The organism is Sulfitobacter sp. W002 (assembly GCF_025142135.1).
GTDB lineage: Bacteria > Pseudomonadota > Alphaproteobacteria > Rhodobacterales > Rhodobacteraceae > Sulfitobacter > Sulfitobacter profundi.
Map to the genome: position 1 here is coordinate 171,624 of NZ_CP081126.1, position 54,740 is coordinate 226,363.

Below are 54,740 nucleotides of genomic sequence, written 5' to 3' on the forward strand. Positions count from 1 at the left end.
CCGATGCGCCGCTCTTCCTGTTCCACCTGTTGGAGTTCAGCCGCAAGAAGTTCAACCTCGACGTGGATGAGTTGAACGCCCGCTGGGCCGATCCGGACAACATCGACGGTTGGAGCCAGATGGTCATCAAACACACCGATGACAGTGTCGACATCTGCACCGAAGCGCCCGAGACCGGCATCTACAAGATGAAGGAAGACGGCAGCGTGGTCTTTGACCGCTTCGACTATCACCGCCGCGCGGTGGAGAGCGAGAACGAAGCCTTCTTCCTGCGCATCCTGCAACCGGGTGATTACCGCTACGAAGGCGCGGATATCGGCATCCTTGTGACGCGGGGGCGGTCGATGACCAAGTCTTTCCAGTTGAATGAGCGCGCGAAAAAGTGGATCCATGGGATCAAACGCAGTGTGGACGGCAAACCCCTGCCCACCGCGTCTGCTGGGCCGGAGCTTTCTGATCCGGCGTTCAAGATCCTGTAGCAAGATGAAAGGCCGCGATGTACTGGCGCGCAATGTCCGAAGATCAGCCCGGCCCCAAGTGGGCCGGTCTCTTCGCAGCCTATTGGCCTGACTACCATGCATGGTGGCTGAAGGAAGGGGAGGCCGCGCGCCCGACCTATGCCCAATGCCGCCGTGCGCTGGCCAAACACATGCCGGAAATGCTGCCGCTCTATGACGAGCTTTGCACCCTCGCGGGCGGCGGCGATCACGCGGCGCGGTTTCTAAGCTTCTATTGCCCGCCGCCCTATCTCTCGGCCTGTTCACAGGCGATCTGGGCCGGGAAAGAACCGGTCATGGTGCGCAACTATGACTATAATCCCAATGCATTCGACGCGATGGTGCTGCGCTCGGGCTGGCAGGGGCGGCAGGTCATGGGCACCTCGGACGGGCTGTGGGGGCTGGTCGATGGGGTGAATGATGCGGGGCTGTCGATCTCGCTGACCTTTGGCGGGCGGCGCGTGGTGGGTGAGGGGTTCGGCGTGCCGCTGATCCTACGCTATGTGCTGCAGACCTGCGAAACCGTGCAAGAGGCGGGAGAGGTGCTGGCACGGGTGCCGACGCATATGAGCTATAACGTCACCGTGCTCGATCGGAAGCGGAGCTACCTGACCGCAATGATGGCCCCTGACCGCCCGGCTGTCATCACCCGTGCCGCGGTGGCCACCAACCACCAAGAAAATGTGGAATGGATCAGCCACGCCCGTTTTACCGCCACGGTCGAGCGTGAACGCTATCTTTTGCAACGTCTGCGTCTGCACCGCGACCCGGAAGAGAAATTCATCGGGGCGTTTCTGAAACCTCCGCTTTATTCCACGGCATTCAACGCCGGTTTCGGCACGCTTTACACCGCTGTTTACCGTCCACGAAAACGCGAGATGGAATTGCGCTGGCCCGGCACGACCTGGGCGCTGTCGCTGTCGGATTTCACCGAGGGCGCGCGGCAGGTCTTGGTGCCGGGGGCGGCATGAGCGGGGCGGCGCGCAGAGGGCCGCTGTCGTCGCTGCGGGTGGTGGAGTTTTCCGGCCTCGGCCCCGCCCCTTTGGCGGGGCAACTGCTGGCTGATCTGGGCGCGGATGTCATCACGGTCGACCGCAAAGCCGCTCCGGCGGACCCGTCCGATATCAACCGGCGCGGCAAGCGGTCGGTGGTGCTGAACCTGAAAACCCCCGAAGGGATCGCGGCAGCGCGGGCGCTGATTGCCTCTGCCGATGTGCTGATCGAAGGGTTCCGCCCCGGCGTGATGGAGCGTTTGGGCCTCGGCCCGACGGATTGCTCTGACAAGCTGATCTATGGCCGCATGACCGGCTGGGGTCAGACCGGCCCATGGGCGCAGACGGCGGGACATGACATAAATTATCTGGCTCTAACCGGGGCTTTGCACGCCATGGGCAGCGCGGGGGCGCCCCCGGTGCCGCCCTTGAACATGGTGGCGGATTACGGCGGCGGCACGATGTTCTTGCTGTTTGGCATCCTCTCGGCAGTGATCGAGCGGGGGGTGACCGGCAAAGGTCAGGTTATCGATGCCGCAATGGTCGACGGGGTGCCTGCGATGATGGGATTGATCCACGGCATGTTGGCCCAAGGCACATGGACGGAAAAGCGCGCTGCCAATTGGCTTGATGGGGCCGCGCCGTTTTACCGTTGCTACACCTGCGCCGATGGGAAATTCATCTCTGTGGGCGCGTTGGAACCGCAGTTCTACGCGATCCTGTTGGAGAAGCTGGGTCTGCCTGCGGACCTAGCCGCCAGTCAGAACGACCGGGCGACTTGGGAGGCGCGGACCGCCGAATTCGCCGCGATATTCGCAACCCGCGCCCGTGATGATTGGGCGGCGCATCTCGACGGTTCGGATGCCTGCGTGGCCCCCGTGCTCAGCTTTTCCGAAGCGCCGGACCACCCGCAGATGGCGGCACGCGGCAATGTGGTGCGGGTGGAAGATGTGCTGCAATCGGGCCAAGCGCCGCGTTTTGGCGACACTGCGCCCCAGATGCCAAGCCCCCCGCGTGCCATCGGGGCGGACACCGATGCGGTGCTAGCTGAGCTTGGCCTGCGTTTGGACCGGGCATAAAAAAACCCCCGGCGCATGGGCCGGGGGTCAAACTTGGAACGAAAGCTCAGGCTTAGGCCGCTTTGCGGTCGTGTTTGCCTTCTTCGATCTCCTCGACGATCTTGGCGACGAATGCGTCGAGATCCTCGGGCGAGCGGCTGGTCACGATGCCTTGGTCGGCCACCACTTCGCTGTCTTCGTACTGTGCGCCGGCGTTCTTCACGTCGGTCGCGATGGAGCTAAAGCAGGTTGCCTTGCGGCCTTTGATAATGCCTGCTTCGATCAGCAGCCATGGAGCATGGCAAATCGCGGCTACGGTCTTGCCGCTGTCGTGGAACTTGCGGATCAGAGCCACCGCGTCATCGTTGGCGCGCAGCAGGTCAGGGTTGATCTGGCCGCCGGGCAGCACGATGCCTTGGTAGTCGTCGACATTCACGTCCCGAAGGGCGAGGTCCGCAGGCACGGTGTTGCCCCAGTTGTCTTCGTCCCAGCCCTTGATCTCATTCCCGTCGGGGGTGGCCACATGGACGGTGGCGCCGCGGTCGCGCAGATCATTCAGGGGTTTTTCCAGTTCGGACTGCTCGAAACCGTTGGTGGCGAGGATCAGGATCTTTGCATTGGTGATATCGGTCATTGCTTTCTCCTTTGTGATTTCTGCTGGACCAACGATGTGCATGGCCGCCTGTTCCGCTCACATTCGCGCGAGGGCAATGATCCGCCGGTGCAGATGCGCCACAGGGCCGCGAATATTTGTTGATACAGCGAAGAGCGGCATCATATATGCGTTCAGAATGGATCACCCCGACACCCCCCTCGCCGATCTGCCCATGGACGAATTGATCGTCTGTCCGCAATGCGACGCCGTCTACCGGCTGCGCCGCCCCGCCCATGGGGAACGCGCGGCTTGTGAGCGGTGCCACACGGCCCTGATCACGCCGCGCAGGAACGCAGGTTTGCAGATCATCGCCGTGGCGGTGGCGGTGATGGTGTTGATCATCGGGGCGGCGGTCTTTCCCTTCCTTACGATTGACGCGGCGGGGGCCCGCAACGCGGTGTCGGTGCTGGATGCGGCGCTTGCCTTTTCCGGGGGGCCGATGATCTTTCTGTCGCTGGCCACGGCGGCGCTTATCTTTTTCATCCCGCTTTTGCGGGTATTGCTGACGCTCTATGTGTTGATCCCTGTGGTGCTGGATCGCCCGGCTGCGCGGCACGCCGTCGCCGCCTTTCGCCTGTCAGAGGAACTGCGCCCTTGGTCGATGGCCGAGGTCTTTGCCATCGGCTGTGCGGTGGCGCTGGTTAAAGTGGCCGATCTGGCCGATGTCGGCTTTGGCCCGGCGTTTTACATGTTCGGCGCGCTGGTGATCCTCGTCATCGCGCAGGACAGATTCTTATGCAAATGGTCTGTATGGAACTCTCTGGAACATCCCAAGACATCCTGAGCGCGCGGGAATTGGGCGTTGTGGCCTGCACCCGTTGTAGCAAGCCCGCGCCGATGGGCACGCAGACCTGCAGCCGCTGCGGCAGCAAGCTGGTCTCACGCGATCGGTTGAGCCTTCAGCGTGTCTGGGCGTTCTGGACCGTGGGGCTGATGTGCTACATCCCCGCCAACACCTACCCGATGCTCAAGACCCGAACGCTGTTTCAAGTTGAGGAAAGCACCATCATCGGCGGCGCGGTGGAGCTGGCGCAATACGGCAATTGGGGGATCGCCTTTATCATCCTCTTTGCTTCTGTTGCCATTCCGCTGGCCAAATTCATGGCCGTGGCCTTTCTTGCGATCAGCGTCAAACGGCGCTCTGTCACCTCGCAGCGGCAGCGGCACTACCTTTACGAAGTGGTTGAGTACATTGGCCGCTGGTCGATGATCGATATCTTTGTGGTTGCGATTTTATCCGCTCTGGTGCAACTCAAGACACTGGCCGCCATCAATCCCGGTACCGCGAGCATCTTTTTCGCCCTCTCCGTGATCTTTACCATGCTGGCGGCACAAGCGTTTGATACCCGTATGATCTGGGACGCTCAGACCAAGGACGAGGGCCTGAAAACCGATGACTAAGACGCCTCCCGACGTACCGATTTCTCCGACACGCAAGATGTTCCTCAGTGGGGCGTCGGTGATCTGGATCATCCCGATCCTTGCCCTGATCGTGGCGCTCTTCGTGGCATATCGCTCTTATAGTGAACGCGGCCCGGTGATCATTGTGGAGTTCGAAGAGGGCGCGGGCATCTCTGCCGGAGAGACCGAATTGCGCTTTCGCGATGTGACGGTCGGTGTGGTCGAAAAGGTCGGCTTCACCTCTGATCTGGACCGGGTGACGGCGCATATCCGGCTCGACAAAGATGTGGCCCCCTATATCGACAACGGTGCGGTCTTTTGGGTTGTACAGCCCGAAGTCACCGCGCAGGGCATTACCGGCCTCAGCACGGTGCTGAGCGGTGTCTATATCGAAGGGTCATGGGACCAACAGGTCGGCCCGGCGGCGCAGCGTTTTCAGGGGTCGTCGACCGAGCCGTTGATCCGTGGCGGTCAGGGCGGGCTTGAGATTGCCTTTCGGTCCACCGCCAATGGCCAGCTGACCGACAACGCGCCGATCCTTTACAAGGGCATCGAAGTGGGCCGCGTAGGCTATGCCAAGATCGCCCCGCGTGGCAACTTTGCCATCGTCGAGGCGCTGATCTTTGAAGAGCACCGCCAACTGATCAACGAATCCACCCGTTTCTGGGACGCCTCCGGCTTTAGCGTCAACATCGGCCCGGCGGGGGCCGAGATCGACTTTTCCTCGCTGGCGACCCTCGTGGGCGGCGGCATCACCTTTGACACCTTCGTCTCGGGTGGGGCGCAGGTGTCTGACGGGACGGTGTTTGAGATCTACCCCGACAAGGAAACCGCGCGGAACTCTGTCTTTAACGCTTCCGAAGTCGATCCGCTCAAGTTGAGCGTTGTGTTCGACGACAATATCTCAGGGCTGATCGTCGGCGCCCCGGTTGAAATGAGCGGGCTTGAGATTGGGGAGGTCGAGACCCTGTCGGGCCTCGTGGATTTCGAACGCTTTGGCGATAGCCGGGTTCGGCTCAATGCGATCCTGTCGATCCAACCGGCGCATCTGGGGTTGCAAGATGACGTAACCGCCGAAGCCGCGCTGGCCTTCTTGCAAGCGCGTGTGGAAAACGGCCTCCGCGCGCGGCTGGCCTCGGCCAGTCTGTTGACCGGCGGCCTGAAGGTTGAGTTCGTGACGGTGGAAGACGTGCCTGAGGCAGCGTTGGAAGCGGCGGAAAACGGTCTTGCGCTGATGCCAACCACCGAAAGCGATGTCTCCGATGCGGCGGCCACGGTCGAAGGGGTCTTTACCCGCATCAACAGCCTGCCGATCGAAGAGTTGCTCAACAGTGCGATTACCTTCCTCAATTCGGCAGAGGCTTTCGTCTCAGACGAAGACCTGCGCGAAACGCCGCAGGATGTGCGGACCCTTTTGGGCGAACTGACGGGGCTGGTCTCCTCCGAAGAGGTCAAGAACGTGCCAGTCGCCTTGAACGGAACGCTGGTGCGGATCGAAGAACTGGTGGCCCAGCTTGAGGAAGAGCGGATCGCCGAGCGCCTGTCCACCGCGCTTGAAGGGGCATCGGAGGCGGCGAACGCGGTATCGTCTTCGGTTGAGGGCGTGCCAGAGTTGGTAGAGCGCATTCAGGCCGTGGCGGCCAAGGCGGAAACGCTGGAGGTCGAAGAGTTGGTCGTCGCGCTGACGGACCTCACCGAATCCGCCGATGCGGTGATCGGCACCGAAGACGCGGTGGCCCTGCCGGGCGCGCTCAAGCGGGCATTGGACGAGGTGAACGCCACGTTGGTAGAATTGCGCGAAGGCGGCGCGGTTGAGAATGTAAACCGCACCTTGGCCTCGGCCCGCAATGCGGCGGATAACATCGCCGTCTCGGCCCGCGATCTGCCGCAGGTGGTCGAACGATTGACCGCGCTTTTCGCGCAGGCCAGCCGCACCATCGAAGGCTATAACCAAGGCGAACAGCTAAGCCGCAGCGCCGAGCGCACCCTGCGCGACATCCAGAAAGCCGCCGATGCGCTTGCATCTTTGGCGCGGACCATCGAACGTAACCCCAATTCTCTATTGCTGGGACGGTAAAGCATGAATGTTGCAAGACCTCTGATCACCCTCGGCCTGCTGGCAGCCTTGGCGGCCTGTGGCGGCGCTGCTGAGCGTTTCACCGTGCGCGCCCCGGCGGTCACGGAAAAGACTTCGATCGCTTTTAGCTCGGTTGAGGTGCGCGACGTGTCCCTGCCGACCTATGCCGCCGCCGAAGAGATTTCGCTGCAGATGGCCGACGGCAGTCTGGTCAGTTCGACCGATGTGCTGTGGGCCGATGCACCCGAACGGGCCGTGGCGCTGGAGCTGAGCCAAAACCTCGCGCGGATGACCGGGCGGCGCATCGCGTCTGAGCCTTGGCCTTTTGAGGCTTTCCCCGACGCCCGTCTCGAAGTGCGCTTTGCCGAAATGGTGGCCACCGAAGCCGGAGAATTCCGCGCCTCTGGTCAGTATTTCGTGGCGGTCCCCGATGACCGTCGGGAGCGTTCGGGCCTGTTTGACCTCAGCGTGCCGTTCAACCCCGAAGGCGGGGCCAATGCCATCGCCACAGCGCGCGGCCAGCTTGTGCTCGATCTGGCCCGCTACATCGCGCAAAACGGGTTGAAGTAGGGCAGTTCGCCCGAAAAGGACCTTGCGGCATGTTGCGTTCAGTCTGTTCGGAATTTTCTGAATAGACTTGATTTGTGCCGGGCCTTGTTTATCTACCGTCAACGCAGCGTGTCGTTGACGGGGAACAGATGGATACCACAGACCAAATCGACCAAGTCCGCGATGATTTCATCACGCGCATGGGCGTGATCGCCATGGGCGAGGGCCTGCCGCGCATGTCGGGACAGGTCTTTGCCATGCTCGTTTTCGAGGGCGAGCCGATTGCCTTTGGCGCGCTGTCGCGCCGTCTGTCCGTAAGCCGCGCCACGATCAGCACGTCGATCCGCGTGCTGGAAGAGCGGGGCCTGATCCGGCGTGTGAACAAGACCGGCGACCGGCAGGACTACTTCCAACTTGCCGATGACGCCTATGCCGCGATGACAAAATTCGCGCTGGCAGGCACGCGCCACGCCAAGGCCGAGATTAGCGACACGATCAGCAAACTGCCCGAAGAGGCCGACGGCGTACGCGCAAGGCTCGATTCCTTTGCCGAGTTTTACGACGCGATCAGCACCGCGCTTGATGATGTCGCAACCCGGGTGAGCAAACCCAAGAATTGACGCGCGACCTGTAAACAGGATCGCGGTGATGGAGTTCGATCAATGAGTGACACATCTCAAGAGCGCCAGACGCTTTCATTCGACAGCGATGCTGGCTCGAAACGGTCGAAATTCATCGCCGGTGGAATCGCGCTGTTGATCGGACTTTGGATGGGCAGCGGCTATATCGTTCCCGCCGAAGAAACCGAGGAAGCCGCGCCTGCCCCCCTCTCGCCCGAGGCGGTGACAGTGGCCGTGCGCGGCTCTCAAGCCAAAAGCGTGACGCAGGTCTTTGTGGCCGAAGGTCAGGCCCTGCCGGACCGCGACACGATGGTCCGCGCCGAAGCAGGCGGAGAAATCGCCGAGGTGCTGGTCGCCAAGGGCGATGTGGTCGACGCGGGCGCGTTGATTGCGCGGCTCAGCACCACGGCGCGCGATTCCGATCTGGCCCGCGCCCGCGAGGAATTGAGCCGCGCACAGAGGGAATACGACAATGCCGAAGCCCTGCTGGACCGGGGCGTCTCGACCGTGGACCGGGTCAGCCAAGCACGGGCGACCTTGGCCGCCGCGCAGGCGTCGGTCACTTCAGCCGAAGAGGCGCTGAACAACACCGAAATCCGCGCCCCCTTTCCCGGTCGGCTAGAGATGCTGGATATCTCTGCCGGAGAGTTTGTCTCCACCGGCGAGGAAATCGCACGTCTGGTCGACAACACCCCGCTGACGATCCAAGTGCAGGTGCCACAGCAGTCGCTGAAAGACATCAAGGAAGGGCAAAGCGCCGAGGTCGTGTTCATCACCGGAACAGAAGCGCAGGGGAAGGTGCAATTCGTCTCAAGCAGCGCCAGCGCCGAAACCCGCACCTTTACCGCCGAGGTTAGGGTCGAAAACGCCGATGGTGCGATCCCTGCCGGTATCTCGGCCCGCGTGCGTATTCCTACGGGCGAGACCCGCGCGCATTTCGTCTCTCCGGCGATCCTGTCCTTGGACACCAATGGCACATTGGGCGTCAAAACTGTGAATGACGAAGACAAGGTCGTTTTCAACAAGATCGCGATCGTGCGTGCCCAGACCGATGGTATCTGGATTGCGGGCCTGCCGGATGAGGCCGAAATCATCACCATCGGGCAGGGTTTCGTGAATGACGGAGAGACGGTTAACCCCCAGCCCGAAACCGGCACGGATGCCAGCCCCGAGGGGCAGCCGATGGCGGGCGTGCCTGAGATTGACGAATTGGAGGAACAGCCAACCGGTGACGGGCAGATCACCGGCAGCGCCGATGCCGCCCAGCCGGAGCAGGTGGAATGAACGCGCTGATCGACGCCGCTTTCAGCCGCGCCCGCGTGGTGATCCTGAGCTTGGTGATGATCTTGGCCGTCGGTGCCTATGCCTATATCGGCATCCCCAAGGAAAGCTCGCCCGAGATTCCGATCCCGACACTCTATGTCTCGACCTCGCTCGAAGGCATCTCTCCGGAAGATAGCGAACGGCTGTTGGTCGAACCGCTTGAGACCGAACTCAGTGCCATTACCGGGCTGAAACAGATCACCTCCAACGGCGCCGAAGGTCATGCCTCGGTGCAGTTGGAGTTCGAGCCCGGGTTCGATTCCGACGAGGCGCTCGACAAGGTGCGCGAAGGCGTGGACCGGGCCAAGTCGGACCTGCCCGAAGACGCCACCGATCCGGTCGTAACCGAGATCAACACCGCGCTTTTCCCGATCCTGACAGCGATCCTGTCCGGCCCGGTGCCGGAACGGACCCTCAACACCATTTCGGAGGAGTTGAAGGACGCGATTGAGGGGCTGTCAGGCGTGCTTGAGGTCGATGTCGGCGGTGAGCGTACGGAACTTCTGGAGGTGCTGATCGACCCCACGGTGTTCGAGACCTACAACATCTCCTTCGAAGAGCTGATCAGCCAGATCAACCGCAACAACCGCCTGATTGCGGCGGGGGCGATTGAAAGCGGCGCGGGGCGGCTGGTGCTCAAGGTGCCGGGGCTGATCGAGAATGTCGAAGATGTCATGTCGCTGCCGATCAAGGTGCGTGGCGATACGGTGGTGACCTTCGCCGATGTCGCCGCGATCCGCCGGACGTTCAAAGACCCCACCGGTTTTGCCCGTATCGACGGCCAGCCCGCGCTGGCGCTTGAGATCAAGAAACGCTCCGGCGCGAATATCATCGAGACTGTCGCCGCCGTGCGTGAATTGATCGACGAGATGCGCGCGGAATGGCCCGACAGCATCACCGTCAAATACACCCAAGACGAATCCGAGCAGGTCCAAGACATGCTCAGCGATCTTGAGGCCAATGTCATCGCGGCGGTGATCCTTGTGATGATCGTGATCGTCTGGGCTTTGGGCGTCCGCTCGGCCCTGCTGGTGGGGCTGGCGATTCCGGGGGCGTTTTTGGCCGGGGTCACGGCGCTTTGGGTCATGGGCTATACGATGAACCTTGTGGTGCTCTTCTCGCTGATCCTTGTGGTGGGGATGCTGGTGGACGGGGCCATTGTGACCACCGAACTGGCCGACCGCCGCCTGCAAGAGGGGCATGCGCCCCGCGCCGCCTATGCCCATGCCGCCAAGCGCATGGCATGGCCGATCATCGCCTCTACCGCCACGACGCTCAGCGTGTTCTTTCCGTTGCTGTTTTGGACCGGCACGGTGGGCGAGTTCATGAAGTTCCTGCCCATCACGGTGATCCTGACCCTGACCGCATCGCTTTTCATGGCGCTGGTTTTCATCCCCGTGGTTGGCGGGATCATCGGCAAACGGCCCCCGCAATCCGCTAAGGATAAGGCCACGCTCTATGCCGCCGAACAGGGGGATCCGCGTGACCTGAAGGGCTTCACCGGCGGCTATGTAAAGCTGCTGCAGTTCGCCATTCTGCGTCCTTGGATGACCCTGATCCTTGCCATTGCCATGCTGATGGGCGGCTTCACCGCCTATGCGCAATTTGGCAACGGCATCACCTTTTTCCCTGAAGTAGAGCCTGATTTTGCGCAGGTACAGGTGCGCGCGCGGGACAATTTCTCGATCTACGAACAAGACGCGCTGGTGCGGCAGGTCGAGCAACGGCTCTTTGCCTATGACGAGATTGCCAGCGTCTATGCCCGCACCGGCAGCAGCAACCGCGACAGCGCCGACCTGATCGGCACCATTCAGGTTGAGTTCACCGAATGGGACGAACGGCGGACCGCCGCCATGATTGGCGAAGAAATCCGGACCGAGATGGCGGCCATTCCGGGGATCGACGTACAGGTGCAGACCGCCTCGAACGGCCCTTCGGCGGGCAAGCCGGTCAATCTGCGGGTCCAAGCCCATGATCCTGAGGTGCAGCAACAGGTGGTCGATCAAATCCGCGAAAAAATGGCCGATATCGGCGGCTTTACCGACGTGACCGACTCGCGCCCCCTGCCGGGGGTGGAATGGCGCATTGCGGTGAACCGCTCTGAAGCGGCGCGGTTTGGGGCCGATATCTCGACACTGGGGCAAGCGGTGCAGCTGCTGACGCGGGGCATTACCGTGGCGGATTATCGGCCCGACGATGCCGAAGGGTCCATCGACATCAACGTGCGCTTTCCATCGGATGAGCGCACGCTGGAAGAGTTGCAATCGCTGCGGGTGCCGACCTCGGCGGGACTGGTGCCGATCTCGAACTTCGTGACCTTTGAGCCAAGTCCCCGCACCGGTACGATCACGCGGGTGGATCAAGAGCGGGTGGTCACGATTGAGGCCAACGTTGCACCGGGCGTTCTGGTGAACGACCAAACCGTCGCCCTGCGCAGCGCGATTGACGCGATGGACCTGCCGCCGGGTGTCGAAGCCTCCTTCGCCGGGGAGGCGGAGGACCAGCAGGAATCGATGATTTTCCTCGCAGGGGCGTTTATTACCGCGATTTTCCTGATGTTCGTGATCCTCGTGATCCAGTTCAACAGCTTCTACCAAGCCTTTGTCGTCATGTCGGCCATCGTGTTTTCGATTGCCGGGGTGCTGTTCGGCCTGTTGATCACCGGGCGACCCTTTGGGGTGGTCATGGGGGGGATCGGTGTGATCGCCTTGGCGGGGATCGTGGTGAACAACAATATCGTTCTGATCGACACCTATAATGACCTCAAAAAGGCGGGGCTGTCGCCGCTTGAGGCCGCGCTGCGCACCGGGGCGCAGCGTTTGCGTCCGGTGGTGCTGACCTCGGTCACCACGGCGCTTGGCCTGATGCCCATGGTGATCGGCCTCAACATCAACTTTTTCACCCGTGAGATCGTTTATGGCGCGCCCTCGACCCAGTGGTGGACCGAGCTGAGTTCGGCCATCGCGGGCGGTCTGGTGGTGGCCACTGTGCTGACGCTGGTGGTAACACCGGCGATGCTGATGTTGGGAGAAAAGAAAGCGAAACGCGCCGAGCCGACCCCGCAAGAGCCGGAACCGGTCGCGATCTAAGCCAAGATCAGGCGGCCCAAGATTAGGCGGCCCAAGATCAGGCGGCCCAAGATCAGGCGGCCTTATCGGCCTTGTCTTCGGTCAGGATGGTGTAAAGCGTGGCCGGGTCGGGGTTCGACCGCAGCTTGGTGCAGATGCTGGTGTCGCGCAGCGTGCGGGCCACCAGTGCCAGCGCCTTGAGGTGCTCCACCCCCGCATTTTCGGGGGCGAAGAGGGCAAAGGCCACATCGACTGGCTGACGATCGACCGAAGAGAAATCAATCGGTTTGTCCAGCAGCACGAAAGCACCGACAACCTTGTCGATCCCGTCCATCCGCGCATGGGGCAGGGCGACGCCGTGGCCGACACCGGTCGGCCCGAGGGTTTCGCGCGTCATCAGCGCATCCACCACTTGGCCGGCCGGCAGCCCATAGGCTTGCTGGGCGAGTTCGCCGATATCCTGCATCAGACGCTTCTTGCTCGAAGCCGAAGTCAAAACCTTCACGGCCTCTGGCTTGAGGAGTTTGCCGAAATCCATTCCGCTCGCCCTGCTCTTTGGCGGATATTACCGCCGTGGGTTACGAAGGGTCGATCCAGCCGATGTTGCCGTCTTCGCGACGGTACACGACGTTCATCCCTTCCTGGCCTTCCTTGCGAAACAGCAGCACCGGGTCGCCCGACAATTCCATCTGCATCACCGCTTCACCGACAGACAAAGTTGGCACCTTCGTCTGCATCTCTGCAATGATCATGGGTTGGAGGGTATCAGGTTCCTGCGCATCTGAATCGCTGTCTGACGCGAGGATATAGGAGGACGCACCCAAAAGTTCAACCGGTTCGGCGCGTTCTTTGTGATGGTCCTTCAGGCGGCGCTTGTAGCGGCGCAGCTGTTTTTCCATCTTTTCGCAGCAGCTATCGAAGGCGGCATAGATCTCTGTCGCCTTGGCCTTGGCCGACGCATTGAGACCGGTGGAAAGATGCACGGTGGCCTCGCAGGCAAATTCGTGACCTGTTTTGGAAAACACCACCAGAGCATCTGTCGGGCGTTCGGCATATTTGCTGACCGCCTCGTCCAGTTCGGTCCGGACATGTGTCCGGAGCGCATCGCCAATGTCGATCTGTTTGCCACTGATCTGATACCGCATATCGTCTCCTTGTCTTTCTTGTTCCGAACATTGCCAAACGGTCCACATGCGTGGAGCGCGACAACTTTCAGATATGGAGGAATGGTGCTGCGACCAGGATGATTTTGACCGTTCCTTCGCGGGAAGGGCGATGCAGGATCAAACAGGAACGCGATGTCACCATAGGTCAATGAGGCCGCGTTTCCGTTTGAAAGTCAATGGCGCCGATGCACCCGCCATTCTTTTATCGCTACAATCAGAGCGGTTTTCCGCAAAGTGCAGGCAGGGCCCTGCCGAGGGCTGGAAGGCCGGGCGAAACGCGCTAAGTCTTAGGAAATACGGAAGTTATCGCCAAGGTAGACGCGGCGGACATTCTCGTTTTGCACAACTTCTTCGGGCGTTCCGGACATCAGAACTTTGCCCTCATGCAGGATATAGGCGCGGTCCACGATCTCTAGGGTTTCGCGGACGTTGTGGTCGGTGATCAGCACGCCGATGCCCCGTTTTTTAAGGTCGGCAACCAATTGCCGGATGTCCCCGACAGAGATCGGATCGACCCCGGCAAAGGGTTCGTCAAGCAGCAGATAGTTGGGATTGGCGGCCAGACAGCGGGCGATTTCGACGCGGCGACGCTCCCCCCCCGACAGGGCCAGCGCAGGCGCGCGGCGCAGGTGTTCGATGGAAAACTCGGTCAGCAACTCTTCGAGCCGTTCGCGGCGCTGGTGACGGTGTTTGACCCGGATATCGAGAATCGCGCTGATGTTGTCTTGCACCGACAGCCCGCGAAAGATGCTCATTTCCTGCGGCAGATAGCCGATTCCCAACTGCGCGCGGCGGTACATCGGCAGGGTGGTGACATCCTTGCCGTCCACGGTGACGCGCCCGCCTTCGGGCGTGACCAGCCCGGCCACCGCGTAGAAAGTCGTGGTCTTGCCTGAGCCGTTCGGCCCCAACAGCGCCACGACCTCACCCCGGTCAAGCTCCATCGAAAAGTCGCGGATCACCGCTTTCTTGCGATAAGACTTGCGCAAATGCTGAATGCGCAGGCCGGATTCGCCCCCGGCGACTTTAAGCTCGGGCGGCATCAGTTGCCGCTGCCGGGCTGCAAAATGGTCTTCACGCCGCCCGACATCTGCGCCGTGCCGTCGTTCAGGTTCACCGTCATTTCCTGCGCGCTCAGCGCACTTGGGCCTTGGGTCATCAGCACATCGCCGCTCATTACCAAGGTGCCTGCGTCGATATCATAGTCGGCCCGCTGCGATTCAGCGGCGTCTTCACCCGCGACCAAGACCACGCCGCCGGTTGCTACCAACTTGGCGATGCCTTGATCCGACGCGCGATAGATCACCTCGACCTTGCCGGCGGACAGGGTCATTTCGCCCTGAGAAATCAACACATTGCCAGTAAAGACCGCGGTGCCCGTGGCGTTGTCGACCGATAGGTTGTCGGCGGTCACTTCGACGGGCAGGCTGGTATCTTGCTCTAGCGCGCCAAAGGCCACATCGGCGGATTGGGCAGAGACAGGGGCGGCATGCAGCGCGAGAAACAGCGGCAGCATCAAAATAATCAAATGTCTCAAGGCAGTTACTCTTTCGTTGCTTGCGGCGTGTATACCAGTTTCACACCCTTTGTGAAAAGCAATTGCGATCCGGCGCTGTTCTGGCGGTTGGTGATGGCCATGCGCCCGGCGGTGATCTCGCCCGCGGGGCTGGTGGCTTTGACCGGGCCGGGTGATAGCAGATCTAGTGTGGTGAGGTTCGAAGTCATCCGGTCCGACAGAATCTGGTAGCCGGTTGAGGTGCTAACCCGCACATTGCCCGCCAGTTCCGCCTCTTCCGCGCCGGTGTCAAACCGCCCTTTGTTGGATTGCAGGGTGATCTTGGCACCGCCCTGTAGGTCCAGCGTCGCCTCGATCTCTTCGGCCTCGTTGGTGCCGGTTTCCCCGCCGGGGGTGGTCAGCTTTTCCGCCGAGAATGAGATCAGATCGCCATCCGCCGTGGTGCCGGAATAGAAGGGGCCGGTGATCTGCTGATCGCGCAGCCGCTCTTGCACTTCTTTATCCGCAAAGGGGATCACAGCCTGCGGCTCAATCGCGCGCGACAGCAAAAACAGGGTCGACAGCAGCGCCAGCGCGATCAGCGGAAAGAGCACTTTCAGCCAAGAGACGACGCGAGAGTGGCGATCCCCCTTCATCGCAGGCTACCCCAGCCCAACGCGCAGGCAGTCGTGGATATGCAGCAGGCCCACGGGCAATTTGCCGTCGTTCTGGGCCGGGTCGGTCACGATCAAGCAGGTGATCTTGCGGTTGTTCATCACGCCCACGGCTTTTTCGGCCAGTTCGTCGGGGCCGATGGTGACAGGGGCCGGGGTCATGACCTCACGCGCGGTCATGGTCATCAACCCGTCAAGGTGCCGCGCGAGGTCGCCCATGGTGATGATCCCGGCCAGTGCGCCAGCGCCATCGGTCACGCAGACCACGCCAAAGCCCTTGCGGCTCATCTCGCTCAGCGCGTCGGGCATCGGCGCGTCGGCTGCGACCAGCGGCAGGGCATCGCCCACATGCATCAGATCGGCCACGCGGCTCAGCCTTGCGCCCAGTTTGCCACCGGGGTGAAAGTCGCGGAAATGCTCGGCAGTGAAGGCGCGGTTTTCCATCAGGGCCACGGCCACCGCATCCCCCATCGCCAGCGTTAAGGTGGTCGAGGTGGTCGGCACGACGCCGGTGCCGCAGGCCTCTGCCGCGCGGGGCAGTTCCAGCACCACGTCGCTATGGCGGCCAAGGCTGCTGTCGGGGCGGCTGGTGATGCCGACGAGCGGGATCGCATAGCGGCGCGAATAGGCGATGAGGTTGGCCAGCTCCGGTGCCTCGCCCGAGTTTGAAATCGCCAGCACCACATCAGCCGCAGTGATCATCCCCAGATCGCCGTGGCTCGCCTCTGCCGGGTGCACGAATTGCGCAGGCGTGCCGGTAGAGGCCAGCGTCGCCGCGATCTTGTTGCCGATATGGCCCGATTTGCCGATGCCAGTGACGATCACGCGGCCCTTGCAGGCGCGCATCAGATCGACAGCGGCACGAAAGCGGTCATCAAGGCTGTCGGCCAGCAGCGTCAGCGCCTCGGATTCGCAGCGGATGACGCGGCGGGCAGTGTCGAGGAAAGGTGTGTTCATGCGTGTGCGAAGATGTCCGTGTCCGGCCATCCCTCCAGATCCAGCCGGGCGCGCATCGGCAGGAAATCGAAACAGGCCTGCGCCATGTCCATCCGACCTTCGCGTATCAGGCGTTTGTTAAGTTCATCGCGCAGCCTGTGCAGATAGAGCACATCCGACGCGGCATAGTCGATCTGCGCTTGGGTCAGCTTTTCAGCCCCCCAATCGCTGGATTGTTGCTGTTTCGAGATGTCGACGCTCAGCAGTTCTTGGCACAGTTTCGCCAGCCCGTGCCGGTCGGTATAGGTGCGCACCAGACGGCTGGCGATCTTGGTGCAATAGACCGGCGCTGCGGTGGCGCCAAAGGTGTTGCGCATCGCGGCGATGTCAAAACGGCCGTAGTGGAACAGCTTCAGCACATGCGGATCTTCCAACAGCGCGCAGAGGTTCGGCGCCTCGGTCTGGCCCTTGGCGACCTGCACCAGATGCGCGTGACCATCGCCGCCCGAAAGCTGCACAACACAGAGCCGGTCGCGATGCGGATGCAGCCCCATCGTTTCGCAGTCAATGGCGACCATCGGCCCAAGGTCGAGGTCATCCGGCAGGTCGTTCTGATAGAGGAAATTTGTCATGAGCACGTCTATATCGTGCTTGTCCGGCATGGGAAAGCGGAGGCTTTGCCCCGGGTCAGGCGGTGGCCAGATCCTGCAATGCGGGGCGGGGATAGCGGCGCAGCAAGCGGTCGACCAGTAGATGGCACCGGTAGCCGGACCACTCGGGGCGGATCAATCCGCCGGGCAGGGCGGGGTGTTTCAGCACCAGCCGCCGCCAGTTATGCACGATCAGACAGCGCAGAACCGCGACATCCAAGGCGCTCAACCTGTCTGCATCCGGCAGTTCGGCGTCCAAGGTAGAAAGCGCAGCCAGCAGCCCGGCATAGTCGGCCTCAAGCTCGGCAGGCTCCACCGCGCGGCGCAGCCAGTCGGGCGGCGGCCTGCCGGGCAGGGCAAGACAGCCTTTGGGCACCGCGCTACCGGCCCGCCCGACATAGGCGCGGGGCATGGCGGCGATGAAACCCGCGTCCCGCAGGGCGCTGTCGGTCTCGCGTCCGTTCTCTTCGGTCACCACCATCTGCCATGGCTCTGACAGGTCCGGCGGCGCGGCGTAGATGCGGGGGCTGGCGGCGGCACTTTCCGCGCGGCCTTGGGCGGTCAGGCTGTGCTGGCTGATCCGCCCGACCTTGTGTGACTGCAACCACCCGTCATTGCGCAGCCGATGGAGCGCCACGCGGCTCGCCTCTGGCCGCACGTCGAGCGCGCCCATGATCGTCGAGAGCACCGGCCCGTCGATCGCATCGCCCTCTCCCTGTGCCAGATCGCCAAACAGGCTGACCATCAGCGACCAGACGCGCTGGCCCCCCAAGCCCGCAAAGGTCGCGACAGCGGGAAGGGAGGGATCAGAGGGCATTCATCGTCAGCAGCTCATATTCCGCGACCGCCTCCTCGCGTTGGTTGGTCAGGGTCACATGCCAGCGCACCTCGCCATATTCCTCGTTGCGCGGCGTCTTGTGCTTGACCGAGAGCCGCACCTTGATGCTGTCGCCTGCCGAGACAGGCTCAAGAAAGCGCAGGTTGTCGAGGCCGGTATTGGCCAGCACCGGGCCGGGGTCGGGCTGCACGAAAAGGCCCGCAGCGAAGCTGAGCAAGAGGTAGCCGTGTGCCACGCGGCCCGGAAAGAAGGGGTTCGCGGCGGCGGCCTCGTCGTCCATATGAGCGTAGAAAGTATCGCCGGTGAAATGGGCGAAGGTCTCGATATCCTCCAGCGTGACCTTGCGGGTGGGCGAGTAGAAGGTTTCGCCCAGATCCAGCTCGGTGAAACGGCGGGTGAAGGGGTGCGCGCGGTCGGTGATCTCTTCCGCCCCCGGCACCCATTGTTTGCCGATCGCGGTGAGGATGTCGGGGCTGCCCTGAATGGCCGTGCGCTGCATGTAATGCATCACGCCGCGAATGCCGCCCAGTTCTTCGCCGCCGCCCGCGCGGCCTGGTCCGCCATGCACCATATGCGGCAGCGGAGAGCCATGGCCCGTGGCCTCCCCCATCGACGTGCGGTTGTTGAAATAGAGCCGTCCGTGGAAGGCTGCGGAGCCCATCGTCAGCTCGCGCGCCACCTCACCGTCATTGGTGATGATCGAGGCGACAAGAGAGCCTTGGCCGCGGTTCAGCAACTGCGAGGCATGGGCCAGATCGCGGTAGGGCATGAGGGTGGAAATTGGGCCGAAAGCCTCGGTGTCATGCACGCGCTCGGCCTTATCTGGGTCGGCACAATGGAACAGCATCGGCGGCAAGAATGCGCCCTTGTCTTTGTCAGCGCCTTTGACTGTGAAGTTGTCGGGGTCGCCAGAAACACGCTCGGCCTCGGCACTCAGCAGCCCCACCTTTTCCAGCACGTCGCGTTTCTGGCTACCCGAGACCAGCGCGCCCATGCGCGTATCCTCGGCACGCGGGTCGCCGATGGTAGTCTTAGCGAGGCGTTCGGACAGGGCCGAGATCACCGCGTCGATCTGCGCCTGCGGCACCATGATGCGGCGGATGGCGGTGCATTTCTGCCCCGCTTTCGCGGTCATCTCGCGCTGCACTTCCTTGACGAAGAGGTCGAACTCTGGCGTCCCCGGCACGGCGTCGGGGCCAAGGACCGAGGCGTTGAGGCTGTCCTGCTCAGACGTGAAGCGCACCGAGTTCTGCAGCAACAAGGGATTGCTGCGCAGTTTCAGCGCGGTATCGGCAGAGCCAGTGAAGGCCACGGCATCCTGACAGTCGAGGTGATCGAGCATGTCGCCCAAGCCGCCGCTGACCAGTTGCAGGGCGCCCTTCGGCAGCAGCCCACTGTCGAGCATCAGCCGCACGCAATGTTCAGTGACGTAGCAGGTCGCCGTTGCCGGTTTTACGATCGCCGGGACACCTGCCAGCAGGGTCGGGGCGAGCTTCTCCAACATGCCCCAGACCGGGAAGTTGAAGGCGTTGATATGCACCGCCACGCCCTGCAGTGGGGTGCATATATGCCGCCCCATGAACTGGCCCTCGCGGCCCAATTGCTCGGGCGCACCGTCGAGATAGACATGCGCGTCCGGCATCTCGCGCCGACCTTTAGAGGCGAAAACCAGCATGGTGCCGATGCCGCCGTCCACGTCGATCTTGTGGTCCGACAGTGTCGCGCCAGTGTCGTAGCTCAGGTCATAGAGCGCCTGTTTGTGCTCCATCAGGTGCAGTGCCAGCGCCTTCAGCATGCGCGCGCGGTCGTGGAAGGTCATGGCGCGCAAGGTAGGGCCGCCGTGGTCGCGGGCAAAGCCTAGCATGGCCTGCGCGTCGAGCGCATCGTTGCCGGCCTGCGCGATGACTTCGCCGGTGATGGCGCTGGCGATGTTGCGGGCGCCCGCACCCGGGGCCAGCCATTCGCCTGCCGCGTAACTGTGAATATCGCGCATGTCGGCTCCTTTAGTGCGTGTCGTAGTCGATGGTGAGCGTATCGCTCAGCGGGTAGCTCTGGCAGGTCAGCACATAGCCGCGCTCGACCTCGTAATCCTCCAGCGCGTGGTTCGAGATCATCTCGACCTCGCCCTCCAGCACCTTGCCCATGCAGGTCGAACAGACCCCGGCCTTGCAGGAGAACGGCGCTTCCTGTCCGTTTTCAAGCGCCGCTTCCAGCACCGATTGGCCCTTCTGCATGGTGAAACTGCGCCGCGCGCCGTCGATGATGACGGTGATTTCGGTGCCGCTCTGCCCCTCGCTGCGCTTGGCCATTTCCTGTTTGGCCAGACGGCCCTGCTGGCTTTCGCTGAAGAGTTCGAATTTGATCTGATCATCGCCCAGGCCGTTGGTCTTAAGCGCCTCGGCAATCGCCAGCATCATCGGTTCGGGGCCGCAGATGAAGGCGGTGTCGATGTTGTCGATCTGAATCCAATGTTTAAACAGCGCATCGCATTTCGCTTGATCGATACGGCCCTCAAACAACTCCATATCCTGACCGGATTCGAGGATGTGGATCACCGTCAGCCGGCCCATATAGCGGTTTTTCAGATCCTCAAGCTCCTCGCGGAACATGATCGTGTTCACCGCGCGGTTGGCATAGACCAGCGTGAATGTCGATTGCGGCTCGCGTTTCAGCACGGTTTTCAGGATCGACAGCACCGGGGTGATGCCCGACCCGCCCGCAAAGCCGAGGTAGTTTTTCGCCACCTCCGGCTCGATCGCGGTGAAGAATTTGCCCTGCGGCGGCATGGCATGGAGCGTATCGCCGACCTTCAATTCGGTATTGGCATAGGTCGAGAAAGCTCCGCCATCGACGCGCTTGATACCTACCTTTAGCTCGCCATCGTCCAACCCGGCGCAGATCGAATAGTTGCGGCGCAGCTCGGTGCCGTCGAAATCCTGCTTGAAGGTCAGGTATTGGCCTTGGGTAAAGGCGAAGGCTTGCGGGTTTTCCGGCTTCAGCGTCAGCACCACCGCATCGCGGATGGTGTGGTGAATATCAGTCACTAACAGGGGGTGAAACTGGCTCATCGGGGCCTCAGATACATTTGAAATAGTCGAAGGGTTCGCGGCAGTCACAGCACCGCCACTGCGCCTTGCAGGGGGTCGAGCCGAACTGGCTGATCCGCTCCACCGCGGTGGATTTGCAATGCGGACAATGTTGCGGCCCACCGGCGGGGCGGGGTGGCGCGATGCCGTAGGCTTCCAGCTTGGCGCGGCCGGTGTCGGTCATCCACTCGGTGGTCCAGGGCGGGGAGAGCTGGCGTTTCAACTCCAGCTTTTCGACCCCATGGCCGTGCAGCGCCATCTCGATATCGAGGTTGATGATGCTGGTGGCCGGGCAGCCCGAATAGGTCGGCGTGATGGTCACGACCAGCGTGTCGCCCTGCCACGCCACATCGCGGATGATGCCCAGATCAGTGAGCGAGATCGCGGGAATCTCGGGGTCTGGGATCGCCGAGAGCCATGCCCAAACCGTCTCTAACGCGGGCTTTTCAGCTAACACGGCACCGCGCGGGGCGGTATCGCGCACGACCCCCGGCACCGGCGCGGGGACCGGCCGGCTGTGGGGGCTGGGTTTCACCATGTGGCGTCCGGGTAGGCGCGCTGCAGCCATTGCATCTGGGTCAACATATGGCCGAGATGTTCGCTGTGCCGCGCGCCGCTTTTTCCGCCTTTGTGGGCGAAATCGTCTTCTGGCTTAGTGAGGGTCGCGGCTGCCAGCGTGTCGCCGACCAACTGGTCATAGCCTGCCCGCAGGCTTTCTGGATCGGGCGCGATGCCCGCCGCGACCATCGCCACATCAACGTCATCGCCGATGAACATCTCGCCGACATAGGGCCAAAGCAGATCAAGCGCCGCCTGCATACGGCGGTGGCTTTCCTCGGTCCCGTCGCCGAGGCCGATCACCGTGACAGAGGAGCGTTCGAGGTGGTAGGTCACTTCCTTGGCGGATTTCTCGGCGATGGCAGAGATTTCCTTGTCACTGGAATCGATCAGCGCGGTCAGCTGCGCCAGATGCCAAGCGTCGAACAGAAACTGCCGCATCATGGTCTGGCCGAAGTCGCCGTTGGGCTGTTCCACCAGCAGGACATTGCGGAAATCCCAGACATCGCGGTGAAAGGCGAGCTTGTCCGCATCGCGGCCTTCGCCCTCAACCTCGCCCGCCAGACCCAGCCACAACTGCGTCTGCCCGATCAGGTCGAGCGCCACGTTCGCCAGCGCAATATCCTCTTCCAGCACCGGCGCCACGCCGCACCATTCGGAGACGCGGTGACCCAGCACCAGCGCGTTGTCCCCCATCCGGCAGAGGAATTCGAACTTAGGATCGGTGCTCACATCGCCCCCACTTCGTCGGGAATGTCGAAGAACGTCGGGTGGCGGTAGACCTTGTCGTTGGCAGGCTCATAAAGCGCGCCTTTTTCCTCGGGCGAGGAAGCGGCGATGGCGCTGGCCTCGACCGCCCAGATGCTCACGCCTTCGTTGCGGCGCGTATAGACGTCGCGGGCGTTCTTGATCGCCATTTCCGCGTCTGCCGCATGCAGGCTGCCGACATGGCGGTGGCTCAGCCCGTGCTGGCCGCGGATGAAGATCTCCCACAGCGGCCATTCGGTCGACCGTGTTTTGCCATGCGGGGCGGCTTCGGTGCCGTCGTATTCACTGGATTCAGGGCTGCTCATGTCGCTTACTCCGCTGCCATTTGTCTGCTGCGCTTTTTCTCGGCGTGGGCCAGAAGCCCCTCGCGCACCCAACGGCCTTCGTCCCAAGCCTTGTTGCGCGCGGCCAACCGTTCGGTGTTGCAGGGGCCATTGCCCTTGAGCACCTGAAAGAACTCTTCCCAATCCGGCTCGGCGAAATCGTAATGGCCGGTCTCTTCGTTGAACTTCAGCGTCTCGTCGGGGATCGCCAGGCCGAGGTATTCCGCCTGCGGCACCGTCTCGTCGACGAACTTCTGGCGCAGCTCGTCGTTGGTGTTCATCTTGATCTTCCAAGCCATCGACTGCGCGGAGTGGACCGAATCCTTGTCCGAGGGGCCGAACATCATCAGCGCGGGGAACCAGAAACGGTTCAGCGCATCTTGGGCCATTTTGCGCTGCGCGTCCGTGCCGTTGGCCATCTTCATCATGATGTCGAAGCCTTGACGCTGGTGGAAGCTCTCTTCCTTGCAGATCCGCACCATCGCGCGGGCATAGGGCCCGTAAGATGTCCGCTGCAGCGGCACTTGGTTCATGATCGCGGCCCCATCGACCAGCCAGCCCACCGCGCCCATATCGGCCCATGTTAGGGTCGGATAATTGAAGATCGACGAATACTTCATCTTGCCCGACAGCAGGTCGCGGGTCATCTGGTCGCGGGTCACGCCCAGCGTCTCGGCCGCGCAATAGAGGTAGAGCCCGTGGCCCGCCTCGTCCTGTACCTTGGCCAGCAGGATCGCCTTACGCTCCAGCGTCGGCGCGCGGGTGATCCAGTTGCCCTCGGGCAATTGGCCGACGATTTCGCTATGCGCGTGCTGACCGATCTGGCGGATCAGGTTCTTGCGGTAGCCGTCGGGCATCCAGTCCTTGGGCTCGATCTTGCCGCCCGCGTTGATACGCTCCTGAAAGGCGCGCTCTTCGGGGTCCATCTCGTCGAGGGATTTGATGCCCTTGCCGGTGGATTTGATCATCTGTGCATACATCGTTCTGTTCCTTTCCGGGAAAGAAGTCTCAGCCTGCGTTTTCGAGGATCAGGGCGACGCCCTGTCCCACGCCCACACACATTGTACATAGCGCGTATTTGCCACCCGTCCGCTTGAGTTGCAGCGCCGCCGTCATCACCAAACGCGCGCCCGACATGCCCAGAGGGTGGCCGATGGCGATGGCGCCGCCGTTGGCGTTCACATGGGGCGCATCATCCGGCACGCCAAGGGCGCGCAGGGTGGCGAGGCCTTGGCTCGCGAAGGCCTCGTTGAGTTCAATCACATCCATCTGCTCGATCGTCAGGCCCGCGCGGTCCAGCACCTTGCGGATTGCGGGGATCGGACCGATGCCCATGACGCGCGGCTCGACACCTGCGGCAGACATGGCGACAACGCGGGCGATGGGGGTGAGGCCGTGGTCTTTCACGCCTGCCTCTGACGCCAGCAGCATCGCCGCCGCGCCATCGTTCACGCCCGAGGCATTGCCTGCAGTCACAGTCAGGTCAGCGCCATTGATGCCGCGTAGCTTGCCGAGTTTTTCCAACGTGGAGCCGGGGCGGGGGTGTTCGTCGCTGTCCACGACAATGTCATCGCCCTTGCGTTGCGGGATGGTGACTGGGGCGATTTCTTCGGCAAAGAGACCTTTTTCGGCCGCCGCGGCATAGCGTTCCTGGCTGCGCGCGGCAAAGGCGTCTTGGTCCTCGCGCGACACATCATGGTCGGCGGCGACGTTGTCGGCGGTTTCGGGCATGGAATCGACGCCGAACTGCGCCTTCATCTTGGGGTTCACAAAGCGCCAGCCGATGGTGGTGTCATAGACGGCGTTGTTGCGGGAAAAGGCTGTTTCCGCCTTGGGCATCACGAAGGGGGCGCGGGACATGCTCTCGATCCCACCGGCGATGGCCAGGTCCATATCTCCGGCGCGGATCGCACGGGCGGCGGCCCCGACGGCATCCATGCCGCTGGCGCAGAGGCGGTTGATCGTGGCCCCCGGGACATCGACGGGCAGACCCGCCAGCAGAGCGGCCATGCGCGCGACGTTGCGATTGTCTTCGCCCGCTTGATTGGCGCAGCCCATGAGGACATCATCGACACGCGCCCAGTCCACCGACGGGTTCCGCTCCATCAGTGCCTTCAGCGGGATCGCGGCCAGATCGTCGGCGCGAACCGAAGAGAGGGCGCCGCCGTAACGGCCAATGGGGGTGCGCTGCGCGTCGCAGATGAATGCCTGCATGGGGGTGCTCCTGTTGTTGCCCCACAATTTACACATCAAGGCGATTCGGTTCAATCAAAATGTTACGGAATAGAATTGCGGCGTTGATTTCGGTAACACGTTACAGCCCTGTCGCCAAAGCTTCGCCAAAGGGTCACGCAGCTGTCGGCGCTCTGTCACGCATAGGGGGTTCTGTGCGGCCATCGCCACCCTCAGAGGAAGCTCAAGATGACCAAACTGATCCGCCCGACCCGTCGCGCTGTGCTGGCGGGCTCCACCGCCTTTGCCGCAAGCCTTGCCATGCCCAGCCTCAGCCGTGCCGCCTCGCGCCCGGTGTTTACCCATGGGGTGCAATCGGGTGATGTTGACACGCAATCCGGCATGATCTGGACCCGCACCGACCGCCCGGCACGGGTGCAGGTTGAAATCTCTACAACCGAAAGCTTCGCCAACGCCCGGCAGCTTGCACCGATGAACGCGCTGCCGAACCACGATCTGGCCGTGAAACGTCTGGTCGAAGGGCTGCCGTCGGATCAGGATATCTTTTACCGCTTCACCGCTGCCGACCTGAGCGACATCAACGCGACCTCCGAGCCGATCATCGGCCAGTTCCGCACCGCGCCCACCGCGCGCCGGGATGTGCGCTTTGCCTGGTCGGGCGATACCGCCGGTCAGGGCTGGGGCATCGACGATGAGGGCATGCGCACCTATGCGACCATGGCCAAACACCGCCCGGATTTTTTCCTGCATTCCGGTGACACCATCTATGCCGATGGCCCGCTCGAGGATGAGGTGCAGCTTGAGGATGGCACGCTGTGGAAAAACACCACGATCATCGATGAGAAACGCAAAGTGGCCGAGACGCTGGACGAATATCGCGGCCAGTGGAAATACAACCTGATGGACGATCATGTGCGCGAGATGAACGCCCATGTGCCGACCTTCATGCAGTGGGACGACCATGAGGTCGTGAACAATTGGTCCTCTTCGCGCAGCCTGATGGAAGACGACCGCTATAGCGAGAAGTCGATTCACGTCCTCGCCGCCCGCGCCTCGCAGGCCTTCCATGAGATGACCCCGCTGCGCATCACCCCCGCTGAGCCGGGGCGGGTTTACCGCAAGATCAACTACGGTCCGATGCTGGATGTCTTTTTCCTCGACCTGCGCAGCTACCGGGGGCCGAACAGCGAGAACATGCAGACCGAGATGTCGCAGGCCACAGAGATCCTCGGGGCCGAGCAGATGGCATGGCTCAAGCGGGAACTGACCAATTCGGCAGCCACGTGGAAGGTCATCGCCTGCGACATGCCCATCGGTCTGGTCGTCGGCGGCGGGGCCGAAGCGGTAGCCAATGGCGACAACGGTGCCGCCAAGGGGCGCGAGCAAGAGATCGCGGGGCTGCTGCGTTTCATCAAGACCGCACAGGTCGATAACGTGGTCTGGTTCACGGCAGATGTGCATTACACCGCCGCGCATTACTACAACCCCGACAAGGCGCAGTTTCAGGATTTCGACCCGTTTTGGGAGTTTGTCTCGGGCCCGCTGCACGCAGGCACCTTTGGTCCGAACGAATTGGACGGCACCTTTGGCCCCGAGTTGAAATACGTCAAAGCGCCGGAGGAGGGTCAGGTGAACCTGCCGCCTTCTGCTGGTCTGCAATTCTTTGGGTTGGTGGATATCGACGCCAAGACCCAGCAGATGAAAGTGCGCCTGATGGACCGTGCCGACACCGAGCTCTACTCGGTGACGCTCGACCCCAAGGGGGCCGCGATCTAAAGACCCGTTTGAGCGGTCGGATTGAGAGGATCGCCCGGATGCGGGCGATCCTTTTCGTGTCTTAGTAATCCACGCCGCGCTGCGCTTTGATGCCCGCTTTGAACGGGTGTTTGACCTCTGACATCTCGGTTACCAGATCGGCATAGTCGCAAAGCTCGGGCCTTGCGTCGCGGCCTGTCAGCACGACGGCGGTGCGTTTGTCGCGGGCATCAAGTCCGGCGATCACGTCTTCGATCTTGAGGTATTCATAGCGGATGGCGATGTTGATCTCATCCATCACCACAAGGTCATATTCCCCGCTCGCCATCATCTCACGTGCCTTGCCGAATGCGGCCTCGGCGGCGGCGATGTCGCGGTTGCGGTCTTGGGTGTCCCAAGTGAAACCTTCGCCCATCGTGTGCCATGTCACCTCGTCGAGTTGTTCAAAGAACAGCCGTTCGCCGGTTTTCCATTTGCCCTTGATGAACTGCACCACGCCAACGCGCTGTTTCCAGCCAAGCGCGCGTACGACGACCCCGAAAGCAGAGGAGGATTTGCCCTTGCCCGGCCCGGTATGGACCAGCACCAGACCCTTTTCCGGGTCTTGCAATTCAGCCACCTTGGCGCGTTGCTCGGCCTGACGCTGCTGCATCTTTTCCTTGTGGTCTTGCGGATCCGCGTCGCTCATCGGTCATCTCCTCTATCCGGTTTCGGGGCACCATAGGCAGTGGCAGGGCCGGGCGAAAGCCCGCAATGAATCACGCTTTAGGATCGGTGACAGACCGCGCCTTGCCGCGTTCCATCCCCAACTGCCGCTCGCGCCAGATCACCAATGCGCCCGCGCTGATCACCAGCGCCGCGCCCGCCAGCATCATCATCGTCGGCAGTTCTGCAAAGAAAATATAGCCGAGCAAGATGGCAAAGAGCATCGAGGTATAGTCGTATGGCGCCAGCATCGAAGCCGAGCCAAAGCGATAAGCCGAGGTGATAAGAATCTGCGCCACTCCGCCGATTAACCCTGCTAACACCAGCAAGCCAAAGGTGTGCAGATCAGGCATGACCCAGCCGAAGGGCAGGGTGAAAAGCGCCAAGATCGATGCAGTGACGGAAAAGTAAAAGACGATCGCGGCGGTGTCTTCGTTCTGCACCAATTGGCGAATGTGGATCTGCACAAGGCTGCGCACCATCGTCGCCATTAGGATCAACAGCGCACCAATCGTGGCTGTCTGTTCCATCGTACCGATGCTGCTGAAACGCGGCCAGAGGATGATCATCACCCCGACCAGCCCGATCGCCACGGCAGTCACGCGGATCAGACGGATTTGTTCGCCCAGCAATACGGCGGCAAGGATCACGGTAAAGATTGGCGTGGCAAAGCCGATGGCGGTGACCTCGGGCAGGGGCAGCAGGCCAAGGCCGGTGAAGGTCAGCCCCATCGCCGTGGTGCCAAACAGCCCGCGCCAGACATGGCCCATCGGGTTCTTGGTCTTGAGCCCGCTTTTCAGTTTGCCGCGTTGCGCCAGCCAGATCAGGATCACCGGAATGGCAAAGAAAGAGCGGAAGAAGACAGACTCGCCCGCCGGCACGTCGTCGGCCAGCGATTTGATGATCGCAGACATGCAGGTAAAAAGCAGGATCGCCGTGATCTTCAGTCCGACGCCAAGGGCGGGGCGGGCGGAGAAATCATCGACTTTCATGCTCTGGTCCTCATGCTTCGGGGCCGATCCGTCCGCGGTTGGTGCCGATCTGCCCGCGGTGCAGCAGCAGGTGATCCAGCAGCACACAGGCCATCATCGCCTCGCCTACCGGCACCGCGCGGATGCCGACGCAGGGGTCATGACGGCCTTTGGTGATGATCTCGGTCTCTTCACCCTGTTTGGTGATGGTACGCCGCGTGGTCAGGATGCTTGAGGTCGGCTTCACCGCAAAACGCACCACGACATCCTGCCCGGTGCTGATCCCGCCCAAGATGCCGCCCGCATGGTTGGAGGAATACTCCGGCCCTTCCGGCCCCATGGTGATCTCATCCGCGTTCAGCTCTCCGGTCAGCATCGCCGCTGACATGCCCTCGCCAATCTCCACCCCTTTGACGGCATTGATGCTCATCATCGCGGCGGCCAGATCGGTGTCGAGCTTGCCATAGACCGGCGCGCCGAGGCCCGCAGGCACGCCGCGCGCGGTGACTTCGATGATCGCACCCACGCTGCTGCCCGATTTGCGCAAACCGTCGAGGTAGTCGGCCCAGTCGCCTGCCGCCTTGGCGTCGGGCACCCAAAACGGGTTCTGCTCGATCTGGTCCCAATCGAACGCATCCCGGTCGATCTTATGCGGACCCATCTGCACCATATAGCCGGTGATCTGCAGGTTCGGGGCCAGCGCCTTGATCGCCTCGCGCGCCAGACCACCCGCCGCCACCCGCGCCGCCGTTTCACGGGCCGAGGAACGCCCACCCCCGCGATAGTCGCGAATGCCGTATTTCTGGAAATAGGTGATGTCGGCATGACCGGGGCGGAACTTGTCCTTGATATCCCCGTAGTCTTTCGAGCGCTGATCGGTGTTTTCGATCATCAGTTGGATGGGCGTGCCTGTCGTCACGCCCTCAAAGGTGCCCGACAGAATCCGCACCTCATCCGCTTCACGCCGCTGCGTGGTGTATTTGTTCTGGCCGGGTTTGCGCTTGTCCAACCACTGTTGGATCATGCCCTCGTCAATCGGCACGCCGGGGGGGCAGCCATCAATCGTGGCGCCAAGGGCGGGACCGTGGCTTTCGCCCCATGTGGTGACCCGGTAAAGATGGCCAAAGCTGTTGATCGACATGGGCGGACCTCCTGTTGTCAAACCCTTAGCCGGGGCAGCGCCCTGCCTCAAGGGGATTTGCCTTGCCAATTGTGCAGGTCCGATCTACCCCTGACGCTACCTCGGGGGGCCTTTGGGCTGAGATGTACGTGTTGTGCGGACCCGTTGAACCTGAACCGGTTAACACCGGCGGAGGGAAGGTCCGGACAGACATCCACCTTTTACCTTTCGCCGCAAAAGGAGGATGCAATGAAGTATCTTACACTTGCTGCGGGCGTCTTGGGCGCATCGGCTGCATGGGCCGAAACGCCTGAATTGACGGTCTATACCTACGACAGTTTCGTCACCGAATGGGGCCCTGGCCCGGCCATCGAAGAGGGGTTTGAGGCCGAATGCGGCTGCGACCTGAAATTCGTCGGCATGGGCGATGGCGCGGCACTGCTGGCGCGGCTCAAGCTCGAAGGCGCGCGCTCTGACGCGGATATCGTGCTGGGGCTCGACACCAGCCTTGTCGCGGCGGCGAAGGAGACCGAGCTGTTCGCGCCGAGCGGGTTGCAGGCCGACTATGATCTGCCGATCACTTGGGAAGATGACGTCTTTGTCCCCTATGACTGGGGCTACTTCGCTTTTGTCCATGGCACGGACCTCTCCGCACCCACTGATTTCAAAGCGCTGGCCGAGAGCGATTTGAAGATTGTCATCCAAGACCCGCGCTCCTCAACCCCCGGTCTGGGTCTGCTGATGTGGGTCAAAACGGCCTATGGCGATGAGGCGCCCGAGGTTTGGGCAGGACTGGCGGATAACGTCGTGACTGTCACCAAGGGCTGGTCCGAGGCTTACGGTCTATTCCTCGAAGGCGAGGCCGACATGGTGCTCAGCTACACGACTTCCCCCGCCTATCACCTGATCGCGGAGGAGGATGACAGCAAGACCGCGGCGCTGTTTGACGAAGGCCACTACATGCAGATCGAAGTGGCGGGGAAGCTCGCGGGGTCGGATCAGCCGGAGCTGGCCGATCAGTTCCTGCAATACCTCGTCTCTGACGCCGCGCAATCGGTGCTGCCGACGACCAACTGGATGTACCCCGCCGTGACGCCCGAGGGAGGTTTGCCCGAAGGGTTCGGCGGGATGATCCAACCGGGCAAGGCGCTGTTGGTGCCCAATGCTGATGTACCTGCGCTCCGTGAAGAGGCTTTGGACGAATGGCTGACCGCGCTGTCGCGTTAAGCGGCAAAACGGGGCTTTTCGCCGCCGCACTGGTCGCGGGCCTGATCCTTGCCGCCCTGGTCGCCGTTTTCAGGGCAGCCGATGTGGCGGCGGGGCTGGGGACGGCGGATTGGGCGGCGGTGCGTTTTACCGTCACGCAGGCGGTGTGGTCGGCGGTGCTTTCTGTGCTGCTGGCTGTGCCGGTCGCCCGCGCCTTGGCGCGGCTGCGGTTCTGGGCGCGCGGGGCGTTGATTACGCTACTCGGCGCGCCTTTTATCCTGCCGGTGATCGTGGCGGTGCTGGGGCTGCTGACGGTCTTTGGCCGTTCGGGCGTGCTCAACCAGTTTGGCGCGGCTCTGGGCCTGCCGCCCGTGTCGATCTACGGGCTGCATGGGGTGGTTCTGGCCCATGTTTTCTTTAATCTTCCGTTGGCGACACGGCTTTTGCTGCAAGGCTGGCAGAGCATACCGTCCGAGCGGTTTCGACTGGCCGGGCAGCTACAAATGACGCCGCGGGCGCTGTTTCTGGCGCTGGAATTGCCGATGCTGCGGCAGGTCTTGCCCGGCGTGGCGGCGTTGATCTTCGTGATTTGCCTGACCAGTTTTGCTGTGGCCCTGACACTGGGTGGCGGGCCACGCGCGACGACGATCGAACTGGCGATCTATCAGGCGTTTCGGTTTGATTTCGACCTCGGTCGCGCCGCGCTTTTGTCGGTGGTGCAGCTTGTGTTGGCGGGCACAGCGGCGGTTGCGGCGCTTTGGCTTATTCCGCCGATCAGCTTGGGCGGTGGGCTGGACCGCCCCCTGCGCCGCTGGGATGCGCTGGGCGGGGGGCAGCGAGCGTTGGACATTACCGTGATTTCGGTTGCCGCATTGTTTTTGCTGCTGCCGCTGGGGGCTGTAGTGCTGCGCGGATTGGTAGGTTTGGGGCAACTGCCGCCTTCGGTGTGGCAAGCTACATTGAATAGCATTCTGGTGGCGGGCTTCAGCGTGATGGTACTTGCCGCACTGGCCTTGCCGATGGCGGGTTGGATCGCCACCCGGCGGCGCGGCGGGGTTGAGGCGATTGGCCTGATGGGGCTGGCCGCCTCGCCGCTGATGATCGGCACGGGCTGGTTCATTCTGATTAACCCGGTGCTCGACCCGGCGCGGCTGAGCCTTCCCGTTACGGCCCTCGTGAACGCGCTGATTGCGCTGCCCTTCGTGCTGCGCATTCTGGTGCCGCGGCTGCGTGAGACGTTGCAGGATTATGGCCCGCTGACCCAGACCCTCGACATGAATGGTTGGGCGCTTTGGCGTCTGTTGGTCTTGCCGCGCTTGCGTCCACAACTGGGCTTTGCCGCCGGGCTGACCGGGGCGCTGTCGGTGGGTGACCTCGGCGTGATCGCCCTGTTCGCCGATCAGGACCGTGCGACGCTGCCGTTGCAAATGTACCGTCTGATGGGCGCCTACCGGATGGAGGCCGCAGCAGGTGCGGCGCTGTTGCTGCTGGTCTTGGCGCTGGCGGTGTTTTTCATCTGCGACAAATGGGGGCGCTGGCATGCTGACGCTTGAAAAGATGCGCATTGAGCGGGGCGATTTCAGCCTTGCCGCTGACATGACCCTCGCGCAGGGGCGCAGCTACGCCGTGATCGGCCCCTCTGGGTCGGGCAAGTCGACGTTGCTGGCTGCGGTCTGTGGGTTTGTGCCGGTGGCGGCGGGGCGGTTGTTGCGGGATGGCGCGGACATCACCGAACAGCATCCCGGCCAACGCGGCATGACGATGCTGTTTCAGGACAACAATCTGTTTCCACATCTTTCCGTGCGTCAGAACGTCGGCCTTGGTCTGCGCCCAGATCTTCGTCTGAAGGCGGCGGATCGAGTGAAGATTGATGCCGCCCTCGCGCGAGTAGGCCTGAGCGATCACGCCGCCAAACGCCCCGGCGCGCTGTCGGGTGGGCAACAGAGCCGCGTGGCGCTGGCGCGGGTGCTGGTGCAGGCCCGGCCTTGGGTGTTGTTGGATGAACCCTTTGCCGCGCTTGGCCCCGCGCTGCGGATTGAGATGTTGGACCTTGTCCAAGACCTCGCCCGAGAGACCGGGGCGGGGCTGATCATGGTGACCCATGCGCCGGATGACGTGCGGCGCATCGCGGATGAGGTGATCTTTGTCGAAGGCGGGCGTGCCCATGCGCCGGGGCCAGCGGCAGAATTGCTCGACAACCCGCCACCGGCCTTGCGTGCCTATCTGGGCTAGGCTGCGGAAATTTTTGAAATTTCCGGGGCGTTTTCTTTTGAAGAAAACACCTCCAGCGCTTGCGTCATGCCAAGAGCTGCTTGAGCAGCCTCGCGTCCTTTGGTGACAAAATGCGCGCGGTAGATCGCGTTGTGGTGGTCGGTTTCCTGATAGTGATGCGGGGTGAGCGAGACCGACAGCACCGGCAGGTCGCAGTCCAGCCCCACGCGCATCAGCCCATCGACCACCGAATGCGCCACGAAGTCATGACGGTAGATACCGCCATCGACAACGAAAGCCGCGCAGATCACGGCGTCATAGCGGCCCGTCTTGGCCAAGCGCTGTGCCATGAGCGGCAATTCAAAGGCACCGGGAACGGCAAAACTGTCGACCTGAGCTGCGTCGATAACTTCGGTAAATCCCTCATAGGCGCGGTCGACGATATCCGCATGCCAACTTGCGCGCACAAAGGCGAAACGGGCGGAACGATCTTGTGTCATAGTGATCTCCTTTAGGTTCAGACACGTCCACCCAAGGCGATCACGCGCACAGACCGAGCCAGTGCCCCGCCTGTGTTCGCATTCTCTTCCATCCGGACTGTGACCGTCGGCTCTGGAATCGCACCAGATCTGCTGACACCCCGTGGGGCCGCTCGCGGGCTTGCGGGAACCGCTTACCGCCGGTGGGGAATTTCGCCCCGCCCTGAGAATGATGCTAGGTTGCCAAGTTGGGGAAGGCTCTGCAATACCAAAAGAAACGCCCGAGGAGCCGCCATGCATCCCAACCCGATCTACCGCAAAGAGGGCCGAGACAGGAACCTCGCTTTTGCCCGCGACACGGGCTTTGGCGTGCTGGCGATCAACGCCGCCGAGGGGCCATTGATGGCGCATGTGCCCTTCATTCTGAACGCCCCCGGGGATTTGGCAGAGCTGCATCTGGTGCGCTCAAACCCCATCGCGCGGGCGCTGAAGGCCCCGCAGCCGGTGTGTTTGGCGGTGAGCGGGGCCGACAGCTATGTCTCGCCCGATTGGTACGGCATCGAAGACCAAGTGCCGACATGGAACTATGTCGCCGTGCATCTGACCGGGATGCTAGAGGCGCGCCCGGCAGAGGAACTGCCCGACCTGCTGGCGCGGCAATCGGCGATCTATGAGGCGCGGCTGGCCCCCAAGACCCCGTGGAAGATGGACAAGATGACCCCCGAGGCGCGCGACAAGATGCTGCGTATGATCGTGCCCTGCCAGATCCGCGTCACCGGGATCGATGGCACGTGGAAGCTGGGCCAGAACAAGGATGAGGCTGTGCGTCTGGCGGCGGCGGATCAGATGGCGGCGCATGGGTTCGGGACAGAGCCTGCGGTGATGGCGGCATTGATGCGGGGCGCTTGAACGCCGTTGCGTCAGGCGCGGCCCCGTTGAATAGTGCGGGCAACCAAGGGGGAACTTCACGTGAAACTATTTTATTCTCAAACCTCGCCCTATGTCCGCAAGGTCATGGTGCTGCTGCACGAAACTGGCCAGCTTGATGATGTCGCGCTGGAGCCGACCTCGGGCACGCCGCTGGCCCCGGCCGAGGGCTTTGCCGTGCGCAACCCGCTGACCAAAGTGCCCGCACTGGAGCGACCGGACGGATGCACGCTTTATGACAGCCGGGTGATCTGCGCCTATCTGGATGACCGCGCCGGAGCGGGGCTTTACCCCCAAGGTGCAAGCAGGTGGGACACTTTGACGCTAGAGGCCACGGCGGACGGGATGCTCGATGCAGCGCTCGCCATGGTCTACGAAGGCAAGCTGCGCCCCGAAGACAAACGCATGCCTGAATGGGTCGAGGGCCAGTGGGGCAAGGTTGAACGGGCCTGTAAAACGCTGAACAATCAATGGGCGGCGCATTTGGCGGGGCCTTTGGATATGGGGCAAATCGCGGTTGGCTGTGCGTTGGGCTATGTCGATTTCCGCCATGGCGCACGCGATTGGCGGGCCGGAAACCCTGATCTGGCGGCGTGGTTCGATGCCTTTGATTCGCGTCCCGCGATGATGCATACGGCGCCGCCGCAGTAATCGGGCCGTAATGATATTGCCACAATCGCGGTATTTTTGCCGCGTTGTGGCGCGGTTGATCCCAGATGCGCGGCTTTGACATCTGGACGGGCGCGGTCCATCCCGGTAGATAGCGGCGAGAAGTCAGGTGGCAAGGTGACGCCACCCCTATGTCTGACGGCCGAATTCGGCCAAGAATTGGAGTAAACCCGTGTCCCAAGCAGAAGAACACGCAGGCACCCGGAGGGATTTCCTGTATTACGCGACAGCCGGTACAGGTGCCGTCGCCGTTGGTGCCGCCGTCTGGCCGCTGGTCAACCAGATGAACCCCTCTGCCGACGTAAAGGCGCTGTCGTCCATTCGTGTGGATGTGTCCGGCGTTGAAGTCGGGACGCAGCTGACCGTGAAATGGCTGGGCAAGCCGGTGTTCATTCGCCGCCGCACAGAGGCCGAGATCGAAGAAGCAAGCGCTGTCGACGTGTCCAGTCTGCCGGACCCCATCGCGCAGAACGCAAACCTTGGCAGCGATGTGCCTGCCACCGACGCGAACCGCGCGTTGGACGAAACTGGCGAATGGCTGGTTCAGATGGGCGTTTGTACACACCTCGGCTGCGTGCCTTTGGGTGATGCTGGCGACTTTGGCGGCTGGTTCTGTCCCTGCCACGGGTCGCACTACGATACCGCGGGCCGCATCCGTAAAGGGCCGGCGCCACGCAACTTGCCGGTGCCTGTCGCCGAATTCGTGGACGAGTCCACGATCAAACTGGGTTAAGGGAGCGGAAGAGAGATGTCTGGAATTCCTCACGACCATTACGAGCCGAATTCGAACGGCGAAAAGTGGCTGCACCGCCGCCTTCCCATCGTTGGCCTTTTGTACGACACATTGATGATCCCCACGCCCAAGAACCTGAACTGGATGTGGATCTGGGGCATCGTGCTGACTTTCTGTCTGGCACTGCAGATCATCACCGGCATCGTTCTGGTGATGCACTACACGCCGCATGTCGATCTGGCCTTCTCGTCGGTTGAGCACATCATGCGCAACGTTAACGGCGGCTATATGATCCGCTATCTGCATATGAACGGCGCGTCGCTGTTCTTTATCGCGGTCTATGCGCATATTTTCCGTGGTCTCTACTATGGGTCCTATAAAGCCCCGCGTGAGATCACATGGATCATCGGCATGCTGATCTACCTGCTGATGATGGCCACAGGCTTTATGGGCTACGTTCTGCCTTGGGGTCAGATGTCCTTCTGGGGCGCGACCGTGATTACCGGCCTCTTTGGCGCGGTTCCCTTCGTCGGTGAAACACTGCAGACATTCCTGCTGGGTGGACCTGCCGTTGATAACGCGACGCTGAACCGCTTCTTCTCGCTGCACTATCTGCTGCCCTTCGTGATTGCGGGCCTTGTGGTTCTCCACATCTGGGCATTCCACACGACCGGCAATAACAACCCCACCGGGGTCGAAGTGCGCCGCACCTCGAAAGAAGACGCCAAGAAAGACACGCTGCCGTTCTGGCCCTACTTCGTGATCAAGGACTTGTTCGCGCTGGCCGTGATCCTGACGCTGTTCTTCGCAGTTGTTGGCTTCATGCCGAACTATCTGGGCCACCCGGACAACTACATCGAAGCCAACGCTCTGGCGACGCCTGCACACATCGTGCCGGAATGGTACTTCTTGCCGTTCTATGCGATCTTGCGGGCCTTTACGTCTGAGGTTTGGGTTGTGCAAATCGCGTCCTTCGTGACCGGTGGCATCATCGACGCCAAATTCTTTGGCGTGCTGGCGATGTTCGGTGCGATTGCGGTTATGGCGCTGGTGCCGTGGCTGGACACATCCAGCGTGCGTTCGGGCCGGTATCGTCCAATGTTCAAATGGTGGTTCGCCCTGCTGGTGATCGACTTCTTCGCCCTGATGTGGCTGGGTGCGATGCCCGCAGAAGAGCCCTATGCGAGCTTCTCACTGATCGCTTCGGCCTATTGGTTCGCCTACTTCCTCGTGATCCTGCCCCTCTTGGGCGTGATCGAGAAGCCGCTGGCGCAGCCTGAAACCATCGAAGCCGACTTTGACGCGCATTACGCGCCCAAGGCAGGCGGCACCAAGACGCTTGTGAACCCGGCGGAATAAGGATCATGACCATGATGAAGACCAACCTCCTTTCTGCCGTGGTAACTCTGGGCCTTGCCCTGCCGGGAACGGCGGTGCTGGCGCAGGACACAGCGACAGAAGAAGAACTGCTAACAACTCCGGCGGAAACGCCGGAGGCCGAAGCCGAAACCGCGCCTGCTGAAGCGCCAGCGGCGGAAGAAACACCTGCCGAAGCTGACACCACCGCAGCCGAACCCGAGGTTAACGCGGCCCCGGCAGAGGAGCCCGCGGTTGAGGCAGCCCCTGCTGAGGAGACCGCAACCGAAGAGGCACCTGCTGAAGAGGCTCCGGTTGAAGAAGCTCCTGCTGAAGAGGCGACAACCGAGGAAGCTCCGGCTGAAACGGTGCCTGCCGAGGAAGCACCAGTAGCGGAAGAGGCCCCGGCCGAAGAAACCGCCACTGAGGATGCTGCCACCGAGGAAGCGCCCGAAGAGGTTTCCGCCGAAGACGCAGAAGAAGCGCCTGCCGAGGAGGTCGAAGCCACGGACGAAGCGCAATCGACAGCCGAGGAAAACGCTGAAAACGAAGTGATCGCCGAAGACGACGTCGACGGCCAAGCGCATGGCGATGACCCCAACGTTGGCGTCATGGAAGCGGATGATCACGGCGAAGAGCATGCCTCGGACGATCATGCCGGTGACGATGACCACGGCGGCGATTCCCACGCCACACCGCATATCGACAACATTGATTTCTCTTTCGATGGTCCGTTCGGCGGTTACGACGTAAACCAGCTTCAGCGCGGTCTGCAGATTTACACCGAGGTTTGTGCAGCGTGCCACGGTCTGGAATATGTCGCGATGCGGACGTTGGCGGACGAAAGCGGTCCGAACATGCCCGAAGATCAGGTGATCGAATACGCAAAAGGCTATGACGTCTATGACGCCGAGCTGGACGACACCCGCCCCGGCACCCCGGTTGACCACTTCCCCGGCTCCAACCTGCCGAACGCACCTGACCTGTCCCTGATGGCCAAGAAACGCGCCGCGTTCCACGGTCCTTACGGTTTGGGCATCAACCAGTTCCTGAAAGGGATCGGCGGGCCGGAGTATATCACCGCACTTCTGGCCGGCTACACAGGCGAAGAGAAAGAGCAAGCGGGCACGGTTCTTTATGAGAACACCGTCTTCCCCGGCGGCTGGATCGCCATGGCGCCCCCGCTGTCGGATGAGCTGGTCGAGTTCGCGGATGACCATGCCAATGACGTGCAGCACATGGCCGAGGACGTCTCTGCCTTCCTGATGTGGACCGCCGAGCCAAAACTGGGCGCGCGCAAGCAGGCTGGCTTTGCCGGGGTCGTGCTGTTGGGTCTGTTGTCGGTGCTGCTGTACCTGACCAACAAAAAGCTTTGGGCGCCGGTCAAGAACCGCCGCAAGGACGGCTGATCGGGCCACGGCTTTTGGAAATGAAGGGCGGCGGGAAACCGGCGCCCTTTTGCTTTTGTGGCCATGCGTAATGACGGCGGCCATTTGGCCTAAAACCTCTCAACAGGTTCCGCCCGGTGGCACACCGGGCATCGCCCTCCCTCCCCCCGGAGGGCGATTTAGCGAGGTTTCATGATGCGGAGTCGTTTCGAGTACGGCAGCCGTTCCGACCACAGCCTCGCTCCATCGCCCCCCAGGGAGGGCGATGCCCTTCGCGCTAGGCGGTCAGCTGCGTGCCCGAAATTCCAGTAATCTCGGTCCGCACGATCTCGCCCTCGTCCTGTGGCGCGGCAAAGCTCACCTCGGTGAACTGCGCCGTGCGCCCCATGTGAGGGTTCTCCATCAGCACATCATGGGTTTGCCCCACCTGCGCCTCCAGATGCCGTTGCACTTGCTGCTCACCCGCCGCACGCAGCCGTGCCGCGCGGGTTTTGATTGCAGCACCGTTCACTGCGGGCATCCGCGCCGCGGGGGTGCCGGGGCGGGCGGAATAGGGGAAGACATGCAGCCATGTCAGGTCACATTCCTCGACAAGTTTCATCGAGTTTTCGAACATCGCTTCGGTCTCGGTCGGGAAACCGGCGATGATGTCGGCACCAAAGGTCATGTCGGGCCGCAAGGCGCGGGCCTCTTGGGCGAAACGGATCGCATCGTCGCGCAGGTGGCGGCGTTTCATGCGCTTGAGGATCATGTCATCGCCGTGTTGCAGCGACAGATGCAGATGCGGCATCAGGCGTGGCTCCGTCGCGATGGCCTGCATTAGGTTTTCATCCACCTCAATCGAATCGATCGAGGAGATCCGCAAGCGCGGCAGATCGGGCACCAGACGCAAGATTCGCATCACCAGGTCGCCGAGCTTTGGTGTGGCGGGCAGATCGGCCCCCCATGATGTCAGATCGACTCCGGTCAGCACCACCTCGTTAAAGCCTTTGTCGACCAGCCGCTTGATCTGGTCCACCACGACCCCTGCGGGGACCGAGCGGGAATTGCCGCGACCGTAAGGAATGATGCAGAAGGTGCAGCGATGGTCGCAGCCGTTTTGCACCTGCACATAGGCCCGGCTGCGGGTGCCGAACCCGTCGATCAAATGGCCCGCCGTTTCGGTCACGGACATGATGTCGTCGACCTGCACGGTCTCGGTCTCGCCGATGAAATCGGCGGCCATGCCCTGCCATGTCGCGCCCTGCATCTTTTCGGTGTTGCCGATAACGGCGTCGACCTCGGGCATGGCGTTAAAGGTCTCGGGCTCGGTCTGTGCGGCGCAGCCGGTGACGATCAGCCGTGCATCGGGGTGCGCCTTGCGCAGCTTGCGGATGTCTTGGCGCGCTTTGCGCACGGCCTCGGCGGTGACGGCGCAGGTGTTGACCACCACGGCGTTTTGCAACCCGGCCTGTTCGGCCAGTTCTTTCATCGCCTCGGTCTCATAGGCGTTGAGACGGCAGCCCATGGTGCTGAAGATCGGGGCGCTCATGTCAGGCTCTCCAGAAACTCGGGAGTGAAGGTGCCGGAGAAGACATGGGCGGTCGGCCCCGTCATCCAGACGCCATCCTCACGCCAATCGATGTGCAGTGTGCCGCCGTCGAGGTCGATACGCACGGCGCGGCCCGAGAGGCCCCGGCGCGCGGCGGCGACGGCTGTGGCGCAGGACGACGAGCCCGAGGCCAGCGTGACGCCCACGCCGCGCTCCCAAACGCGCATGCGGATATGGTCCGGCCCGACGATTTGCGCCACTTGGACGTTGGTGCGCTCAGGATAAAGCGGGTCATGCTCGGCGCGGGGGCCGAGATCGGAGAGATCCACCGCCTCGGCATCATCGACGAAAAAGGTGCAATGCGGGTTGCCCATGCCGGTGGCGACGGGGTCGCCGTCGATCGGCAGGTGCAGCGTGTCCATTTCGCGCGCCAGTGGCACCTCGTCCCAATTCAACTGCGGGTGGCCCATATTGACGGAGGTCAGGCCGCCCCCGGCGTCCTTCGCCGCCAGATCGCCCCGCGCGGTGGTCAGGTGCAGCGAATCGCGCCCCGACTCGTCCATCAGGTAGCGCGCGATGCAGCGGGTGGCGTTGCCGCAGGCAGCAGAGAGGGAGCCGTCGGAATTGTAAAAGGTCAGATGCGCGTCGCCCGTCCCGCGCGTAATCACCGCAAGCTGATCAAATCCCACGCCAAATTGCCGGTGCCCGATGGCCTGCGCCATCGCCGGGGTCACGTCGATTGCCTCCGCACGTGCATCAAACACGACGAAGTCATTGCCTAGCCCATGCATTTTCATGAAGGGCAATCCGGGGGTCTGATCGCTGTACATTCGGGGCATATAACCCCGGCATGAAAACTAATCCAGCATCTCGCATTATTTTCGTAATTAAGGGCTTGACCCTGCCGCCCGTAATTTCTAGTTACCCGCCTAGTGGGCCGTTAGCTCAGTTGGTAGAGCAACTGACTTTTAATCAGTAGGTCGATGGTTCGAACCCATCACGGCTCACCACTCACCCCCCCCCGAATATGGTTGTGGATCAGGTGTTTGGTGCCGTGAAAGCGGTTCGCCTATTCCTGACCGCGCAGCCGCGCCGAACGACGCCGCAACGCTTCCAGCACGAAAAGCATCGTCGCCGAGAGCACCACCAGCAGCGTCGCCACCGCCAGAATCGTCGGGTTGATTTGCTCACGCAGGCCCGAGAACATTTGCCGCGGAATCGTGCGCTGTTCGGGACCTGCGAGGAAGAGCACCAGCACCACCTCGTCAAAGGATGTGACAAAGGCAAAAAGCCCGCCCGAGATCACGCCGGGGCGGATGAGTGGTATCACCACGTCCCAGAACACCTTGATCGGAGAGGCGCCAAGGCTGAGCCCAGCCACGAAGAGTGAGCGGTCAAAGCCGCTGAGCGTGGCGGTGACGGTGATGATGACGAAGGGCACGCCGAGCGCCGCATGGGCGATGATCAGCCCGGTGAAGGTGCCGACCAGATTGAACTGCGTATAGAAAAAGAACATGCCCGCCGCGATGATGATCAACGGCACGATCATCGGCGACAGCAGCAGCGCGGTGATGACCCGTTTGAACGGCATCCAAGGCGAGGCGAGGCCGACGGCGGCCAGTGTCCCCAGAACCGTAGCGATACTGGCGGCTGCAATGCCGACAAGGAAGCTGTTGCGGATCGCGATGCGCCATTTTTGGTCATCGACAATCTCTTGATACCAGCGCGTCGAATAGGCGTCGGGGTCGAGTGACAACATGCCTTGGGTGAAGGTAAAGAACGGCTCGGCATTGAACGACAGCGGCATGATCACGAGGATCGGCAGCATCAGAAAGATGAGCACCAAGGCCGCCATGATGCGCAGGCCGTAGTGGCCCGCTTTGTGCCAGATCGTGTAATAGTCGGGCAATGGGCTCATGGCGTCATCCCAGCTTGAGGTTGTCGGTGCCGACGAAACGGTCGAACAGCCAGTAGAGGACAAGGATCAGGATCAAGAGGAGCGAGCCAAGCGCCGCCGCCAGTTCCCAGTTGTTCGAGACCTGCATGTGGAAGGCGATGATGTTGGAGATCATTTGACCATCGGTGCCGCCCACCAGCGCCGGGGTGATGTAGTAGCCAACCGAGATGATGAAGACCAACAGCGCCCCAGCCGAGAGGCCCGGCAGGCTCATCGGCAGGTAGATTTTGTACCACGCGCCGATGGGGTTCGAGCCCATCGAAATCGCGGCGCGCATGAAGCTCGCATCGATCCCGCGCATCACCGCATAGAGCGGCAGCACCATGAAGGGCAGCAGGATGTGGGTCATGGCAAGGATCGTAGAAAACTCATTGTAGAGCAGTTCAATCGGCTCATTGATCAGCCCCGCCCAAATCAGCGTAGAGTTCACCACGCCGCCCGCTTGCAACAGCGCGATCCAAGCGGTGGTGCGCACCAGAAGCGAGGTCCAGAACGGCAGCAGCACAAAGACCATCAGGAAGTTCGCCGTCGCCGGAGAGGCTTGGGACATGTAAAACGCCAGCGGATAGCCCAGCAACATGGTCAGCCCGGTGATGATCAGCGCCATCTTCAGCGTCTTGGTATAGAGCTGTTTGTAGATCTGCGTATCACGCATGATGATCTCGCCCTCGGCATCATATTCCAGATCGACGGCGGTGAGGTAATAGCTTGAGGTATAGGCCTGCCCGGCGCTGCGGATTGCGCGCCATGTGGCGGGCTTGGCCCAGCGGTCATTCTCGGCCAGCAGCATCTCGGCCCCATTGGCGGCGAGTTCCGCATCATCGGCGCGGCGCAACCCGCGGGCGGTGGATTTGATCACGCTCGACATGCCCGGTAGGGCGCGGTTGATCTCATCAGCAAATTTTCCGGAGGTGCGGTTGTTGGCCATGCGCTTCATGTCGATGGCCATTTGCGTCACCACAGCCGGATCGGGCAGGGTCTCGCCCTCCCAGTCTTCCAGCATGGTCAGCGTGTCGGGTACCAGTTCGGCGACGGTGGGGTTATAGACACTGCGGAACAGCATCGTGGTGATCGGGGCGACAAAGGCGAAAAGGATAAAGACCAGCAGCGGCACCACAAACAGAAACGCCTGCGTGCGGCGGCGGCGCAATTGGCGACGGGCGTTGGCGGCGTCTTGGGTGTTCAGGCTGGGCACACTGGGTCTCGTCTTTAAAGGGGGGAAACCCCGCGCCGGTTAAGGCGCGGGGCAGGGGTGCTTATTGCAGCAGCCATTCGTTGAACTTCTCGCCAAGGCTTTCGCCATAGTCGGCCCAGAAGATGCCGTCGGCCTTCACGCCCTCATCAAGGTGTGCGGTCGGCAGGTCTTGCTTGACCTCATCGGGCAGCAGCGCCTGAGCCGAGTTGCGGGTGGGGCCATAGGCCACATCCTGCATACCCGACAGCGGCACGGTGCCGGTGGCGAACTTGATGAACTCCATCGCGAGGTCTTTCTTCTTGGTGCCCTTCATGATCGCCCAGACGTCGAGGTCATAGACATGGCTGTCCCAAACGATCTCAAACGGTGCGCCATCGTCTTTGATCGCGGCAAAGATACGACCGTTAGCGGATTGCACCATGGTCGCACCGCCATCGTTCAGCAGAACGGGGGCCTGAGACCAGCTATCGTACCAAGTGATGTCATCCTTGATGGTGTCGAGCTTGGCAAAGGCGCGTTTCTGGCCTTCTTCGGTTGCCAGCACCTCATAGATTTCTTCCTTCGGCACACCGTCAGCCAGCAGGGCCCACTCCATATTCACCTGCGGGCGCTTGCGCAGACCACGTTTGCCGGGGAATTTTTCGGTGTCAAAGAAATCCGCGATGGTTTTCGGGCCTTCGCCGTTTTCGGTGTTCACGGCAAAGACAACGGACCAGACAATATTGCCGACGCCACATTCATTGGCCAGCGCGTCTTCGATGAAGTCATCCGCCGCTGCGGTGCCATCGTCGCCATCGGGCAGGACGGATTGGTCGATCACTTCCAGATAACCCTCAGCACAGGCGCGTTCGAGGTCAATCACTTCGATGTCGACGACATCCCACAGGATATTCCCGGCCTCCACCTGCGCCTTCATCTCGGCCACGCCGCCGCCGTAGTCTTCGAACAGGACGTTGGTGCCGGATTCCTTCATATAGGGTTCGATCATGTGCTCCATCTGCGCGGCGCCATATGCGCCGCCAAAAGATGTCACTGTCAGATCCTGGGCCAGAGCAGGGCTGGCAAGCAGCGCCGTCGTGGCCAGATACGTCAGATGTTTCTTCATCGGGTCTCTCCTTGTTGTGTCCAGGTCTTTTGCGGGGCCCCGGTTTGCCCTCGGTCGCCTTTAGTTGGCAAAGGCGATGCAATCTTTCGTCAGGGACAACAGCTGCGCCGTCGCGCCGTCTTCGAACTCGGGCGCGGACAGGTCGTTGAGCACTTTGACGATAATGTCGGTGCCGTCGGGTAGGCGGAAATAATAGCGGATGAAATCGCCCACATAGATGCGCGTAACAAAGGTCGCAGTAAGCGCGTTGTCATGGGCGTGGGTCGTGGGGTGAATGAACAGTTTCTCGGGCCGGATCGACACGCGGCATTGCGCCCCTTCGGTCAGCCCTTCGGAAGTTTGCGTGGTGATGGTGCCGGTATCAGTCTCTACTTTGGCGATCTCGCCTTCGATCTGGCTGACCTTGCCCTGCACAAAGTTATTCTCGCCGATGAACTCGGCCACGAAGGCATTGACCGGGCGCTCATACAGCTCTGCCGGTGGGGCGCATTGTTGCACGACGCCATCGTTGAAGACCGCGATCCGGTCCGACATTGAGAGTGCTTCGGTCTGATCGTGGGTCACGTAGATCACGGTAAAGCCGATCTGCTTGTGCAGACGGGTGATCTCAAACTGCATCTGTTCGCGCAGGTTCTTATCAAGCGCGCCCAAGGGTTCGTCCATCAGGATCAGCGTCGGCTGAAAGATCATCGCGCGGGCCAGCGCTACACGCTGCCGTTGGCCACCGGAAAGCTGACCGGGGCGGCGGTCGCCAAAGGCCGACAATTCCACCAGCGCCAGATATTCCGCCACACGCTCTTTGATATCCGCCTTGGACATTTTGCGCACAGCCAGCGGGTAGGCGAGGTTTTCAGCCACCGTCATATGCGGGAACAGCGCGTAGTTCTGAAACACCATGCCGATGTTGCGCTTGTTGGGCGCGGTCTTGTTGATCGATTTACCGTTGATGGCGATATCGCCCGAGGTGACGCTTTCAAACCCCGCCAACATCATCAGAACGGTGGTTTTGCCCGACCCGGAGGGGCCAAGAAGGGTGATGAACTCCCCCTCCTGCACATCCATGTCGAAGCCTTTGACGACGAGGTTTTCCTGATCGTAGCTCTTCTTGACGTTGTCAAAACGCAGAAAAGTCTCTGCTTTGGTGTCTTTCATTGTGTCGCGGCTCTCCCTGTCGCTGGGGGGAGTTAAGCAGGTGCGATGATTCTAAACAATATGTTGTATCGTTTAAGAGAATCGGCCCCGCGCTTTGGGCGCTTATCGGGTGGGCATGTGGCCACTTTGGCGGCACTGTCGGCGGGTTTTGGCATCCCGGGCGGGAAATTTATGACCCCGCGCCTATGTGGATAGCCAACCGCATGGGCAAGAGTGTCCGGCAGACTGGGATGACCACAAGGAGACAGCACCGATGGGCAAACGTATCGCAATCGTAGGAGGCGGGTATCTTGGGGCGGAACTGGCCAAGGCGATGGACGACATCGCCGATGTCACATTGATCGAACCGCGCAGCCATTTCGTGCATGCCTCTGCGATGATCCGCGCCGTGGTCCAGCCCAGTTTGGTCGAGGACTCGCTGATCCCCTATGACCGCTTGCTGAAACGCGGCCGCGTGGTTGCGGCGCGGGCGACGGGTGTAGACGGGGAGGGTGTGACCCTCGACGACGGCGCGCGGGTCGACGCAGATTACATCGTTGTCGCGACCGGCTCAAACTATGCCGCGCCCTTCAAGCCCAAGGGCGCAGACATCGACGGGCTGCGGGCCGCGAGCCAAGCAGCGCGTGAAAAGCTGCAGGCGGCCAAAACCGTCGGCATCATCGGTGCCGGGGCTGTGGGGGTTGAGCTTGCGGGCGAGATTGCCGAGGCAATGCCCGACAAAAAGATCACCGTGATCACCATGGACGACAAGCTCTTTGCGGCCAAGCCGGACAGCCTTGGGGCTTCGCTGAGCAAGAAGTTAAGGGCCAGCGGGGTGGAGCTTATCCTTGGCAAAAAGGTCGAAGGGCTTGCCTCTATGACAGAGCCGCATGCGGGCAGTGTGACTCTCGAAGGGGGGGCTGAGCGCACATTCGATCTGATCTTTCCCGTGTTGGGGGCGCGTGCCTGTTCTGACCTGCTGAAAAACCTGCCCGGCGCAGAGGTTACCGCCGCAGAGCGGATCAAGACCGATGGCCACCTGCGCCCCTCGTCCTTGCCCAACGTCTTTGCCGCCGGGGACGTGGCGGACCCCGGTGACACCATGACCATCGTCGCGGTCAGCCGGCAATTGCCTTGGTTGAAAAAGACCCTCACCGGGCTGATCACGGGCCGCAAACTGGCGGATATGAAAACCTATCGCCCGTGGGGTACGGAGGCGCCGATCGTGCTGCCCTTGGGGCCGGAACGCGGCAATAGCTTTTTGATGCTGTTCACCGCAGGCGATTGGATAACGAAAAAGGTAAAAGGCGCGGATCTGTTCGTGCCAAAATACCAAAAGCTGCTGAACCGGCGCTGACGGGGCGCTTTTCGTGGTCTGAAAGTGACTTGGCATATACCTAAGAATAGGGCCGTTATCCTGACGCCAGCAGGCATTGAGCGGCGACATGTGTGAAGGTTGATTAACGTCAACTCAGGAGCACAAGCCATGTCCATTCAGTTCAGCCACAGTTTCGATGCCGCCCAAAGCGTCACAGAGATCACCCCGATCACCGCCTGCGTCAGCATGGGCAAATACGCGACCGCGCAGGGGGAGCTTGTCTGGCAAAAGGGTGAGATCGCCTGCATCCGCTCCGACACGGCGCTGTTTGTCGGCAAACGCATTTAAGCATTCACGCGATATTAAGTGCCGCACCGCTACGGTGGCCCTCGGGGCGTGATTCAGGATGCAAGGTGCGGTGAAATGAACTGGAATGCTATCGTTATCGACGATTCAGAGATTGCGCGGCAGTTCATTCAGGCGTCCCTCGCCGAAGTCGGATTTTCATGCGTGGCGGATTATGGATGCCCCGCCCAAGCCTTGGACGCGCTGGCGAAGGAGCGGATCGCGACAGACGTGATCATCACGGATTTCATGATGCCTGCGATGGACGGGCTTGAGTTCTGTAGCCATGTCAGAGGTCTGCCATTCTACCACGGCGTTCCGGTCGTCATGATCTCAACCCGAAAAGACGCGGATCTGCTGCGCCGCGCTTTGGCGGCAGGGGCAAGCGACTGTTTGAAAAAGCCTTTTAGCCTGTCAGAGCTTGGAAGGCGGCTGCAGTTATGTCTGAAAAACGCAGGCGTTGCCGTTCAATAGGGGGTGCGTCTGCACGCAGACTGGGCGGCATAACGCCCCCTCGCGGGGCGCGTAGCACCGGGGTCGGTTAAGACCTGATCTACAGTCAATCATCTGTCGGGGAATATTGGTGCCCAGGAGAGGCATTGAACTGACGTATCATCTAGTGTCAGCCTGTTTCAGTAAGTATCCAACCATCTGTTTTTGTTGTGTTCGGTTGTGTCATCCTGTTTCATCCGGTCCCATGTCATGCTATATATAGGGGTGGATTGAGAGGGGGATAGGAATTTGGCGGCATTGAACAAGCTTTCCTCGGCCAAGGTCAGAACCGCCCCTCCCGGCAAGTACTCAGACGGGGGAGGGCTTTGGCTAGTAAAGCGCGAAGATGGCGGCGCTCAGTGGGTGCTGCGCGTTACTGTTCATGGGCGACGGCGTGAGATGGGTATTGGCAACCTTCAGGCTGTTTCCTTGAAAGAAGCGAGAGCGGCGGCAGAGAGGTGGCGGGCGGTGGTCCGAGAGGGCAAAGATCCCATCAAAGAGCGTGAGCGGCAGCGGCGGCTAGCGGAACGGCAAGATCACACGCTGGCATCGGTTGCTCGTGAGGCGTTCGAATCTCGGAAGTCGCAGCTTAAGGGTGATGGTAAGGCTGGGCGCTGGTTCTCCCCGCTTGAACTGCATGTGCTACCGAAAATTGGTAAGGTTCCTGTCGAGGAAATCGATCAGCAAGATATTAGGAACGCATTAGAACCTATCTGGCATGAGAAGGCTGACACGGCCCGCAAAGCAATGAACCGCCTGAACATCACCCTGGAACATGCAGCGGCAATGGGCCTTAATGTGGATCTTCAGGCAATCATGAAAGCGAAAGCGCTTCTGGGAAAGACGCGCCACAAGGCAAAGAACATTCCCTACATGCCGTGGCCAGAGGTCCCCGCCTTCTACTCAAGCTTGACAGAGCAGACGCCCACGCATCTCGCCCTGCGATTACTGATCCTGACAGCCGTCCGGTCAAATGGCGTTCGCTTTTGCCACCTAGATCAAATCGAAGGCAATGTATGGACTGTGCCCGAAGAGAACATGAAAGGTCAGGTAGGGGCCATGACTGACTTCCGAGTGCCTTTGTCTGATGAAGCCTTAGCAGTCATTGAGTTGGCAAAGCCGTTGGCACGAGAGGGCTACCTGTTCCCAAGCGTTCGTAAGGGTGTAATCTCGGACGCAACGATGAGCCGTCACATGGAGCGGAGGGGACTTCTGGCCCGCCCTCACGGCTTCCGGTCGAGCTTTAAGACGTGGTGCGTGGAGACGACCGATGTGCCTGAAGTGGTTGTCGAAACGTCATTAGCTCATGTGGTCGGCAACAAGGTCGAGCGGTCTTACCGTCGAACAGACCTACTGGAGCGCCGCCGCCCGCTCATGGCGCGCTGGGCTGATCACGTCACAGGCAAGAACGCCAGCGAGGTGATTAGAATTGCGTAAGCCCCGTTCCTTAAATTTTGCCTTAACCACAACCTGCTACGAATGGCATCATTCATTTAACAAAGAGATAACGATGACTGATAAAATTCTACGCTGCCGGGACGTACAGGAGGTGACTGGTCTTAGCAGGTCTACGATTTATAGGATGATGGACCGGGACGACTTTCCGAAGGCGACCAAGCTGGGCGTTCGCGCCATTGGCTGGCGGCAGAGCGCTGTGCGTAGCTGGATCGAGGGGCGCTGTGATGTGTGCTAAGTTCTCTAGCGAGAAGCCGTCGCTAAATGAAGATCCTTTCGACGATGCCGCCTTACTTGAAAGCGATTATCAGCGGGCTTTGGATTACGCAGATGAAGTAATTGAAGGCCTTCCGAAACTGGTTGGAATGACCCTACCTGAAATGCGTGAATTAAGCCTCACTGATCTTGCAATCGCTCTGATACCCGGTATCGAAACCATCAACCCTGACCCGAACACAGTTTGGCATCGCGTTTCTGATGCTGCCGCATATGAATTGTATTTCGAGGGCAAGCGAAACCCAGACGCCTATGATACTGCGATAGAGATTTGCACTCGAAACTTACACAATGGAGCCCCGTTGCCGGTGGGATTGAGGCAGCTAATGATCGGGGAGCTTCAAGGGAGCTATAAGCGGGTGAAGCGAGTTGGTCCGAAGCCGAAGGGCGATTTTGCAAGGCGCTGGCTTCTGTATCAAGAAGCTCACTTCATCGCGGACGCATTTAACCTTCATCTCACACGGAATGATGCTTCGAACGCAAACAGTGCGTGCGATGTCTTGGTTAACTCGTCAGAAATTCATGGGTATTCTATAAAATACAATACCTTAAGGGATTGGTGTACGCACTCGGATTACGCCGGATTCCGTGCGCGTGCTGACAGGCTGTCGAACTTTCTTAAGGACCGTTACCTACAGAGTCTCGGAGTTATACGGTGTCGCCCTTCGTAAGGGGGATGCTTGATCACCCCCCGTATGACAGGCTGAGCCACTGAGGCCATTTTAGCTTTACCGCAACCAAGCAAGTGGATGGTGAAGCATGAAATACCTCAACCTGAACCAACTTTCCGACAAGATGGGCGGGCGTTCCCGCAGCAGCATCTATCGAGATGTTGACGAGAAACGCATTCCCGCGCCGATCAAAATTGGGAGCCGTCTGTACTGGGTGGAAAGCGCAGTGGATGACGCCATTGCCTCTGCTCAACAGCATGCCGCCTAAGAAAAACCCCAGCCGTACGAGGACGAGCCGGGGCGTAATCTTGAAGGGCGTAAGCAATCCGAAAGTAACGCGTTTGGCCAGTCCTTTCAACAAGAAAGGAACACGGCAATGAACATCGAATTTAACTTCGAACCGAAGCCTCGCTGGATTCTCTCGGTGCGCGACCTGCCCGAAGAACGCAGTCCCGCCCGCTATCAGGTGATTGGCGTCGATGGGCAGGCCACAGAAGTCATTCTGGACAAGCGCAAGCGCCAAGTTGTGGATGCGCTACTGACTGGCGAACTGTACTGCGCCTCTACCGTACGGATTGGCGATATCGTCTTTCGACTGAAAGAGGACAACGGCCTTCACGCCGAGACGAAAGCCCTCGCGAACGGGCGGAAGTACTACACCCTGCAAGGCAAGGTCCAATTCTTGGGGCCGGTCAGCAAGGAGGGCGCATGCTAATGGCCCTCAAAATCCAGATTGCCCGCTTGCAACGCCTTTATGGCCTGACCGCAACCCAAGCCCGCCTCGTCGCTGGTCTGCACTATGGGGAGGGCGTGTAGTGGCAGATATCATCAAGAACAGTCGCGAGGTTATCCGCGTCACCCGTGGCGAGTTCAAAGGTCACGATATGGTTAACGTCCGCGTCTTCTTTGACGCGGGTGAAGGCGAGATGAAACCCGGCAAACAAGGGGTCGCGTTTCGCGCGGCCCTGCTGCCCGATGTGCTGGATGCGTTGAACCAGTTCATGGGGGGGAATGTCTAATGGCAAAGACCTTCGCCCAAATTGAAACCACACTGCCGCACTCTCGGAAGCTGCGGCAGCTTAACCATAAGGAAAGGTGGGCGTATCTATGCGCCCACCTCACGCCACTTGGCGGATACATCGGCCTGTTCCGGTATCCCAAGGCCGTCTGGGCTGATGATGCTGACCTTTCAGTAACAGAACTTGATGCGGCTATCCACAAGATGGCGGAAGCTGGCCTGCTGACATTCGATGAAGATGAAGACTTCGTTCGGATTCATAGCTGGTTTCTCAAGAAGAACGCGCCTGAGAACGCCAGCCGCATGGCATCTATTGCGGCTGACTATGCGGACCTCGATGCGCCGGATGCGATGATACTGGAATCGGCGGCAGAGTTCACAGTCGGCGCAATCAAACGCGCGCAGAGGTGGAAGCCCGACAGTGTGGAGTGGTCGAAGCTCCGCGACGTGTTCAAGCCCTTCTTGGCAGGGATGCGCCACAACTACGAAGACGACTTGCACGAGGCGCTAGCCGGGCAACTCAATGGGCAAAACCGTGCGGTGAAAGTCGAACTTTGCGCACTCATCCCCTCCTTGCAGCATCATCTTGAGGCACCCTGCCGCCACCCTGCCCACACCGTGGGGGCACACGACACTAAGACGAGACGACACTTAGACGAGACTAAAACGAGAAAAGACGAAAACTACACGGACCAATTTTCGGCGGAAAATGTCCAACCATTCACGGCACCGAGTTCGGCAGAGGTCGAAGGTGCTGAGAAAGGGAGAAAGGCTCAAGGGCCTCACTCAGAAACTATCGAAGCAGCAAGACGCATAGGAGCGATCCCATGAAGAACCGTAACAACGGGCAGAAAACGGATGACCGGAATCCGGACGGCACATTTGCCCCCGGTAATCCCGGCAAGCCCAAAGGATCACGCCACAGGGCCACACAGGCCATTGAGGCGATGCTAAAGGGCCAGCAGGAGGCATTGACGCAGGCAGCCATACACAAGGCGCTTGAAGGCGATGTCACCGCTCTGCGCCTGTGTCTCGACCGCATAGCGCCTGCCCGGAAGGATGCGCCAGTATCCTTTGCCCTGCCGGAGGTTGAAACGGCTGAGGACGCAGCCAAGGCCGCTCGGGCCATTCTCAAAGCAATCGCAGAGGGCGACGTGACTCCGCTGGAGGCTGCGACGGTCATGGCCGTGGTCGAGCAGTTCCGCCGCACCTTGGAAACCACCGAGATTGAACGCCGGATCACGGCACTGGAGGCAAGCAAATGAGCAGCACGAAACACAGACTTCGGGAACTTGAGCGCGGCAATCAGCGCCTAGAGGTGCGACTGACCTCACTGACCTTCGACAATGGCGATGACACCGCTCAGAAGGGCAGTCAGGCAGCCGCTTTCCTCTGCGATGACTCTGTCTTTGAAATCGCCCGCAACCACGACGAAGACGCAGACGCATTTGCGCGCAGAGCAGAGGCCGAAGGCATAGCGCTGGCGCGGGCTGAATATCCCAAGGCCATTATATTGGCCCCCGGCACAGAGGACCTTTGAGCATGACACGAGAAAGCAGAGTGCAGCGTCTTGAAACGGCCTTCGGAGCGCCGCGCAAGACCATCATAGCTGTTATCCCGGAGGCTTGGGATAAGAGCGAGGTACAGGCAGGCATTGCCAGACTTCGGCAAACGTCCGCGCTGCCCTCCACATGGGAGGTCAGTCTAACACGGGATCAGAATATCACCGCTGAACGCCTTCTGTTCGCGGGCAGCCTAGATGCCTTGTTCAAGCACGCTGCCAAGCACAGCGGCAGGATCGGCGTTTCAGAGCGGGAGGGTCGGGCGTGAACCTCTCATCGAGACTTCAACATCTGGAAATCAAGAGACCGAAGGCCGCAACGGGGAATGCGAAGCTGAGGCTTGAGCAGCATCTTCAAACCATTGCTGATCGACGCGCGCCGCCCACCCTCGAAGAACAGCAGGCTGCGAAAGATTGGCTTGCCAACGAATGGCCCCTGCATCTGGAAAGGATACGCCGCAATGGGAATTAAGAACCGTATCGCCCGTCTTGAGGGGCATCACCCCGGCGCTGAAGAAATAGGACCAGTTGTTGTGCATTTCGTCAGCCCTGTTGAGGGCGAGGACTATGGCAAAGGCTATGCAACGTTTCTCGGCACAGGCATTCCCCAAATTTGGCGGGATGAGGGCGAAACCCGAGAGGAATTTGAAGCCCGCGCCGACCGGATTTGGTCCACACGGGACAGTTAAACACGTGACCGTAGTGAGGTAATATGATACCATCAACCAAAGGAACGCGCGCCATGAACAACCCCGAAAAAGAACCCGCCCTGAACACGGAAAAGACGATGGGCGACATCATGCGCGAGATCATGGCTTGGCCTCTCCCAGCCTTGCCGCGCCCAACCCACAACGCCCCCGAGCGCAAGCAGTAGGAAACAAGCATGTCACTGGACCCCCGTATCATCCTCGCAGGAACTCAGCCCGACTTTGTGAACGTGCTTGCGCGCTCCGATCAGGCTGCGCAGCAGAAAAATGAGTTTCAGCGCACCAACGCGCTTAACAGCCTCTATCAGGAGCAAGGCCCACAGATTGCAGCAGGCGATCAGAATGCGCTCAACGCTCTAGCCGGGTTCGATCCCAAAGCCGCCCTTGGCGTACAGTCCGCCCGTCAGAACATGCGCATCAACGAGGAAGAGCTAAGTCTCCGCAAACAGTCTGCCGCACGAGAGTCGGCGAAGTGGGCACAGACGCAAGACGACCGCACCAAGGCAGAGCAGGCCCAAAAAATGCGTCAGGGCCTTATGGCTGCGGGTTCTGCGTTTGAAGCGGGAGACCAAGAGGGACTTAACGTATCTTGCAGGGGTATGGCGTTGAGCCTGTGCCGCTGGCGGAGTTCCCCTATCTTGCCGCGCAAGTGGAGGGAGCGCTTGAGGGGCTTTCCGCCGCAAGCCAGTTTGGCAAACCGCCCGCGCCGAAGTGGAAAGTCACCGACAGCGGGCAGGCTATCAATGAACTCGACCCGCTGGCCGGGGCGCAGGATATTCCGAACTTTGAGGCGAATCCAAAGACGTCCGCCGCAGAGCAGAAGATTGAGCGTATCATCTCTGAATACGGCGTTGACCGGCGCACCGCAGTGGGGATTGTCGATGGCGTCTTGAACGTCTCACGCCACCCGCTCGACGGCTCAGTTGTCGTCACAGACCTTGCAACAAATCAGGTAGTCACCCCACAGCAGGCAGAACCGACGCCACCGCCGGGTAGCCTGCCTGAGCGTACCAATTCTTTCGAAGGCACGAACCCCCGTGGCGCAGTTGGTGTACCCGGCGTGGCGGCATCCCTCGCAAATACCATTCTCGACAGCGTAGGGCTTGGTCAGGCTGCACCGGATATCGACCGCGCGCAGACAGCAATGGACAGCCTCGCAACACGGACCGTGCAGGGCCTCTCTGCGCAGTGGCCGGGGCGTCCGTCCAACCTCACCCGCGAAATGATTGACAACATGACCGTGCGGCCCGGTGACTTCACCACTGGCCCCGGCAGGGCGGCGAACAAAGTTGCCGACATGAAACGCGAAATCGAGCGGGCGATTGCCTCTGCCCACGAAGTTGCTAGCAGCCAAGGTAAGTACAGCAGAACACAGATAGCCGAAGCGCAAGCGGCCTTGAACGACCTGTTGCCGCTTTACCAAGACTACATCGACCTCGGCAGCGCACTCGGCGGACAAGCTGGCACGGGCGAAGGTCAAACGAAAAGCGGCATCAAATGGAGCGTTGAATAATGGCAACTCTGAACATTG

General features: G+C 61.2%; 62 protein-coding genes, 1 tRNA gene and 2 riboswitches (2 of these 65 cut by a window edge). Of the genes, 37 read left to right on the forward strand and 26 right to left on the reverse strand.

Features of this window, described 5'->3' with window-relative positions:
- The 3 genes in view from K3758_RS00800 to K3758_RS00810 are tightly spaced (at most 17 nt apart) and all read left to right on the forward strand, a layout consistent with a single transcriptional unit that may run on beyond the window.
- Nucleotides 1-479, forward strand: partial view of a biotin carboxylase gene (locus tag K3758_RS00800; protein ID WP_067629482.1) — the 3' portion only. It extends 979 nt beyond the left edge of the window; 479 of the gene's 1,458 nt are visible here — the last part of the coding sequence; its start codon lies beyond the left edge, outside the window; it ends in the stop codon at nt 477-479.
- A 17-nt stretch (nt 480-496) separates the two neighbouring features.
- On the forward strand, nt 497-1,468 hold the full coding sequence (locus tag K3758_RS00805; protein ID WP_259946905.1) for a C45 family autoproteolytic acyltransferase/hydolase: 972 nt from the start codon (nt 497-499) through the stop codon (nt 1,466-1,468).
- Nucleotides 1,465-2,568, forward strand: coding sequence for a CaiB/BaiF CoA-transferase family protein (locus K3758_RS00810; RefSeq protein WP_259946906.1), 1,104 nt, complete (start codon nt 1,465-1,467; stop codon nt 2,566-2,568). The genes K3758_RS00805 and K3758_RS00810 overlap by 4 nt, the downstream gene beginning before the upstream one ends.
- A gap of 52 nt (nt 2,569-2,620) precedes the next feature.
- On the opposite strand, the gene K3758_RS00815 is transcribed toward K3758_RS00810, so the two are convergent.
- Nucleotides 2,621-3,181: a type 1 glutamine amidotransferase domain-containing protein gene (locus K3758_RS00815; RefSeq protein WP_259946907.1), complete on the reverse strand. Its 561-nt coding sequence runs from the start codon at nt 3,179-3,181 to the stop codon at nt 2,621-2,623.
- Between the two features lie 157 nt (nt 3,182-3,338).
- Between K3758_RS00815 and K3758_RS00820 the strand changes: the two genes are divergently transcribed.
- The 7 genes from K3758_RS00820 (at nt 3,339) to K3758_RS00850 (ending at nt 12,261) form a co-directional block, all read left to right on the forward strand.
- Nucleotides 3,339-3,986 (forward strand): paraquat-inducible protein A, encoded by a 648-nt coding sequence (locus K3758_RS00820; protein ID WP_259946908.1) that lies wholly within the window; start codon nt 3,339-3,341, stop codon nt 3,984-3,986.
- On the forward strand, nt 3,944-4,603 hold the full coding sequence (locus K3758_RS00825; protein WP_201722075.1) for a paraquat-inducible protein A: 660 nt from the start codon (nt 3,944-3,946) through the stop codon (nt 4,601-4,603). Before K3758_RS00820 ends, K3758_RS00825 begins: the two co-directional genes overlap by 43 nt.
- Nucleotides 4,596-6,680, forward strand: coding sequence for an intermembrane transport protein PqiB (locus K3758_RS00830; protein ID WP_259946910.1), 2,085 nt, complete (start codon nt 4,596-4,598; stop codon nt 6,678-6,680). The genes K3758_RS00825 and K3758_RS00830 overlap by 8 nt, the downstream gene beginning before the upstream one ends.
- Before the next feature lie 3 nt (nt 6,681-6,683).
- Complete coding sequence (locus tag K3758_RS00835; protein ID WP_067629471.1) at nt 6,684-7,250, forward strand: membrane integrity-associated transporter subunit PqiC; 567 nt, start codon at nt 6,684-6,686, stop codon at nt 7,248-7,250.
- Between the two features lie 128 nt (nt 7,251-7,378).
- Nucleotides 7,379-7,849: a GbsR/MarR family transcriptional regulator gene (locus K3758_RS00840; protein ID WP_067939715.1), complete on the forward strand. Its 471-nt coding sequence runs from the start codon at nt 7,379-7,381 to the stop codon at nt 7,847-7,849.
- Between the two features lie 42 nt (nt 7,850-7,891).
- On the forward strand, nt 7,892-9,133 hold the full coding sequence (locus tag K3758_RS00845) for an efflux RND transporter periplasmic adaptor subunit (RefSeq protein WP_259946912.1): 1,242 nt from the start codon (nt 7,892-7,894) through the stop codon (nt 9,131-9,133).
- Nucleotides 9,130-12,261 (forward strand): efflux RND transporter permease subunit, encoded by a 3,132-nt coding sequence (locus K3758_RS00850; protein WP_120349864.1) that lies wholly within the window; start codon nt 9,130-9,132, stop codon nt 12,259-12,261. Before K3758_RS00845 ends, K3758_RS00850 begins: the two co-directional genes overlap by 4 nt.
- 52 nt (nt 12,262-12,313) lie before the next feature.
- On the opposite strand, the gene K3758_RS00855 is transcribed toward K3758_RS00850, so the two are convergent.
- The 15 genes from K3758_RS00855 to pcaF form a co-directional block, all read right to left on the reverse strand.
- Entirely contained in the window at nt 12,314-12,778 is a 465-nt protein-coding gene (locus tag K3758_RS00855; protein WP_259946913.1) for a PTS sugar transporter subunit IIA, read from the reverse strand.
- Between the two features lie 40 nt (nt 12,779-12,818).
- Nucleotides 12,819-13,385, reverse strand: a complete 567-nt coding sequence (gene hpf / locus K3758_RS00860) for a ribosome hibernation-promoting factor, HPF/YfiA family (RefSeq protein WP_067630564.1) — start codon at nt 13,383-13,385, stop codon at nt 12,819-12,821.
- A 308-nt stretch (nt 13,386-13,693) separates the two neighbouring features.
- On the reverse strand, nt 13,694-14,452 hold the full coding sequence (gene lptB / locus K3758_RS00865) for an LPS export ABC transporter ATP-binding protein (RefSeq protein ID WP_120349865.1): 759 nt from the start codon (nt 14,450-14,452) through the stop codon (nt 13,694-13,696).
- On the reverse strand, nt 14,449-14,922 hold the full coding sequence (gene lptA, locus K3758_RS00870; protein WP_409202634.1) for a lipopolysaccharide transport periplasmic protein LptA: 474 nt from the start codon (nt 14,920-14,922) through the stop codon (nt 14,449-14,451). Before lptA ends, lptB begins: the two co-directional genes overlap by 4 nt.
- 26 nt (nt 14,923-14,948) lie before the next feature.
- Nucleotides 14,949-15,557 carry an LPS export ABC transporter periplasmic protein LptC gene (lptC, locus tag K3758_RS00875; protein WP_259946917.1) on the reverse strand — a complete coding sequence of 203 codons (609 nt, stop codon included), beginning with the start codon at nt 15,555-15,557 and terminating at the stop codon, nt 14,949-14,951.
- A gap of 6 nt (nt 15,558-15,563) precedes the next feature.
- Nucleotides 15,564-16,532, reverse strand: a complete 969-nt coding sequence (locus tag K3758_RS00880) for an SIS domain-containing protein (protein WP_259946919.1) — start codon at nt 16,530-16,532, stop codon at nt 15,564-15,566.
- A complete protein-coding gene (locus K3758_RS00885; RefSeq protein ID WP_067630549.1) occupies nt 16,529-17,143 on the reverse strand; it encodes a ribonuclease D in 615 nt (204 codons plus the stop codon). Before K3758_RS00885 ends, K3758_RS00880 begins: the two co-directional genes overlap by 4 nt.
- A gap of 55 nt (nt 17,144-17,198) precedes the next feature.
- On the reverse strand, nt 17,199-17,978 hold the full coding sequence (locus K3758_RS00890; protein WP_259946922.1) for a PaaX family transcriptional regulator C-terminal domain-containing protein: 780 nt from the start codon (nt 17,976-17,978) through the stop codon (nt 17,199-17,201).
- Entirely contained in the window at nt 17,968-19,992 is a 2,025-nt protein-coding gene (paaZ, locus tag K3758_RS00895; protein WP_259946924.1) for a phenylacetic acid degradation bifunctional protein PaaZ, read from the reverse strand. The genes K3758_RS00890 and paaZ overlap by 11 nt, the downstream gene beginning before the upstream one ends.
- A 10-nt stretch (nt 19,993-20,002) precedes the next feature.
- Complete coding sequence (locus K3758_RS00900; RefSeq protein WP_259946926.1) at nt 20,003-21,067, reverse strand: 2Fe-2S iron-sulfur cluster-binding protein; 1,065 nt, start codon at nt 21,065-21,067, stop codon at nt 20,003-20,005.
- Between the two features lie 7 nt (nt 21,068-21,074).
- Nucleotides 21,075-21,623 (reverse strand): 1,2-phenylacetyl-CoA epoxidase subunit PaaD, encoded by a 549-nt coding sequence (paaD, locus tag K3758_RS00905; RefSeq protein ID WP_259946928.1) that lies wholly within the window; start codon nt 21,621-21,623, stop codon nt 21,075-21,077.
- Nucleotides 21,617-22,339, reverse strand: a complete 723-nt coding sequence (gene paaC / locus K3758_RS00910) for a 1,2-phenylacetyl-CoA epoxidase subunit PaaC (RefSeq protein ID WP_311201538.1) — start codon at nt 22,337-22,339, stop codon at nt 21,617-21,619. Before paaC ends, paaD begins: the two co-directional genes overlap by 7 nt.
- A 32-nt stretch (nt 22,340-22,371) precedes the next feature.
- Nucleotides 22,372-22,716: a 1,2-phenylacetyl-CoA epoxidase subunit PaaB gene (gene paaB / locus K3758_RS00915; protein WP_259946932.1), complete on the reverse strand. Its 345-nt coding sequence runs from the start codon at nt 22,714-22,716 to the stop codon at nt 22,372-22,374.
- Between the two features lie 5 nt (nt 22,717-22,721).
- Nucleotides 22,722-23,714 (reverse strand): 1,2-phenylacetyl-CoA epoxidase subunit PaaA, encoded by a 993-nt coding sequence (gene paaA, locus K3758_RS00920; RefSeq protein WP_259946934.1) that lies wholly within the window; start codon nt 23,712-23,714, stop codon nt 22,722-22,724.
- Nucleotides 23,715-23,742: 28 nt separating this feature from the next.
- Nucleotides 23,743-24,948, reverse strand: a complete 1,206-nt coding sequence (gene pcaF / locus K3758_RS00925; RefSeq protein WP_259946936.1) for a 3-oxoadipyl-CoA thiolase — start codon at nt 24,946-24,948, stop codon at nt 23,743-23,745.
- Between the two features lie 207 nt (nt 24,949-25,155).
- Between pcaF and K3758_RS00930 the strand changes: the two genes are divergently transcribed.
- The gene (locus K3758_RS00930) at nt 25,156-26,703 is read left to right on the forward strand and encodes an alkaline phosphatase (RefSeq protein ID WP_120349876.1); all 1,548 of its coding nucleotides are present in this window, start codon (nt 25,156-25,158) and stop codon (nt 26,701-26,703) included.
- A gap of 61 nt (nt 26,704-26,764) precedes the next feature.
- Here the strand turns inward: K3758_RS00930 and cobO are convergent, their stop codons facing one another.
- From cobO to aroC, 3 genes are all read right to left on the reverse strand, one after another.
- Nucleotides 26,765-27,370, reverse strand: coding sequence for a cob(I)yrinic acid a,c-diamide adenosyltransferase (cobO, locus tag K3758_RS00935; RefSeq protein ID WP_259946939.1), 606 nt, complete (start codon nt 27,368-27,370; stop codon nt 26,765-26,767).
- A 70-nt stretch (nt 27,371-27,440) separates the two neighbouring features.
- Nucleotides 27,441-28,379 (reverse strand): DMT family transporter, encoded by a 939-nt coding sequence (locus tag K3758_RS00940; RefSeq protein ID WP_259946941.1) that lies wholly within the window; start codon nt 28,377-28,379, stop codon nt 27,441-27,443.
- A gap of 10 nt (nt 28,380-28,389) precedes the next feature.
- Complete coding sequence (gene aroC, locus K3758_RS00945; protein ID WP_259946943.1) at nt 28,390-29,499, reverse strand: chorismate synthase; 1,110 nt, start codon at nt 29,497-29,499, stop codon at nt 28,390-28,392.
- A gap of 92 nt (nt 29,500-29,591) precedes the next feature.
- A riboswitch (TPP riboswitch) is annotated at nt 29,592-29,693 on the forward strand.
- Between the two features lie 34 nt (nt 29,694-29,727).
- Here aroC and thiB point away from each other — a divergent pair.
- The 3 genes from thiB to K3758_RS00960 are packed head-to-tail and all read left to right on the forward strand — an operon-like array spanning nt 29,728 to nt 32,916.
- On the forward strand, nt 29,728-30,705 hold the full coding sequence (thiB, locus tag K3758_RS00950) for a thiamine ABC transporter substrate binding subunit (protein WP_259946945.1): 978 nt from the start codon (nt 29,728-29,730) through the stop codon (nt 30,703-30,705).
- On the forward strand, nt 30,681-32,237 hold the full coding sequence (locus K3758_RS00955; protein ID WP_259946947.1) for a thiamine/thiamine pyrophosphate ABC transporter permease ThiP: 1,557 nt from the start codon (nt 30,681-30,683) through the stop codon (nt 32,235-32,237). The genes thiB and K3758_RS00955 overlap by 25 nt, the downstream gene beginning before the upstream one ends.
- A complete protein-coding gene (locus K3758_RS00960) occupies nt 32,224-32,916 on the forward strand; it encodes an ATP-binding cassette domain-containing protein (RefSeq protein WP_259946950.1) in 693 nt (230 codons plus the stop codon). Before K3758_RS00955 ends, K3758_RS00960 begins: the two co-directional genes overlap by 14 nt.
- Here K3758_RS00960 and K3758_RS00965 read toward each other — a convergent pair.
- Complete coding sequence (locus K3758_RS00965; protein ID WP_259946952.1) at nt 32,913-33,395, reverse strand: 6,7-dimethyl-8-ribityllumazine synthase; 483 nt, start codon at nt 33,393-33,395, stop codon at nt 32,913-32,915. The two genes, K3758_RS00960 and K3758_RS00965, sit on opposite strands and share 4 nt — an antisense overlap.
- Nucleotides 33,396-33,471: 76 nt before the next feature.
- A riboswitch (FMN riboswitch) is annotated at nt 33,472-33,609 on the reverse strand.
- A gap of 59 nt (nt 33,610-33,668) precedes the next feature.
- On the opposite strand from K3758_RS00965, the gene K3758_RS00970 reads away from it, so the two are divergent.
- From K3758_RS00970 to K3758_RS18350, 5 genes are all read left to right on the forward strand, one after another.
- Nucleotides 33,669-34,283 (forward strand): FMN-binding negative transcriptional regulator, encoded by a 615-nt coding sequence (locus K3758_RS00970; RefSeq protein ID WP_259946954.1) that lies wholly within the window; start codon nt 33,669-33,671, stop codon nt 34,281-34,283.
- A 60-nt stretch (nt 34,284-34,343) separates the two neighbouring features.
- Complete coding sequence (locus K3758_RS00975; RefSeq protein WP_259946956.1) at nt 34,344-34,952, forward strand: glutathione S-transferase; 609 nt, start codon at nt 34,344-34,346, stop codon at nt 34,950-34,952.
- 190 nt (nt 34,953-35,142) lie between these two features.
- A complete protein-coding gene (gene petA, locus K3758_RS00980) occupies nt 35,143-35,703 on the forward strand; it encodes a ubiquinol-cytochrome c reductase iron-sulfur subunit (RefSeq protein WP_259946958.1) in 561 nt (186 codons plus the stop codon).
- A 15-nt stretch (nt 35,704-35,718) separates the two neighbouring features.
- On the forward strand, nt 35,719-37,062 hold the full coding sequence (gene petB, locus K3758_RS00985) for a cytochrome b (protein ID WP_067265773.1): 1,344 nt from the start codon (nt 35,719-35,721) through the stop codon (nt 37,060-37,062).
- Between the two features lie 11 nt (nt 37,063-37,073).
- Entirely contained in the window at nt 37,074-38,468 is a 1,395-nt protein-coding gene (locus K3758_RS18350) for a cytochrome c1 (RefSeq protein WP_311201525.1), read from the forward strand.
- A 256-nt stretch (nt 38,469-38,724) separates the two neighbouring features.
- On the opposite strand, the gene mtaB is transcribed toward K3758_RS18350, so the two are convergent.
- Nucleotides 38,725-39,978: a tRNA (N(6)-L-threonylcarbamoyladenosine(37)-C(2))-methylthiotransferase MtaB gene (mtaB, locus tag K3758_RS00995; RefSeq protein WP_259946960.1), complete on the reverse strand. Its 1,254-nt coding sequence runs from the start codon at nt 39,976-39,978 to the stop codon at nt 38,725-38,727.
- Nucleotides 39,975-40,808 carry a diaminopimelate epimerase gene (gene dapF / locus K3758_RS01000; RefSeq protein WP_259949944.1) on the reverse strand — a complete coding sequence of 278 codons (834 nt, stop codon included), beginning with the start codon at nt 40,806-40,808 and terminating at the stop codon, nt 39,975-39,977. The genes mtaB and dapF overlap by 4 nt, the downstream gene beginning before the upstream one ends.
- A 104-nt stretch (nt 40,809-40,912) precedes the next feature.
- On the opposite strand from dapF, the gene K3758_RS01005 reads away from it, so the two are divergent.
- A tRNA-Lys gene (locus K3758_RS01005) sits at nt 40,913-40,988 on the forward strand.
- Between the two features lie 59 nt (nt 40,989-41,047).
- Here K3758_RS01005 and K3758_RS01010 read toward each other — a convergent pair.
- The 4 genes from K3758_RS01010 to K3758_RS01025 all read right to left on the reverse strand — a co-directional run bounded on the left by K3758_RS01010 (nt 41,048) and on the right by K3758_RS01025 (nt 45,387).
- Nucleotides 41,048-41,896, reverse strand: a complete 849-nt coding sequence (locus K3758_RS01010) for an ABC transporter permease (protein WP_174861039.1) — start codon at nt 41,894-41,896, stop codon at nt 41,048-41,050.
- A gap of 4 nt (nt 41,897-41,900) precedes the next feature.
- Nucleotides 41,901-43,130, reverse strand: a complete 1,230-nt coding sequence (locus K3758_RS01015; RefSeq protein ID WP_259946963.1) for an ABC transporter permease — start codon at nt 43,128-43,130, stop codon at nt 41,901-41,903.
- Nucleotides 43,131-43,191: 61 nt separating this feature from the next.
- Entirely contained in the window at nt 43,192-44,235 is a 1,044-nt protein-coding gene (locus K3758_RS01020) for an ABC transporter substrate-binding protein (RefSeq protein WP_259946964.1), read from the reverse strand.
- 60 nt (nt 44,236-44,295) lie between these two features.
- Entirely contained in the window at nt 44,296-45,387 is a 1,092-nt protein-coding gene (locus tag K3758_RS01025) for an ABC transporter ATP-binding protein (RefSeq protein WP_259946967.1), read from the reverse strand.
- 253 nt (nt 45,388-45,640) lie between these two features.
- Here K3758_RS01025 and K3758_RS01030 point away from each other — a divergent pair, with 253 nt between their 5' ends.
- The 17 genes from K3758_RS01030 to K3758_RS01110 all read left to right on the forward strand — a co-directional run.
- A complete protein-coding gene (locus K3758_RS01030) occupies nt 45,641-46,723 on the forward strand; it encodes an NAD(P)/FAD-dependent oxidoreductase (protein WP_259946969.1) in 1,083 nt (360 codons plus the stop codon).
- 129 nt (nt 46,724-46,852) lie between these two features.
- Nucleotides 46,853-47,032, forward strand: a complete 180-nt coding sequence (locus K3758_RS01035; RefSeq protein ID WP_259946970.1) for a hypothetical protein — start codon at nt 46,853-46,855, stop codon at nt 47,030-47,032.
- Between the two features lie 75 nt (nt 47,033-47,107).
- A complete protein-coding gene (locus tag K3758_RS01040) occupies nt 47,108-47,503 on the forward strand; it encodes a PleD family two-component system response regulator (RefSeq protein ID WP_259946971.1) in 396 nt (131 codons plus the stop codon).
- Between the two features lie 267 nt (nt 47,504-47,770).
- Nucleotides 47,771-48,958 (forward strand): site-specific integrase, encoded by a 1,188-nt coding sequence (locus tag K3758_RS01045; RefSeq protein ID WP_259946973.1) that lies wholly within the window; start codon nt 47,771-47,773, stop codon nt 48,956-48,958.
- A 73-nt stretch (nt 48,959-49,031) separates the two neighbouring features.
- On the forward strand, nt 49,032-49,214 hold the full coding sequence (locus K3758_RS01050) for an AlpA family transcriptional regulator (protein ID WP_259946974.1): 183 nt from the start codon (nt 49,032-49,034) through the stop codon (nt 49,212-49,214).
- A complete protein-coding gene (locus K3758_RS01055) occupies nt 49,204-49,923 on the forward strand; it encodes a hypothetical protein (protein ID WP_259946977.1) in 720 nt (239 codons plus the stop codon). The genes K3758_RS01050 and K3758_RS01055 overlap by 11 nt, the downstream gene beginning before the upstream one ends.
- An 88-nt stretch (nt 49,924-50,011) precedes the next feature.
- Nucleotides 50,012-50,191, forward strand: coding sequence for an AlpA family transcriptional regulator (locus tag K3758_RS01060; RefSeq protein ID WP_259946979.1), 180 nt, complete (start codon nt 50,012-50,014; stop codon nt 50,189-50,191).
- A gap of 108 nt (nt 50,192-50,299) precedes the next feature.
- Entirely contained in the window at nt 50,300-50,638 is a 339-nt protein-coding gene (locus tag K3758_RS01065) for a hypothetical protein (protein WP_259946980.1), read from the forward strand.
- A gap of 100 nt (nt 50,639-50,738) precedes the next feature.
- Nucleotides 50,739-50,942 carry a transcriptional coactivator p15/PC4 family protein gene (locus K3758_RS01070; protein ID WP_259946981.1) on the forward strand — a complete coding sequence of 68 codons (204 nt, stop codon included), beginning with the start codon at nt 50,739-50,741 and terminating at the stop codon, nt 50,940-50,942.
- The gene (locus tag K3758_RS01075) at nt 50,942-51,772 is read left to right on the forward strand and encodes a hypothetical protein (protein ID WP_259946982.1); all 831 of its coding nucleotides are present in this window, start codon (nt 50,942-50,944) and stop codon (nt 51,770-51,772) included. Before K3758_RS01070 ends, K3758_RS01075 begins: the two co-directional genes overlap by 1 nt.
- Nucleotides 51,769-52,206, forward strand: coding sequence for a DUF5681 domain-containing protein (locus K3758_RS01080; RefSeq protein ID WP_259946983.1), 438 nt, complete (start codon nt 51,769-51,771; stop codon nt 52,204-52,206). The genes K3758_RS01075 and K3758_RS01080 overlap by 4 nt, the downstream gene beginning before the upstream one ends.
- Entirely contained in the window at nt 52,203-52,481 is a 279-nt protein-coding gene (locus K3758_RS01085; RefSeq protein ID WP_259946984.1) for a hypothetical protein, read from the forward strand. The genes K3758_RS01080 and K3758_RS01085 overlap by 4 nt, the downstream gene beginning before the upstream one ends.
- 2 nt (nt 52,482-52,483) lie before the next feature.
- Nucleotides 52,484-52,771 (forward strand): hypothetical protein, encoded by a 288-nt coding sequence (locus K3758_RS01090; protein WP_259946985.1) that lies wholly within the window; start codon nt 52,484-52,486, stop codon nt 52,769-52,771.
- 192 nt (nt 52,772-52,963) lie between these two features.
- Complete coding sequence (locus K3758_RS01095; RefSeq protein WP_259946986.1) at nt 52,964-53,191, forward strand: hypothetical protein; 228 nt, start codon at nt 52,964-52,966, stop codon at nt 53,189-53,191.
- Between the two features lie 53 nt (nt 53,192-53,244).
- Nucleotides 53,245-53,376 (forward strand): hypothetical protein, encoded by a 132-nt coding sequence (locus tag K3758_RS01100; RefSeq protein WP_259946987.1) that lies wholly within the window; start codon nt 53,245-53,247, stop codon nt 53,374-53,376.
- A 422-nt stretch (nt 53,377-53,798) separates the two neighbouring features.
- The gene (locus tag K3758_RS01105; RefSeq protein WP_259946988.1) at nt 53,799-54,722 is read left to right on the forward strand and encodes a hypothetical protein; all 924 of its coding nucleotides are present in this window, start codon (nt 53,799-53,801) and stop codon (nt 54,720-54,722) included.
- Nucleotides 54,722-54,740 carry the 5' portion of a hypothetical protein gene (locus K3758_RS01110; RefSeq protein WP_259946989.1) on the forward strand. The gene runs 2,534 nt beyond the window's last position, so only the first 19 of its 2,553 coding nucleotides appear in the window; its start codon is at nt 54,722-54,724; the stop codon falls past the right edge of the window. Before K3758_RS01105 ends, K3758_RS01110 begins: the two co-directional genes overlap by 1 nt.

Excerpts from the sequence above, each read along its gene's own strand:
- K3758_RS00845 (WP_259946912.1), top strand. The coding sequence starts at position 7,892 with ATGAGTGACACATCTCAAGAGCGCCAGACGCTTTCATTCGACAGCGAT.
- K3758_RS01035 (WP_259946970.1), top strand. The coding sequence starts at position 46,853 with ATGTCCATTCAGTTCAGCCACAGTTTCGATGCCGCCCAAAGCGTCACA.
- K3758_RS01095 (WP_259946986.1), top strand. The coding sequence starts at position 52,964 with ATGGGAATTAAGAACCGTATCGCCCGTCTTGAGGGGCATCACCCCGGC.
- K3758_RS00885 (WP_067630549.1), bottom strand. The coding sequence starts at position 17,143 with ATGACAAATTTCCTCTATCAGAACGACCTGCCGGATGACCTCGACCTT.
- K3758_RS00850 (WP_120349864.1), top strand. The coding sequence starts at position 9,130 with ATGAACGCGCTGATCGACGCCGCTTTCAGCCGCGCCCGCGTGGTGATC.
- hpf (WP_067630564.1), bottom strand. The coding sequence starts at position 13,385 with ATGCGGTATCAGATCAGTGGCAAACAGATCGACATTGGCGATGCGCTC.
- K3758_RS01085 (WP_259946984.1), top strand. The coding sequence starts at position 52,203 with ATGAGCAGCACGAAACACAGACTTCGGGAACTTGAGCGCGGCAATCAG.
- K3758_RS01040 (WP_259946971.1), top strand. The coding sequence starts at position 47,108 with ATGAACTGGAATGCTATCGTTATCGACGATTCAGAGATTGCGCGGCAG.
- K3758_RS00900 (WP_259946926.1), bottom strand. The coding sequence starts at position 21,067 with ATGAGCCAGTTTCACCCCCTGTTAGTGACTGATATTCACCACACCATC.
- thiB (WP_259946945.1), top strand. The coding sequence starts at position 29,728 with ATGAAGTATCTTACACTTGCTGCGGGCGTCTTGGGCGCATCGGCTGCA.
- K3758_RS00960 (WP_259946950.1), top strand. The coding sequence starts at position 32,224 with ATGCTGACGCTTGAAAAGATGCGCATTGAGCGGGGCGATTTCAGCCTT.
- petB (WP_067265773.1), top strand. The coding sequence starts at position 35,719 with ATGTCTGGAATTCCTCACGACCATTACGAGCCGAATTCGAACGGCGAA.
- K3758_RS00880 (WP_259946919.1), bottom strand. The coding sequence starts at position 16,532 with ATGAACACACCTTTCCTCGACACTGCCCGCCGCGTCATCCGCTGCGAA.
- K3758_RS01090 (WP_259946985.1), top strand. The coding sequence starts at position 52,484 with ATGACACGAGAAAGCAGAGTGCAGCGTCTTGAAACGGCCTTCGGAGCG.
- K3758_RS01080 (WP_259946983.1), top strand. The coding sequence starts at position 51,769 with ATGAAGAACCGTAACAACGGGCAGAAAACGGATGACCGGAATCCGGAC.
- K3758_RS00815 (WP_259946907.1), bottom strand. The coding sequence starts at position 3,181 with ATGACCGATATCACCAATGCAAAGATCCTGATCCTCGCCACCAACGGT.
- dapF (WP_259949944.1), bottom strand. The coding sequence starts at position 40,808 with ATGTACAGCGATCAGACCCCCGGATTGCCCTTCATGAAAATGCATGGG.
- K3758_RS00805 (WP_259946905.1), top strand. The coding sequence starts at position 497 with ATGTACTGGCGCGCAATGTCCGAAGATCAGCCCGGCCCCAAGTGGGCC.
- paaA (WP_259946934.1), bottom strand. The coding sequence starts at position 23,714 with ATGTATGCACAGATGATCAAATCCACCGGCAAGGGCATCAAATCCCTC.
- K3758_RS01010 (WP_174861039.1), bottom strand. The coding sequence starts at position 41,896 with ATGAGCCCATTGCCCGACTATTACACGATCTGGCACAAAGCGGGCCAC.
- pcaF (WP_259946936.1), bottom strand. The coding sequence starts at position 24,948 with ATGCAGGCATTCATCTGCGACGCGCAGCGCACCCCCATTGGCCGTTAC.
- K3758_RS00940 (WP_259946941.1), bottom strand. The coding sequence starts at position 28,379 with ATGAAAGTCGATGATTTCTCCGCCCGCCCCGCCCTTGGCGTCGGACTG.
- K3758_RS01055 (WP_259946977.1), top strand. The coding sequence starts at position 49,204 with ATGTGTGCTAAGTTCTCTAGCGAGAAGCCGTCGCTAAATGAAGATCCT.
- K3758_RS01030 (WP_259946969.1), top strand. The coding sequence starts at position 45,641 with ATGGGCAAACGTATCGCAATCGTAGGAGGCGGGTATCTTGGGGCGGAA.
- lptC (WP_259946917.1), bottom strand. The coding sequence starts at position 15,557 with ATGAAGGGGGATCGCCACTCTCGCGTCGTCTCTTGGCTGAAAGTGCTC.
- K3758_RS00825 (WP_201722075.1), top strand. The coding sequence starts at position 3,944 with ATGGTCTGTATGGAACTCTCTGGAACATCCCAAGACATCCTGAGCGCG.
- K3758_RS00820 (WP_259946908.1), top strand. The coding sequence starts at position 3,339 with ATGGATCACCCCGACACCCCCCTCGCCGATCTGCCCATGGACGAATTG.
- K3758_RS01075 (WP_259946982.1), top strand. The coding sequence starts at position 50,942 with ATGGCAAAGACCTTCGCCCAAATTGAAACCACACTGCCGCACTCTCGG.
- K3758_RS00930 (WP_120349876.1), top strand. The coding sequence starts at position 25,156 with ATGACCAAACTGATCCGCCCGACCCGTCGCGCTGTGCTGGCGGGCTCC.
- cobO (WP_259946939.1), bottom strand. The coding sequence starts at position 27,370 with ATGAGCGACGCGGATCCGCAAGACCACAAGGAAAAGATGCAGCAGCGT.
- aroC (WP_259946943.1), bottom strand. The coding sequence starts at position 29,499 with ATGTCGATCAACAGCTTTGGCCATCTTTACCGGGTCACCACATGGGGC.
- paaZ (WP_259946924.1), bottom strand. The coding sequence starts at position 19,992 with ATGCGCGATATTCACAGTTACGCGGCAGGCGAATGGCTGGCCCCGGGT.
- K3758_RS00810 (WP_259946906.1), top strand. The coding sequence starts at position 1,465 with ATGAGCGGGGCGGCGCGCAGAGGGCCGCTGTCGTCGCTGCGGGTGGTG.
- K3758_RS01060 (WP_259946979.1), top strand. The coding sequence starts at position 50,012 with ATGAAATACCTCAACCTGAACCAACTTTCCGACAAGATGGGCGGGCGT.
- K3758_RS00835 (WP_067629471.1), top strand. The coding sequence starts at position 6,684 with ATGAATGTTGCAAGACCTCTGATCACCCTCGGCCTGCTGGCAGCCTTG.
- paaB (WP_259946932.1), bottom strand. The coding sequence starts at position 22,716 with ATGAGCAGCCCTGAATCCAGTGAATACGACGGCACCGAAGCCGCCCCG.
- K3758_RS00970 (WP_259946954.1), top strand. The coding sequence starts at position 33,669 with ATGCATCCCAACCCGATCTACCGCAAAGAGGGCCGAGACAGGAACCTC.
- K3758_RS01065 (WP_259946980.1), top strand. The coding sequence starts at position 50,300 with ATGAACATCGAATTTAACTTCGAACCGAAGCCTCGCTGGATTCTCTCG.
- K3758_RS01050 (WP_259946974.1), top strand. The coding sequence starts at position 49,032 with ATGACTGATAAAATTCTACGCTGCCGGGACGTACAGGAGGTGACTGGT.
- K3758_RS18350 (WP_311201525.1), top strand. The coding sequence starts at position 37,074 with ATGATGAAGACCAACCTCCTTTCTGCCGTGGTAACTCTGGGCCTTGCC.
- paaD (WP_259946928.1), bottom strand. The coding sequence starts at position 21,623 with ATGGTGAAACCCAGCCCCCACAGCCGGCCGGTCCCCGCGCCGGTGCCG.
- mtaB (WP_259946960.1), bottom strand. The coding sequence starts at position 39,978 with ATGAGCGCCCCGATCTTCAGCACCATGGGCTGCCGTCTCAACGCCTAT.
- K3758_RS00830 (WP_259946910.1), top strand. The coding sequence starts at position 4,596 with ATGACTAAGACGCCTCCCGACGTACCGATTTCTCCGACACGCAAGATG.
- K3758_RS00955 (WP_259946947.1), top strand. The coding sequence starts at position 30,681 with ATGGCTGACCGCGCTGTCGCGTTAAGCGGCAAAACGGGGCTTTTCGCC.
- K3758_RS01020 (WP_259946964.1), bottom strand. The coding sequence starts at position 44,235 with ATGAAGAAACATCTGACGTATCTGGCCACGACGGCGCTGCTTGCCAGC.
- K3758_RS00890 (WP_259946922.1), bottom strand. The coding sequence starts at position 17,978 with ATGCCCTCTGATCCCTCCCTTCCCGCTGTCGCGACCTTTGCGGGCTTG.
- K3758_RS01025 (WP_259946967.1), bottom strand. The coding sequence starts at position 45,387 with ATGAAAGACACCAAAGCAGAGACTTTTCTGCGTTTTGACAACGTCAAG.
- lptA (WP_409202634.1), bottom strand. The coding sequence starts at position 14,922 with ATGCTGCCGCTGTTTCTCGCGCTGCATGCCGCCCCTGTCTCTGCCCAA.
- K3758_RS00840 (WP_067939715.1), top strand. The coding sequence starts at position 7,379 with ATGGATACCACAGACCAAATCGACCAAGTCCGCGATGATTTCATCACG.
- K3758_RS01100 (WP_259946987.1), top strand. The coding sequence starts at position 53,245 with ATGAACAACCCCGAAAAAGAACCCGCCCTGAACACGGAAAAGACGATG.
- K3758_RS00855 (WP_259946913.1), bottom strand. The coding sequence starts at position 12,778 with ATGGATTTCGGCAAACTCCTCAAGCCAGAGGCCGTGAAGGTTTTGACT.
- K3758_RS00965 (WP_259946952.1), bottom strand. The coding sequence starts at position 33,395 with ATGACACAAGATCGTTCCGCCCGTTTCGCCTTTGTGCGCGCAAGTTGG.
- paaC (WP_311201538.1), bottom strand. The coding sequence starts at position 22,339 with ATGGGGGACAACGCGCTGGTGCTGGGTCACCGCGTCTCCGAATGGTGC.